Here is a 48,636-nt window from a genome sequence, read left to right on the forward strand (position 1 = left end):
TTTACCTTACACCCTGAACCATCACTTCGTTTAAAATTGCATGATGAACTCGACAATGAATACCGAAGACATTTCCTCAGTAAAGGCTGACCTGGCAAAGAAAGACTGGCTGATCGCCTGTCTGTGCGCCGCCTGGTGTGACACCTGCAATTTCTACAGATCGTCCTTTGATGATCTGATGAGCAAGCATCCAGACAAATGCTTTGCCTGGATAGACATAGAAGACCAGGCGCATCTGGTTGATGAAGTGGATATAGAAAATTTTCCGACCATCCTGATCCAGCATCGCGATCAAGTGATTTTCCTGGGTACAGTCTTGCCAGACGCAAGCCAGTTACATCGCCTGATCTCATCAATGACAGAAGAGTCCCCCAAGCAAACAGTCAAACGCAGCGCCCTTAACCAGGACGCCCCTGTGGGCTGGAATATACGGGAATTGATACTAGAGAGCTGAAACTTGCTAGCCAAAAGATGATTAACGATCTGCAGTAGAGAAGTCCTACAGATCCAATAAGTATAATTCCGCCGCTAAAAAGACAAAAGGGACTAGATTTGCATCTAGTCCCTTGAATCTGGTGCGGCTGGCAGGAATCGAACCCACGACCCCTTGGTTCGTAGCCAAGTACTCTATCCAGCTGAGCTACAGCCGCGAAAAACAAGATTATAGCTGGACTCAGGGAAAATGAAAAGCCCCAAGCCCCAGATTATTTTTAAGCCTGACTAAAAGCCACCTTCAAACCAACACGGATCATCAGTCTTCACCCCGCCTCAAAAGCCAAAGGTAAAAAGACAAAAGGGACTAGATTTTCATCTAGTCCCTTTAAATCTGGTGCGGCTGGCAGGAATCGAACCCACGACCCCTTGGTTCGTAGCCAAGTACTCTATCCAGCTGAGCTACAGCCGCGAAAGACCAAGAGTATAGCACAGGCATTTTGATTTGATAAGCACCTGCGCCAAGTTTTTAGATTTCCACTTGCGCCCCCACCTCAATGACCCGATTGCTTGGGATTTGATAAAAGTCAGCCGCATCACGGGCGATGCGTGACATGGCAACAAAAAGACTTTCTCGCCATGCCGCCATACCGCTACCTGGAGTGGAAATGATTGTTTGTCGGGAGATAAAGTAAGAAGTCTCCATGGGTTCAAACGCCAAGCCGTATGGTGCGCACAAGGCAAGTGCATTCGGAATGTCAGGCTCATTCTTGAAGCCATAATAGACATCAATCTGATAACAGGCGTTACCCATATCAGTCACCTTGATTCTCTCTGAGAAAGGCACCCAGGGAATTTCACGGTTATGCAAGGTCAGGAAAATCACACGCTCGTGCAAAATCTTGTTATGCGAAAGATTATGCAAGAGTGCATGTGGCACGCCATCTGCTTCGCCACGCAGGAACACCGCAGTGCCAGCAACGCGTACAGGAGGCGATACAAACAGCGAAGCGAGGAAATCCTCCAGGGGAATCGCATGCTTTTTCAGATTATCAAACACCAGTTCACGGCCACGCTTCCAGGTCAGCATGACGGTAAAGATCACCAGACCCAGAAGGATAGGGAAATAGCCACCATGGAAGAATTTCAATGCGTTCGCCGAGAAAAGCGTCACATCAATTGTCAGGAAAAAGCCCGTAGCGAGAATACAAAGATAAATATTGTATTTCCAGCCATAACGAATGACAAAGAAGGTTAGCATCGAGGTTACCAGCATGGTACCTGTATTGGCGATACCATAAGCCGATGCCAGATTCGATGACGAGCCAAAACCGATTACCGCACCAACAACGACAGCCAACTGCACCCAGTTAACTACAGGGATATAAATCTGACCTATTTCTTTGGATGAGGTATGAACGATTTCCATGCGCGGCAAGAATCCAAGAGAAATTGCCTGCTTGGTCATGGAGAAAGTGCCAGATATTGTCGACTGCGAGGCAATCACCGCTGCAGTAGTAGACAGGATAACCAGAGGATAGATACTCCAGGCCCCCAGCTGATTATAAAATGGATTTTCTACCGCAGCCGGATTCATGACCAGCAAAGCACCCTGCCCCAAGTAATTTAACGTCAGCGATGGGAAGACAATAAAGAACCAGGCTGAACGTATAGGCTTGGAACCAAAATGCCCCATATCAGCATACAATGCCTCTGACCCGGTAAAGGCCAACACAACAGCACCGAGCGCAATGAAAGCAACCCAGCGATGTTCATTCAAAAATACCAGGGCGTGCCAGGGATTGAATGCGCCCAATATGGCTGGCATGCGCAGGATGTTATACAGGCCCATGATGGCCAGCACGCTGAACCACAATATCATGATGGGGCCAAATAATTTGCCTATGCCGGCGGTGCCTTTTCTTTGCACTGCATATAAGCAAATCAATACGATCAGGGTAATCGGAACAACCATAGGTTTAAAACTGGGGGTAGCAACTTCTATCCCCTCCATTGCCGACAATACCGACATGGCCGGGGTAATCACGCCATCGCCATAAAACAGGGACGCGCCGAACAAGCCTAATACGGTCAAAGGGAAATACAGGCGTGAATTTTTACTGACCGACTCCAGCGCGAGTGCAGTCAGGGCCATGATACCGCCTTCACCACGATTGTCTGCTCTGAGAACCAGGGTAACGTATTTGAGGGAGACAATGATGATGAGTCCCCATACGATTAAAGAGACGATGCCGAAAATATTCGCCTCAGTCAGGGGAAGTCCATGCTGCTTGGAAAATACCTCTTTCATCGTGTAAAGAGGACTAGTACCTATATCGCCGTAGACGATGCCGACAGCAGCCAGAGTCAAGCCTGCCAGGCCGCTTTTTGTGTGTTGATTAGCCAATTGTGTACCTTGTTATTATTGGTGCATTGCACAATAGGTGAATTCGATCAGATTTTCAAGTAAGTACAACAAAAAAAGGGCACTTGACAAGTGTCAAATTCAAACGATTGCTTTTTATATAAATCTGGATTTTTGCATATCATTTTCTGCAATTCTTATTGTTTTGCAAATCCGGACGATTAATTTATACGACGAGCGGTAAATCCAGATAGAAACTAGTTCCGGCCCCCAGGCTGCTTTTTACACTGAGCTGCCCATGCAAAATCGAAGTAGTAATGTTGTAGCAAATGTTCAATCCCAGACCACTCCCCCCTTGCCCCAGCTTGGTTGTAAAAAAGGGATCAAAAATACGCTTTTGATTTTCTTCGGGTATGCCGACACCATTATCACCGAACACAATCAATACCCGCTGCCCATCCAATTGTGAGGCATTGATACTCATTTGCCCTGATTGCCTTTTGTCAAAGGCATGCAGGATGGCATTTTCCACCAGATTGCTGATTACCTGCCCCAAAGAGCCAGGATAACTATCCATATGAATATTGTACGGCACATTCAGCTCCATGCTGTGTCCCGTCTGAGTGATGCGTATGTTCAGGGTCGCGATGATGTCGTGCAGAACCTGGCGCAAGTCAAAACTGCGCCTATGCTCTGATGTGCGGTCAACTGCTACCTGCTTGAAACTGCTGACCAGGGTCGCTGCGCTACTTAAACCACGCATCAGTATTTCCGAGGAGGTTTTGACTTCTTCACAGAAATTATTCAGATCAGAGCGCCGCAGGTTTTGTCCCGCCAGCTTGCTACTCAAGTAGCGACTACCGTCCTGTAAGGTACTGGCTACCAGCAGGCAATTGCCTATCGGTGTATTGAGCTCGTGCGCAACACCGGCTACCAGGGAACCCAGGGCGGCCAGTTTTTCTTGTGCAAGTAAATGCTCCTGAGTTTTTTGCAGACGCAGATAGGCGTCTGCATTTCCTAGTGCAATCGCACCATAGGCACAGAGCGAACGGAAAATCATCTTCTCCCTATCACCATACACATGCTGGCGCGACGACTGTATGGTCATAGCGCCCAGTACGCGGTCGCCGATAATCAGCGGTGCAAACAGCATGCTCTGCACCATTTCCGTACCAGGTATCAAGGTCGGCAATAATTCATCTTCGGACGCGAGTTCGATGGCGATTTCACGGCGCTCCCGGACACATCGAACCGAATTGGAGACCGCACTTGCCATATAGACCGTATCAGGTTTTATTGGTATGCCGTTTTCTACACCGTAAGCAGAAGTCATGCTTTGCTGATCTTCATTCATCAAGTAAATGACGAAGGCTGTCACATGCAATAAGTCGTGCACATGCCTGTTCAACGCTTTGAATACATCGGGGGCATCCAGGCTGGCCGTGATTTCCTGGCCTATGGTGCCCAGTTTTTCCAGTACGACACTAGTTTGTTGCAAGACTTCGGCACGCTGCGCTTCAGCCGCAGCCAATTGACGTAGATGTTCGCTTTCAGCCCTCATGCGTTCAGTCTGCTGGCTGAGCTGCATGGCATTCAAGCGATTGGCAGCTTCGCGGTTATGATTTTTCTCTCGAGCCGCCAGGGCCAGCTTGGCACACTCAAAAGCCTGGTGAAAGTCCTGGGCAGCGGCATTGGCATCAGCAATTTCCTGGTACAACTCCGCTGGCACATTGAAGTTACTGATATTCTCGGCAATATCGAGCGCCTGTCGCAAGTAGTGCAAAGCTGCACTGAGACCATGCATCTCTGCGGGCTCTGGCAAACTGTGGCGCATATAAAGTGCCGCAAGTACCCGTAAAACTTCGATGTGCCGGTAACTATCCGTGCTTTGCCGTGCCAGAGCAAGTGCTTCGAGCGCGGCATCCAATGCCGCCTTGGCCTGCCCCTGCATGGACAAGGCATCAGCATAACCACGACGTGAACCTATACGAAAATCCAGGTGATTCTTTTTATCAGCCCAGAAAATCAAGTCTTGGAAACTTTTCTGTGCCGCCGCATAATCCCCCATGTTCAGGGACAAATCCCCGAAATAGCGCAGTGCCAGCAAATGCGCGCGCGAACCAACAACATGCACCAATATTGGCAAAGCATTTTCCAACATCTCTTTGGCAGCTTCCAGTCGCCCCAGTCGACGCAGAGTCTCGGACATTTGGATAAGACAACTGGCAATGCTGTTGGGCCAGCCTGCTGTCCTGGCCAAATCCAGCCCTTCCTGTATCCATTGCAAGGCTGACTGGTGATCGCTCAAGCTGTTGAATGCATCCCCTATATTGCTGGCGACACTAATCATACGGCGCTTTTGACCATAGTTTTTGGCGAATTCAAATACCTGTATGCCGCGCGCAGCAGACTGCCCAAAATCACTAGTCAGCGAATAGGTATAAATCAGAAATTCATTGATATAACTGCGGTGAACGGGATCAGTGATCTGGCAATTAGGATTGAGGATTGTTCCCCAACGCTCCATTGCCAAGGGTAAATTGCGCAATGCCTGTTGATTTGCCAGCAAGGATTCGGCCACAATCTCTCGCATGCCATCCCCTGTCTGGCGGGCGAACTGTATAGCCAGACTGATTTCAGATTCGACAACGGGCACCTCGCCTTTTTGCAAGCCTATACAAGCGAGTAAATAGTGCGCATCTGCCATCGTGGTGGCCGCTTCGACAGTGTCACCGTTTGCGGCAAGCCGCAATGCCAGTTCAGAGAGTTGCTCTGATTTATCAAATTCACCATACAACCATGCCGCCTCTGCTCTTACCAGTACCAACCTGGCGCGCATGAGCCTGAATTCTACATTACCAGAATTTGTGTCAGGATAAGCAGGGAAACAAGTATTCAGCAGTTGCTCGGCAGCGTCGCTCAGATAAAGCGCGCGCGATGTATCACGCTGGCGCAAATGCCAAGCGAGGCGCAATCGCGCAGGCAATAATTCCATGCCCTGCAAACCAGGCAGTTCGCATTCCCATTGCTTGACTTCGTCATTCGAAACGAACATTTCCATGGGATGAACAGGGTTGGGTTTGGATTATTTTCAGATTTCCAGTATTAAAGAAATAGTATCAGATCACTGGAAAATTTGAAGTTTATCCATCGGTCAGGCATTACTTTTGACTACTTTTAAACAATATTTACAAACAATGCGTCGCCAGAATAAAAACCCGTACTTCTTATCCAGAGGCACGGGTCAATTAGCATGCAACAATACAAACAAATTGCACTCTAGATAACAACATCAAATCCGTACAACGCTTTCATCCCTACTTTTTGGCAACCAGGGTCAAAATATCATACGACGCCACCAGTTCATTTTCCTGATTTGTCACTTCCACATCCCAGGCCACCACACCCTGCCCCAAGCCATTGGCATCTTTTTTCTGTCTGTCTATCTTGCGCTTGCAGGTCAGGCGTGCGCGGATGGTGTCGCCTATGCCTACCGGTTTGATAAAACGCAGGGTGTCAAGGCCATAGTTAGCCAGAACAGGACCAGGCGCGGGAGACACGAATAAACCGGCTGCCGCCGACAGCACGAAATAGCCATGTGCAATACGCTTGCCGAAAGGGCTTTCTTTTGCAGCGATCTCATCAAAATGCATGTAGAAAAAATCACCGGACAAGCCGCCGAAGGCAACGATATCCGCTTCACTGACAGTGCGTCTGTGGGTCAGCAAGGACATACCGATCTGCAGGTCTTCAAAATAGCGGCGGAAAGGATGGATGTCGGATTCCAGCACGGCAGCACCTCGTACATGCTCAGCCGTCACTGCTGCCAGCATGGTGGGCGAACCCTGCACAGCAGTTCTTTGCAAATAATGTTTGACGGCGCGGCTACCACCCAGTTCTTCGCCACCACCTGCGCGGCCTGGGCCGCCATGCTTCAATTGTGGCAAGGGCGATCCATGACCCGTTGATTCTGGAGCTGACTCGGCATTCAATATCATCAAACGACCATGTCGTGCCGCCATATGCGGTATCGCCATGGCAGCGATGTGCGGGTCTTTGGTGACCAGTGTAGCCACCAGACTGCCGTTGCCCTTTGCTGCCAGCGTCAGGGCTTCTTGCATATCCTTGTAAGGCATCAGAGTCGTCACTGGGCCAAATGCTTCAATCTCGTGCACAGCTGAATTTTCCATAGGTTGACGGCAGACAATCAGGGTTGGCGAAACGAAGGCCCCTTGCTCCAGTCCCTCACCCTGCAATTGCGCTGGTACAGTACCACCACAAATGATTTGATTGCCTGCTGACAGTTGTTGGATGCTCGCAAGTACGTCATTTTGTTGCGCTCGACTGGCCAGCGGCCCCATGCGCACACCTTCAAGCCGAGGGTCACCTACGATGGTTTTTTCCAGCCTCGCGCGTATTTTTTCTGCCACCACATCCAGTTGTGCAGCGGGCACCATGGCCCTGCGTATGGCAGTACATTTTTGCCCAGCCTTAGCCGTCATTTCACGCACCACTTCCTTAACATACAGTTCCAGTTCGTCATCACCAGCGACTACATCCGGGCCGAGTATCGCGCAATTCAGCGAATCAGCTTCGGCATTAAAGGGAATGGAACGGCGCACGATATTTGGATGCACCTTCAGTTGCGCCGCAGTGGCAGCAGAACCTGTGAAGGTGACGACATCGGTTTCTTCCAGCAAATCAAGCAGATTGCCAGTGGAACCGATAATCAATTGCAAGCTGCCCTCGGGTAGCAAGCCACTGGCATGGATTCGCCTGGCCAGTGCTTCGGTCAGATACGAGGTCGCCGTCGCCGGTTTGACGATGCATGGCATGCCAGCTAAAAAACTGGGTGCAAATTTTTCCAGCAAACCCCAGACTGGAAAATTGAAGGCATTGATATGCACAGCGACACCCTGACGTGGCACAAGGATGTGGGTGCCAGAAAAATGCCCCTGTTTCCCCAATGGCATGGCAGGGCCTTCGTGCACCACATTCCCGGACGGGAATTCATTCGTACCTATGCTGGCGTAGGCAAAAACAGTACCTGCGCCGCCTTCTATATCTATCCAGCTATCGCTACGCGTTGCACCGGTGTGTGATGAAATGGTGTAAAGCTCTTCCTTGTGTTCAGTCAGGTATTTGGCCAGGGCGCGCAAGATGGCTGCGCGCTGCTGAAAGTCCAGTGCCAGCAAGTTTTTCAGGCCGACCTGTCTTGCATAAGTTAGCGCTGCGCCAAAGTCCAGGGCTTCGGCATGGCTGGCATAAATCGCGCTGCCATCGATCGCGCTATGCAAGACTTGTTGAGGTTCTGCACCTGTCCATACACCTGCTATCCAGCTTTGCAAAATCTTCATGAGCTACTCTTCTAAATAATGAGGTTGTCAGGATCAGGGCTTGGTGCCGTAGGTTGGCAAGCCTGCTGCCAGCGCGATGCGCGGGCGGTTTTCTTCAACGGCGGCTAGTGCTTCCACTTCCAGCATGCTGGCGAGTGAGCGCCTGGTCAGTGCATGGTACTGCGCTGTACCTTCAGTCTTCCAGGCGATTTCTTCATCGCGCAAGGCACGCGCTATGCGGGCTGGTGCACCCATGACCAGGCTACTTGGCGGCACATCCATACCCGCTTTGACAAAGGACATGGCAGCAACAATCGAAGATTCACCTATCACTGCCTTGTCCATGACGACAGCATTCATGCCCACCATCGCATTCTTGCCTATATGGCAGCCATGCAACACAGCGCCATGACCGATATGTCCATCCTGTTCAACAACCGTATCACTATCAGGAAAACCATGGATGACACAGGTATCCTGCACATTCGCGCCTTCCTCCAGAACAATGCGGCCAAAGTCGCCACGCAAGCTGGCAGACGGGCCGATATAACAGCCAGGTCCGACGATCACGTCGCCTATCAGTGTGGCGCTGGGATGTACATAGGCACTAGGGTGTACGACAGGTATCAGTCCATCGATTGCATATATAGTCATGCCACTTCCTCAGATTCAGACACGCTCGATGATGAGGGCAATACCCTGCCCCACGCCTATACACATGGTGCATAGTGCGTAACGACCATTGATGTGCTCCAGTTGGTTCAGTGCTGTCGTTACCAGACGCGCACCTGATGCCCCCAATGGATGGCCTATCGCTATTGCGCCGCCATTTGGATTCACATGCGCAGCATCATCGGCCAAACCAAGGTCACGTGTTACTGCCAGCCCCTGTGCAGCAAAGGCTTCATTGAGTTCTATGACATCCATCTGCGCCAGGCTCAACCCGGTTTGAATCAGCAATTTGCGTGTTGCCGGTGAAGGGCCAAAACCCATGATGCGCGGCGCCAGGCCAGCCGTGGCCATGCCGACAATACATGCACGTGGTGTCAGGCCATGCAGTTTTACTGCAGCATCTGAAGCCAACAATAAAGCGCATGCACCATCATTGACACCGGATGCATTTCCGGCTGTGACTGTACCATCTGGCTTTACCACGCCTTTTAGGCGGGACAGCATGGCGATATCTGTATCAGGGCGTGGATGTTCATCGGCTGTGAACAAAATGGCTTCACCCTTCTTTTGCGGGATGCTGACGGGGACGATTTCTCCGGCAAAAAAACCGGCAGCGTTGGCCGCCGCCCAGCGTTGCTGGCTGCGCACAGCAAAGGCATCCTGGTCAGCGCGGTTAATGCCAAATTGTTCGGCAACGTTTTCTGCGGTTTCCGGCATGGAATCGATACCGTATTTTGCCTTCATCAAGGCATTTACAAAACGCCAGCCTATAGTGGTATCTTCTATTTTTGCGGCACGTGAAAAAGCACTGTCGGCCTTGGCCATGACAAAGGGAGCGCGCGTCATGCTCTCTACCCCGCCAGCAATGATCAGTGAGGCTTCACCCGACTTGATCGCACGCCCGCCTATACCTATGGCATCCAGACTGGAACCACACAGGCGGTTGATGGTATTGGCTGGCACATCCACTGGCAAACCAGCCAGCAATGCTGCCATCCGGCCTACATTGCGGTTATCTTCACCGGCCTGGTTAGCGCAACCGTAGTACACATCATCTACCATTTTCCAGTCGACACCAGCATTACGTTCCATCAATGCCCTGATCGGCAAGGCTGCCAGATCATCAGTACGTATGCCAGCCATGGCACCGCCGTAACGGGCGAATGGGGTTCTGACAGCGTCGCATATCCATGCTTCCATTTTCTTTCCCTTGTCTCTTATTTTTTGACTGGCTTACTCAAGCCTTTTTACGATTGTCCACCACACGCCTGGCCTTGCCAACCATGGTGCGCTCTATGCTGTTGGCTGGCAATATGCTGACATGGCAACTGACACCAATAAAGGTTTTTATGTGATGCTCAAGCTGCAGATGTAATTGCTTCACATCCTGTTCTGACAAAGTTCCCGACACTTCGGGCCGCAGTTCAGCCACGATATCAAGCTTGTCCATATGACCTTCACGCGTCACCACCAGTTGATATTGCGGTGCCAGTTGCGGGTGCTTGAGTATCTGCTCTTCAACCTGTGTCGGGAACAAATTCACACCACGAATGATGAGCATATCGTCAGAGCGACCTGTGATTTTACCCATGCGGCGCATGGAGCGTGAAGTCGGTGGCAGCAAACGCGTCAGGTCACGGGTACGATAGCGTATAACAGGAAAAGCTTCCTTGCTCAGCGAGGTGAATACCAGCTCCCCCTCTTCGCCATCTGGCAAGACTTCGCCAGTATCGGGATTGATGATTTCTGGATAAAAATGATCTTCCCAGATGACTGGACCATCCTTGCTTTCTATGCATTCGCTGGCGACACCCGGCCCCATGACTTCTGACAAGCCATAGATATCCACTGCATCAATACCGGCACGCGATTCGATTTCATTGCGCATGGCATCAGTCCATGGTTCGGCACCGAAGATGCCTATACGCAGGGAGGTATTGGCAGCGTCTATGCCCTGGCGCGTCATTTCTTCTATGATATTGAGCATATAAGAAGGCGTGACCATGATGATGGATGGCTGGAAATCCTGTATAAGTTGCACCTGCTTTTCTGTCTGTCCTCCAGACATGGGAATGACAGTGCAACCAAGGCGCTCTGCCCCATAATGGGCACCCAGGCCACCAGTGAACAAGCCATAACCATAAGAAACTTGCACGATATCACCAGCGCGGCCACCGGCAGCACGTATCGAACGAGCCACAAGGTCTGCCCAATTATCAATGTCTTTTTGCGTATAACCAACCACCGTCGGTTTGCCCGTGGTACCGCTGGAGGCGTGCACCCTGACTACTTTTTCACGTGGCACAGCAAACATACCGAAAGGATAGTTGTCGCGCAAATCCTTCTTGCCAGTGAAAGGGAATTTCGCCAGGTCAGCCAGAGTTTTCAAATCATTGGGATGTACGCCTGCCTCATCAAAACTGCTGCGGTAATGCGGGACGTTGTTGTACACGTGTTGCAGGGTCCATTTCAAGCGCTGCAATTGCAGGGCTTGAAGCTCATCCTTGCTTGCCGTTTCTATTGCATCCAGGCCCGTTGCTATTTTTCTGTCTGTGTTGTCTGCCATGTTTTTGTCCCCTGCTTACTTATCCTGATAATGGTCTCTATGATGGATGGCTATGCACAAGCTCGTTTGGAACTGCGTTTTCCTGCAATACCAGACCGGGCACCACTTCTGCATTCAGCCTATGCGACTTGCCGCGAAACAACGCGATTACCTGTCCATGCTGATTAGTCAGACGTGCATCGTAGATACCGGTGCGGCCAGTCAGGGATTGTTCTGTCGCAGTGGCGGTAATGACGTCGCCTTCGCGCCCCGGCGACAGAAATTCTATACTGCAACCGGCAGCCACTGTCACGTGATTACGGCTATTGCAGGCAAAGGCAAAAGCACTGTCGGCAAGTGTAAACAGATAACCGCCGTGACAAGTCTTGTGTCCATTCAGCATATTGGGTTTAATTAACATGCTGAGTGTGGCAGTACCTTCAGCCACATGAGTTATCTCCATGTTCAGCCCGCGTGTTGCGGCATCGCTGGCGAACATGGCGGCGGTAGTGAGTTCTGCCATATGCTGACTGTCTTTGGCAACTTGCCCGGTTTCTGCACTCATTGACGCTTTCCTTTAGTGAGTCAATTTACCTGCCAACAAATTTTGGTGGGCGCTTTTCAACAAAGGCTGCCACACCTTCACGATAATCTTCACTTTGGCCCAACTCACGCATCATGTTTGTTTCCAGCGTCAGTTGCTGCTCCAGACTATGCTGCGGGCTGGCGTAGATTGCCTGTTTGGTGAAGGCCAGACCCTTGGTAGGTGCAGATGCAAAATGTGTGGCCATAGCCATGGCTTCCGTCTGCAACTGATCATCATCTACGCATTTCCAGATCAGGCCCCATTGCTCTGCTTTTTCAGCGCTGATTTTGCCACCCAGCATGGCTGCGCCCATCGCTCTGGCAGTCCCCAGTGCGCGTGGCAGGAAATAAGTGCCGCCAGTATCAGGTATCAAACCCAGCTTGCAAAAGACTTCAACAAAACTGGCAGAACGTGCTGCCAATACGATGTCGCAGGCCAGAGGCAAGTTGGCGCCGGCACCGGCGGCGACACCATTCACTGCACAAATGACAGGGATGGGCAAGGCACGCAAGGCCGTCACCAACGGTGCATAGTATTTTTCTACGGATGCGCCCAGGTCAGGTGGCGCACCGTCGGCCGCATTGTCTTCTTTCACGGCACGATCAGTTAAATCCTGACCGGCACAAAAGCCGCGCCCGGCACCGGTCAAAACCATGACTCGCACCGAAGCATCAGCCCGCAATTTTTCTAGTGCATCCTGTATTTCCAGATGCATGGCGACATTGAAACTATTGAGTTTTTCCGGCCGGTTCAGGGTCAGGTGGGCAATACCGTCGCTGATGTGAAACAGGATGTGGGAATAGTCCATTCAATTCTCGCTATCAAAATCCAGGGTCAGGGTATCGCTGACCGGAAAGCTTTGGCAGGTCAGCACGAATCCGCGTGCCACTTCGTAATCTTCCAGGGCGTAGTTCCTGTCCATATCGACCTTGCCATCCACAACTTTGGAACGACAGGTAGAGCACACACCGCCCTTGCAGGAATAGCGCATATCATGCCCCAGTTTCAGGGCGGCATCCAGTACAGACTCTTTATCTTTTTCCATGTCGAAATGGGTGTGGTGGCCATCCATGATTATCGTCACTGCACAAGATGACTTACCCAGCAAAGGCTTGGCGCTGGCGACATGCCGGTGCGCCGGTATGCTGGCAGCAAACAACTCGACCTTGATCTGCTCCTTGGACATGCCACGCTGTTGTAAGGCGGTACTGACGGCATGCATCATTTCTTCCGGCCCGCAGATGAAGGCGGCATCCATGTCTTCTATGCGTACCCATTGATCAAACAGGTTGAGACATTTTTCAGCGGTGATGCGGCCATTGAACAAGTCTATATCCTGCTGTTCGCGACTCATGATGTAAATCAGGTTCAGGCGTTGCAGATAGCTGTCTTTCAGCGCTGCCAGTTCTTCCTTGAACATCACCGTTGATGAAGCGCGATTGCCATACACCAAAGTGAATTTGCTGTGCGGCTCTGTCTGCAGCGTAGTCTTAATGATGGACAGCAAAGGTGTGATGCCACTGCCGGCTGCAAAGGCCAGGTAGTGCTTTTCATGCTCAGCAGCCAGCGGCAAATTGAAATGGCCCATGGCAGGCATGACTTCGACATCCATACCAGGGCGCAAGCTGTCATGCACCCAGTTGGAAAATGCCCCTCCTTGCACGCGCTTGATTGCTACTCGCAATTGCCCATCCTGCACGGCCGAACAAATCGAGTACGAGCGCCTCACATCTTCGCCTGCAATCTTTGCGCGCAAGGTCAGATGTTGCCCTTCACGGTAGGCAAACTGCACCTGCAAATCGGCGGGCACAGCAAAGCTCAATACCACTGCATCACGGGTTTCTGGTCGTATCTGGCTAACTGTCAGCGGGTAAAATTTACTCATTTACTGTTATCTCCTCTGATTCTTATTTTTCGCTCAGTGCGGTTTGAAATAGTCAAAAGGTTCCAGGCACGCCCTACATTTGTACAGGGCTTTGCAGGCGGTTGATCCAAACTGGCTGACCAGTTGTGTATCGACAGAACCACATTGCGGGCAAGCGATGGCTGGCTGCACTTCGCGATAACGTTGGATGGAAGAGATATCAACTACCTGTTGCTGTGGTGGTGCGATGCCATAACCGCTGAGCTTTCGCTTGCCTGCTTCTGTCATCCAGTCGGTACTCCAGGCGGGTGACAATTGATACACTATGCTGGGCAGGTTGATACCATGTGAATGTAACACCTTGGTTATCTCTTCAGCAATCACATCCATGGCCGGGCAGCCAGAGTAAGTGGGGGTAATCGTGATCACGCACTCGTCCCCCTGCCATTCCACTGCACGGATAATGCCGAGGTCCGTCACGGAAATAACTGGAATTTCAGGGTCACTGACCTCACCCAGCCAGTGCCATATCTGATCCGTACTCGCAGGTGGACCCACTGTTGCTGAGACTACCATTGCGCCCCCGGATAGGCACGCTGCAAGAACTGCATTTCTGCCAGTAGGTAGCCCATGTGTTCAGTATGCACGCCTTGCTTGCCCCCTTTTTGCATCCAGCTATTGGCGTCAGGCAGACGCAAAGTAGCTGCATGCATGACGTCGGCCAGATGGGTATCCCAGGCAACTTTCAAAGCTGAAGACAAAGGGGAAATACCTGCAGCCTGCATGGCGACATCAATTTCATCATCTATGAACATTTCGCCAGTGAAGGGCCACAACTCTTCCAGTGCAGTCTGCATCATTTTCCGGCTCAATTCAGTACCATCACCAAGACGTACCACCAAGTCGCTGCTGCGACGCAAATGATAAGTGACTTCTTTCAGGGATTTTTCTGCGATGGCAGCAATCTGCTGGTCGGTAGATTGCTTCAGCGCTTGCAAATAATGGTAATGCCAGGTGTCAAACAGAAATTGCCGCATCAGGGTATCGGCATGAGTACCGTTCGGCTGTTCGAGCAATAAGAAATTATGAAAGTCGTGGGCGTCACGCAAAAAAGCCAGGTCGTCTTCGGTACGTCCCTTGCCTTCAAGTTCAGCCGCATAGGAATACCAAAGTCGTGCCTGACCTATCAAATCCAGTGCTACATTGGTCAACGCCATATCTTCTTCCAGCGCGGGTCCCTTGCCACACCATTGCGACAGGCGCTGGCTGAGTACCATGACATTATCTGCCAGACGCAAAACATAATCGAATTTGTGATTCAGCATATCCTCTGACATCTCGATTCTCCGGAAATTAGTTTGCCATCAAGTATAGACAGGGTTCAATTACAGATTTTTGACTTCATCCGGCATGGGGAAGAAGGTCGGATGGCGGTATACCTTGCTGTTCGATGGTTCAAACAGGGCTTCCTTATCGCCAGGGCTGCTGGCAAAAATATCGCCAGCCCTTGCCACCCAGATACTGACGCCTTCATTGCGACGTGTGTATACATCACGCGCGTGGTTGATCGCCATTTCTGCATCAGGTGCATGCAGACTACCCACATGCTTGTGTGCCAGACCGTGCTGGCTGCGGATGAATACTTCCCACAAGGGCCATTCTTTACTCATGATATGTCTCCTGCTCTCGTATTTACTTTTTTATGCGCTTTTTTTATTTTCTTGCTGCTTGTCTGCGTGTGCCTGTAGCGCATCACGAAACCATGCGCCGTCGTCATAGGCTTTGACACGGGTACGCAGGCGTTCACGGTTACAGGGGCCGTTGCCTTTCAAGACCTGGTAAAACTCATCCCAGTTGATTTCACCGAAATCATAATGGCCGCGTTCTTCATTCCATTTAATAGCGGGATCAGGCAGTTGCAGACCCAGGTATTCAATCTGCGGCACAGTCTGATCCACCATGCGCTGGCGCAATTCATCATTGGAAAAAAGCTTGATACGCCATTGCGCAGATTGCGCGCTATTCACCGATGCCGCATCTGACGGACCAAACATCATCAGCGCCGGCCACCAATAGCGGTTCAATGCATCTTGCGCCATGGCTTTTTGCTCTGCTGTGCCTCGACAAAGCGTCATCATGATGTCGTAACCCTGGCGCGCATGGAAGGATTCTTCCTTGCAAACACGTATCATGGCGCGTGAATACGGGCCGTAAGAGCAGCGACACAAAGGTATCTGGTTGATGATGGCGGAACCATCAACTAGCCAACCTATCGCCCCCATATCAGCCCAACTCAGGGTCGGATAATTGAAGATGCTAGAATATTTTGCTTTACCAGAATGCAGATCTGCCAGCAGATCATCGCGTGACACACCCAGGGTTTCGGCAGCGCTGTAAAGATACAGGCCATGTCCAGCTTCATCCTGAATCTTGGCCAGCAAGATGGCTTTGCGTTTTAAGGTAGGTGCGCGGGTGACCCAATTTCCTTCGGGCAGTTGACCAACGATTTCGGAATGCGCATGTTGAGAGATTTGCCTGATCAGGGTTTTTCTGTAGGCATCCGGCATCCAGTCTTTGGCTTCAATACGGATACCAGCATCAATACGTGCCTGAAAAGCACGCTCGGCATCACTCAACTCTTCTGCAGTTTTGAGCTTGCTCAAGCCGGTCTCGACTAATTGTGCATACATGAAACACTCCTTGGCATCCTGAGGATGCGAACATGGAAGATTGATCTGCCTCAAACAATTATATGATACAGTTTTTATTGATGTTGAAGTTTTTTTGTATCATTTTAATTTTTGTGGGATATACCCCTTATGAGCCTAACCATAGGTAAAATCTAGACAACTACCAGTACTCACACATAAATAAGCCGCATGCAGACCAGCACTGCCATCCAAGCCTGGATAGACCAGCAACTCACCAATAATCCCCCAAGGGCAAAGTCACTGGTAATGACGGTATTTGGAGATGCCATTGCCCCGCATGGCGGTACGATATGGCTAGGTAGTTTAATCTCATTAATGAGTCATTTTGGTATTAATGACAGATTAGTACGCACCAGCGTGTTCAGACTGGCCGAGGAAGGCTGGCTGGAATCCAGACGGGATGGCCGACGCAGCAATTATCAACTGGCAACGGCCAGCTATGCCAGGTTCCAGCATGCCTACAAGCGCGTATATGTGCCACAAACGGGCAAATGGGATCACTACTGGACGCTGGTTATCATGAGTGGTGACGACAACTCCAGCAGCAACAAAGCCAGCCTGAAAAAAGAACTGCTGTGGGAAGGTTTCCGCATGATCAATGCTGGTGTATTTGCCCATCCGCAGGCAGATACCGCTGCCTTGCAAAATGTGCTTGGACGCAATGGATACGCCGGATTATGCACAGTATGCCGCGCCAGCGACCTGGATTTGCCAGATGCCCGCCCGTTGCCATCATTAATTTCCAGCCACTGGCAACTGGATGAAGTGAATATCGCCTACAAGAGTTTTATTGCAGAATTCTCGCCACTAAAGAGCCTGGTGCAAGGGCAGTACCTTCCAGAACCTGCGGCTTTTGTCATACGCAGCCTGCTGATACACAGCTTTCGCCGCACTCAGTTGCACGATCCTAACCTGCCGACCAGCCTGCGCCCTGAAGCTTGGCTGGGTGACGAAGCATATCGCCTTTGTCGCGATTTGTATCGGGCCTGCTTTAAGCCTGCAGAAGATTTGTTGAATCAGGTATTAGATCCAGAGCATAGACAGGATAGCAGCCTGATTTTGCACGCAAGATTTGGTGGCATCTTGTGAAGGATAAAGACCAGACATCCTTACTTCGAGATACTTCTGGCAAACGAACATGCCTTCCGGCAATACCCAACTCCATACTGTATTCACCAAACAAATTCTGGCTGACGCGTCGGATTGAACAAAGCAGCGAGAATACATCGCCACTCCGCAGCGGAAAGGCAGGCAAACAGCCTGCCCCACATTACAACTTCACTCAGGCAAGTATAGACTTTAGATGATATGCAGACAGAACATCAAAGTATTACGAACATAAAATTTACGGTCCCAACATTGTACGCATCGCCGTTTCCGATGTATGTGCTACGACTAAGTTTTAGGTAATGACAATTATTTCGCCCTTAACACCAACACACTCTTCGCGTTGCCCGCAACATCGTTGACACTCAAATGCTGTGGCACATATGTCCCAGCCGCAAATCCTGCGGCCTGATCATTGTAGTGAGCATCAAACAAAACCCCACTCTGCCCCACCGGATTGATGCCTAAAGCTTTCGAGGCATCTGCAAAATCGATCAAACGTCGCGTCGAAGGCCCGTACACCACATCCCATGGAGCTGGTCCGATTGCCGCTGCCATATTATTTGGTACTTCACGCGCACCAGCTACTTCAAACGGGCCGATATTGAATATTTTGTCCAGTGGCTTTTTTTGAGATAGCGGATGCTTGTGCGTCAGCGTATGCGCCTTGCCCCAAGCCCATTGCTTGCTGTCATTACCAAAGGTATTTTGCAAATGTGCGATACTGACGCGCCATGCCAGCGCCAGAATATCGTCGTGGGTTTCCACTGCTGCTGTTGAGCGGTTATCCCACCAGGGCGACTTTGCATCAGCCAGCAGACGTGGCAAGGCATAGTCCAGTACGCGCGTGCGCAAGAGGTTTTTAAACTGCACTTCTCCTACTTCATCTGCCATCGCCGCATAGATGATCTGATACAGCAATTGGTTGAAGATGGTGGGCGCTATGCTATTTGCCTGGTAACTGCCATCCCATTTTTCCAGTTGATCAAGCAGGCGTTTGCCGTCCGCATCATTTACCTGCTTGCGCAAAGCAGGCAATATGGATGGCAAAATTTGTGCAGCATAATCGGTCTTGTTTTCAAGCTGCAAAGCCTGGCTGTTTTTTGTATCCCACTTGATACCTGGTTGCGACAATAAGGCTTCCAGTCTGCGTGCGCGTTCGTGCAGATTGTAGTAACCGGGAATGGCAAAATCTGCTGATGGCAAAGGCTGCTGATTGGCAGAGACGATAAAGCCACGTGCTGGATTAACTTCATGAGGGTTATCGGCAAAATCAGTAAAGCCCGACTTGTCAGCTTCTGCCGTGCCGCCATCAAGGATGAAGGCCGGGTTCACATTCGTCGGCCGCCTGACCAGTTTGGCCGCTGCCCACCAGGCGATATCGCCTTGCGTATTTGCCCAGAGCACATTCAAACCCGGCGCATGGATTTTGCTGGCGGCATTGGCCGCAATATCTTTTGTGCTGGCACGATTCAATTCATAAAAAGCGTCAAGCACGGGGTTTTCAGTTTCCAGAAATGCCCACCACATGGAGATGGGTTTGGCAGTCAAATCGTCGCCCCAGGCCTGACGGAAGGCGTCGCTGATGATGGGGCCATGAGGTGACGTTCGCAGTTGTAATTTAACTGCTTCCGCTCCTTTGACCTTGATGATTTCTTCGCGGCTTTGCAAATCCACCCATTGCCCTTTGACCCAGACTTGATTGGGATTTTGTGGGTTGATTTTTTCAGCAATAAAATCAACATCGTCATTCTGGAACATGGTCAGGGTCCAGCCAAAATGCTGGTTATGACCCAACAGAGCAAATGGATTGAGTGCCTGGTGATGACCATACAACTCAAAACCCGGCATTTTGAGATGCGCTTCATACCAGACTGCTGGCGCTGAATAGGCGATGTGCGGATCACCCGCCAGCAAGGGTTTGCCACTGGCGGCATTTTTGCCAGCCACCACCCAGGCATTGCTACCCTCAAACTGTGGCAGGCCAAACTCTTCCATGACTTGCTGGCTGGTCGTTGCGATACGATTCATCCTATCCCAGTCTGTTGCGCTCAATTGCAAGGGCTTGATGACGCCTTCGGGATGCCAGGCAAAATCGAATATACGCAAATAATCTGCGCCTAGTTTGTCGCGTATTTGTGTCAATACTGGTTCGGAACGGAAGGCCGCAGCGAAGCTGTAGGCCATGTAACCGGATACAGCGACCGTATCTTCTGCAGTAAATGGGCGCTTGGGTATAGCCAGTAATTCAAACTCCAACGGCGAGGCATGCCCAGCCTGATATTGATTGATGCCATCGAGATAGGCATCCAGGGCTTTGACTGCGGGAGAATTTCTATCGAGTCTGACTGCATAATCAGCCGCATGCTTGCGCAAACCCAGGGTGCGGAACAGGCGGTCGGTATCCAGCAGTTTTGGGCCAAGAATTTCAGCCAACTCACCATTGGCCAGGCGACGCACCATTTCCATTTGAAACAGCCTGTCCTGTGCATGTACATAACCGAGGGCACGATACAGGTCTGCTTCATTTTTTGCTTCCATATGCGGCACGCCACGCTCGTCATATTGCACCGTCACTTCGGCTTGCAAGCCTGTCAGCACCTGGTTACCTGAACGCTGCACACGCTTACCATACAAATGGACAGTGGCTGCGACAATGGCGATCAGTAGCAAAGCGCACAGTAAGATCAGACACCATTTCAGCAGGCGTTTCATTGGTTAGCTTTCAACTTGAGATAGTGTCAGATTCTACACTCAGTATAAAGAATCGCGCGAAAGAGCTTTGCAAGTTCAAATATTATCAATAATTTACTCTTTTTAAGAGCCATGTAGACTATTGATTTTGGCTCACATATCATCATCTATACCTTTTGCTATTTGCTTAGCCCACGCTTGCCCACTATTCTGGACTGCGCATGACCAATCCCATCCCCTCGCCTTCTCCTGCCACTGAAATTTCTCAGCGCAGCAGCTTGCAAACCCTGAAAGGACTACTCCCCTTCCTCAGGCCTTATAAGACACAATTTGTATTGGCTGGTATCGCTTTGCTGGTGGCGGCAGGTGCCACATTGGCCATACCTTATGCTTTTCGCCAAATGATAGACCTGGGTTTTGGTGGGGGTGATCACAGCATCAAGCATGTAGATCTGACCTTCATCGCCCTGTTTGGTGTGGCTTGTGTGCTGGGGATAGCCACTGCAGCCAGGTTTTACATGGTGTCATGGCTGGGGGAGCGAGTGACGGCAGATATACGCAATGCCGTGTATTCGCATGTGGTCACGCAAAGCCCGGAATTTTTTGAAACCACTCAAACCGGTGAAGTACTGTCGCGCCTGACGACGGACACTACGCTGATACAAACCGTGGTGGGCACCAGCATCTCCATGGCTTTGCGTAATTTTTTGCTGTTTCTTGGTGGTCTGGTGATGTTGTTCATCACCAGTCCCAAACTCTCATCCATCATCATCGTCATGCTGGCGGTGGTGGTTTTGCCCATCATCCTGTTTGGGCGGCGTGTACGCACGCTGTCGCGTGATTCACAAGACCGCATTGCTGATGCATCAGCAATTGCAGGTGAAATACTGAACGCCATGCCAACCGTACAAGCCTTCACCCATGAAAATATAGAAGCCCAGCGTTTCTCTGGTACGGTGGAAGGAGCGTTCAAAACCGCCATGCGCCGCATACGTGCTCGCTCACTGCTGACAGTCATGGCTATCTTACTGATCTTCGGTGCCATTGTATTTGTATTGTGGCTTGGCGCGCATGCAGTCATGCAAGGTCGCATGAGCGGTGGTGAGCTGGGTCAGTTTATTTTGTATGCGTCTATCGTGGCGGGTGCTGTTGGCGCACTATCTGAAGTCATGGGTGATGCCCAGCGTGCAGCAGGCGCGACCGAGCGTTTGCTGGAATTGATCGAAGTTAAGTCACCGATACAAAATCCAGTAAAAGCACTGAGTTTACCTACCCGTGCAGAGCATGATCCCAGAGGTGCGGCACTTTCATTGCAAGGTCTGGAATTTCACTATCCTTCGCGCCCCAATACTGCAGCCTTGTTGAATCTGAACCTGGAAATACAACCTGGCGAAACTGTCGCTATTGTTGGTTCTTCCGGTGCGGGCAAGACTACCTTGTTCCAGATGCTGTTGCGTTTTTATGACCCACAGCAAGGCAGGATCACTCTCGATGGCATCAATATACGCGAGTTGAGCCTGCATGAATTGCGTGGCGCGATAGGGGTGGTACCGCAAGATACCGTCATATTTTCAGCCAACGCCCTTGAGAATATACGCTATGGTCGTGCCGATGCCAGTGATGCAGAAGTGATTGCGGCAGCGAAAATGGCAGCGGCGCATGAATTCATAGAAAGACTGCCGGAAAGCTATCAATCTTTCCTTGGTGAACGTGGCGTGCGCCTGTCTGGCGGGCAAAAACAAAGGATAGCAATTGCCCGTGCCCTGCTGAAAAACCCGCCGCTACTCTTGTTGGACGAAGCAACGAGCGCACTCGATGCAGAATCAGAACGTCTGGTACAAGGTGCACTGGAAGTAGCCATGCAGGGGCGCACCACCCTGATCATTGCCCACAGGCTGGCAACAGTGCAACGTGCCAACCGCATCATCGTCATGGAACATGGCCGAATTGTGGAAACAGGTACCCATGCCTCACTGGTAGAGCAAGGTGGCGTCTATGCCAAATTGGCAGCGCTACAATTTGATTTGCATAGAAACGAAGAATAAAACGTGGCAAAATAGCCAACTCACCAGTAACTTACACCAAGGAGACCATGATGATAGGCTACATTACTCTGGGCACGAATGATGTTGAGCGAGCGGCCACTTTTTACGATACGCTGCTAGCAGAAATTGGTGCCAAACGCACGATGGAATCAGAAGGTTTCGTCGCCTGGGGAGTCAGCCCCAAACATCCCGCGCTAGGCATTATCACGCCGTTTAATGGCGAAGCGGCGACTGTAGGCAATGGCAGCATGGCGGCACTGGTAGTCAAAACCAAAGAGCAGGTTCAAGCCCTGCATAACAAGGCTCTGGAACTCGGTGGTAAAGATGAAGGTGCGCCAGGACCGAGGGGTGACAGCGGCTTTTACGCTGCTTATTTCCGCGACCTGGATGGCAATAAATTGAATGCCTTTTGCATGGGCGGCTAGAGTTTCGGCGAGCTGTTGCAACTCGTTCTGATTTGCAGCAGCCTGCTTTGCAACACCTACTATAGGCATTTAGTCCCCCGCAGTTTCAAGTGCTGTCGCGACCGCACCAAGAATACGTCGGGAGAATTCTTCATCTTCCGCCACTCGCGCCAGCACTACCGCGCCCACCATGCTGGCCAAAGCCAGCATGGCCTTGTCTTCTCTTTTTTCTTTCGTTTCACCAGGCAGCAAGTCCACCAGGACAGCCATCAGGTCATGCGCGCCTTTGTCGGCAGCTTTGCGCACTGTCTCGTTTTGCCTGGCCATATCTGATCCCAGAGCAGCAAGGGCACAACCCCTGCCTGGCTTGTCCCTGTGTGCAGGAGACAGGTAATCATTGGCAATACGCGACAAGGCTGTGTCTGGAGATTCTGCCTGCCACTTCTTCCAGCGCTCTGCCGAGCGACCCAGGCTAAGTGCGCAGGTTTGCGCAATCAGGTCTTCTTTGGAAGAAAAGTTTCCATAAAAGCCGCCATGGGTCAGACCAGCGCCTTTCATCAGATCGACCACGCTGACCCCGTCATAGCCGCGCTCCCGGAATAGCTGTGAGGCTACATCAAGGATGCGCTGGCGATTTTCATTTGCCTGCTCTCTGCTGACTTTCATGACACTACTCCATCAATAAATTCTCTTGACATTATATATTATAAACGTAATATATATAATAATGATGATCATCATTTAAAATCATGTCCACCCTTTCAATCACGGAAAACAATATGGATACCCAGAACAATCTATTGAACAAATACCCAGCTATCTGGCTGGTGCTGCTGGGTACAGCTGGCACTTTTGCCCTGACCATGGGTACAAGGCAAAGCATGGGCCTGTTCTTAAGCCCCATGAATACCTCAACAGGCCTGGGCGTAGGCAATATCAGCCTGGCTTTCGCCTTTGGGCAATTGTGGTGGGGTTTGACACAGCCATTCGCTGGCGCCTTTGCCGACAAAATGGGGGCTGGCCGCGTCTTGTGCGCTGGTATTGTCCTGGTGGCGCTGGGTACTTTCATCACACCACTGATGACGACCACGGCAGGCCTGATCTTTGCCATAGGCATGCTGGCGGCAGGCGGTGCTGGCATGGCGGGGCCTGCGGTGTTGATGGCAACTGCTACTCGCATGATCCCAGCAGAAAAGCGTGGCATTGCTACTGGTATCGTGAATGCCGGCGGCTCTTTTGGTCAGTTCCTGATGGCACCAATCGCTATAACGCTCATGGGTTTGTATGGCTGGAATAATGCCATGCAGATAATGGGCGTACTGGTGTTGCTGGCCCTGCCCGCTGCCTATCTGTTACGTGGCAAACCTGTGCAAGCTGTCAGTGCAGGGCAAGGACCAGTCAGCACTTCCAAAGCGATCTCCATCGCCCTGAAAAATCCCAGTTACCTGATGCTGGCTGCAGGCTTTTTTGTATGCGGCTTCCATGTGGCTTTTCTGGCCACCCATTTACCCGGCGTAATCAGCCTGTGCGGCTTGCCCGCAGAATTTGGCGGCTGGGCGCTGGCCATGCTGGGTTTGTTCAATATTATAGGCAGCATCTCCATGGGTTGGGCAGTCGGCAAATGGCGCATGAAATCGCTGCTGTCCTTGTTGTACGCGACACGCGCACTGGCCGTCATCCTGTTTTTGCTGGCGCCTAAAACTGGCGCTGTCGTACTGGTGTTTGCTGCCGTGATGGGCCTGACCTTCCTGTCCACCGTGCCACCGACAGCTGGTCTGGTAGCGAAGTTCTTTGGACCTGCAAATATGGCCAGCCTGTTTGGCATCGTCATGCTGACACATCAATTAGGTGGTTTCCTGGGTGTCTGGCTGGGTGGCAAGGTGCTTGAGGCAAATCGCAATTTTAATGTGCTCTGGTATATCGATATCACTCTCGCAGTGGCTGCGGCATTGGTACATTTGCCTATACAGGAAAAGCAATTGCAACTGCAGGCGGCATAAACCGCACTGCAATCATCATAAAAGCCGGGTTTATCTAGTGGCTGAATAAACCTGCTTGCCTGCTACCCAGGTTTGCAAGACCTTGATCTTGTAAATATCCTTGGCGGGCATATTCAGCATATCCTGGTCAATGAGGATAAAGTCTGCCCACTTGCCCGCCTCCAGTGTACCCAGAGTATTTTCTTGATGTGCAGCATAGGCAGCATCAAGGGTAAAGCAACGCAAGGCTTCCTGCACAGTCATTGCTTGATTGACATACCAGCCCTGCGCAGGTTTGCCTGCCATATCCTGACGGGTGACCGCTGCATGGACACCCCAGAATGGATTGGGAGATTCTATCGGGAAGTCTGAGCCACAGGCGATGCGTGAACCCTGCTGCAAGAAACTGCGCCAGGCGTAAGCCCCCTTGATACGCTCTGCCCCTACCCTGTCTTCAGCCATATTCATATCTGAAGTCGAATGAGTCGGCTGCATGGAGGGTAAGATCCCCAGTTGTTTGAAACGCGGAATATCATCCAGCGCCACGACTTGCGCATGCTCTATGCGATGACGCAAGTTGGCAGATGTCGCTGGCAAGCGGGCAAAGCCATCCAGTATCTGGTGGTTACCGGCATCGCCTATCGCATGCACATTCACCTGATAGCCCTTGCTGGCAACTTTTTCTATCATGGTGTGCATCTCATCTGTAGTTTTGAACAGCAGGCCATGGGTATGTGGCGCATCTGAATACGGTGCCATCAAGGCCGCGCCACGACTGCCTAGCGCACCATCAGCAAACAGTTTGACTGCACGCAGAGAATAAAAATCTTGTCCATACGTCAGTAAAGGGCCTTGCTGTGAGACCTTGTCGAAATAGCCATCGGTGCCACGTAACATGCCATAGATGCGTGTCGTCAACTTGCCCTTGTCTGCATATTCACGGAACAATTTATCGGCAGATTCTGAAACGCCAGCATCGTGCACACTGGTGACACCGACCTTGGCCAATTCCAACAAGGCCAGATCCAGGGCAGTTCTTTGCTCAGCATTCGATGCTGGCGGCACTACCTTGCTAACCAGACTCATGGCCGCATCAATGAGTATACCGGTGGGCTTACCGTGAGCATCTTTTTCTATTTTTCCGCCGCTAGGATCTGGTGTATTTTCAGTTATGCCTGCCAACTGCAAAGCCTTGCTATTCGCCCAACCAGCATGACCATCTACCCTTGATAACCAGACTGGTCGATCTTTTACCACTGCATCAATTTCCTGTGCAGTTGGAAAGCGACCCAGCTTCCAGTTTGCCTGATTCCATTCGCCACCGACGATCCATTGATTCAAGGGGAAGCGGCGCGCGTAGTCAGCAATTGTCTTTTGTGCTTCTGCCAGATTGGCGGTAGTACGCAAACCCAGCTGCATCTGACTCGCACCCAAACTAAGCACATGACCATGGGCATCTATCATGCCTGGCAATAAGGTTTTACCGCCACCATCGACACGCCTGGCCTTGGGGAGCTTGGTGACCAATTCTGCTGATTTTCCTGTTGCAATGATCTTGCCAGCATCATCAAAAGCCAGCGCTTGAAATTGCTGCAATTGTGTCCCAATCAGAGTGTAGCCAAGGACATTATCGATAATCGTATCGGCCGTTGCCATACTTGTGCTCAAACTCATTATTACCAATGCCAAGTATTTCAATTTGGTGCACATAAATCAGGCCCGAAAAATAAAGAAAGAAGATACATTGTATTTCAATATGTATGGGCAATTTAGATATAGCAAAGCACAACACAGACCTGACTTCATTGTTGTCATATGATAAAGCAGCATATTATTACCACAAAGAGAATGCATACTTAACAGAAATTGAGCGATCTTGACCAATTTTTATATCAATTTAAATGAACTTAACATCATTTCCCACAAAGAAAAAGTGAAATCCTGGGACGTATCCATGTAACAGATGTAAAACTTGTCATATAACTGACATTTACCTTGACGCTGCAAACAGCACTTGCGTACACTCACACGATTCTGCAATCCACGTCGACCATGGTCGATTAGACAATTAATTGCCTATGAAACGATTCCGACTTAACGCACCAAGCATATTGACCGCCGCTTTACTAGCTAGCCTGGCTCCTCGAATGTGTCTTGCCGATGCCCCCGCTCCTGTTTTCGCCCTGGTCTCTGCACCAGAAACCACCAGCTCAGCACAAGTTGCCGCCAGTCAAGCCGTCAATCTGGAATTACCCGCTGACGTAGCCAATTTTGATTACACCGATAAAACCACAGATCTGTGGGACAGGGTACGTGCAGGTTATGCCATACCCGATCTGGAAAACCAGTTAGTGGCAAATCAACTGGCCTGGTATGGCACCCGCACTGAATATATTTTACGCACAGTGCAACGTGGCTCCCGCTATCTCTATCATGTGGTGGAAGAACTGGAAAAACGCGGCATGCCAACGGAGTTGGCTTTATTGCCATTCATAGAATCTGCATTTAATCCACAAGCCATTTCCACCGCCAAGGCAACCGGCATGTGGCAATTCATGGCAGCGACAGGTCGAGACTTCAACCTCAAGCAAACCATGTTCAAGGATGACAGGCGTAGCGTGCTGGACTCTACCGATGCCGCCCTGAATTATCTTGAAAAACTGTATGGCATGTTCGGCGACTGGCAACTGGCGCTGGCAGCGTACAACTGGGGCGAAGGTTCAGTCCAGCGCGCCATCAAGAAACAACAGGCACTGGGCTTGCCGATAGACTTCCAGAGTCTGTCCGTGCATATGCCGAATGAAACCAAAAACTACCTGCCAAAATTGCAGGCCGTCAAAAACATCATAGGCAATCCAGAGCAATTCAATCTGGCCCTGCCCAAACTGGATAATCAGCCTTACTTCGTGAGTGTTGAGAAGACCCGCGATATTGATGTGCGTGTTGCGGCGCAACTGGCTGAGTTGCCTATGGATGAGTTTACAGCACTGAATCCGCAATTCAGCCGTCCTGTCATTGCCGGCGGCAGTAACACCAAGATCCTGCTACCCACCGACAATGCTGCCCTGTTCAAAGAAAATCTGAATAAGTGGCAAGGCCCGCTTTCGAGCTGGTCTGCCCATACTGTTCAAAAGACCGAGCGCGTTGAAGCACTAGCGACCAAACTGGGACTCAAACCTGAGGTTGTGCGCGAGGTGAATTTCATTCCGGCAAAAATGATGGTCAAGGCAGGCTCGACCTTGTTGGTGCCAAAATCCTCGAAAACTCCAGACCATGACATCTCGTTGGAAATCGCAGAAAAAGCGCAGCTCGTCATAGAAAAAAATTCGACCCGCCAGGTCAGCTACAAGGTCAGCAAACACGATAACCTGGCTGGTATTGCCAAGCGCTTCCGCGTCAGCGTCGCCGAGTTAAAATCCTGGAATCAACTTAAACGTGACAGTGTTGCCAATGGCCAGACCTTGCGCATACAAACCCCTGTCGTCACGCAAGTAAATCAGACCAGCATCCTGGCAAGCACCCATCGTGGAAGCTCACCCAAAATTGTTCGTCACACAGCCACACCGACACGCAATGGTAAAACCATCGTAGCAAACCTGAAGGCAACACGCTTCAAATAGCAGTCTTCTAGTTTTGTGCAGCACCAATAAGAAAAGGGGTTCCAATTTACATTGGAACCCCTTTTTACTTCTGAAGCAGCTTCTTAGAAACTGTAGCCCAGTGCCACGCAATAAACAACAGGACGGAAATCGATCGTCGTTTTACGTTCGATACTGCCAGTCGTCGCCGTCATGTCAGTTTTGACTTTGGCAGCTGCGATAGTGCCCGTGACCGACCAGCGTTCATTGAACTGATATTTTACGCCCATCTGACCAGCCAGACCTATCGAATCCTTCAAATCAATCTTGGTTGGTCCACCGGTTGCAATATTACCTATCGCAGTCGACTTCGCATCGAAGAACTGTGTGTAATTCAAACCAAGGCCTACAAAAGGACGCCAGCTATCAGTCGGCTTACCAAAACTGTAGTTGACGAATAAAGTAGGTGCACGTTGTTTTACTTTGGAAATCACCCCGTAAGGCGCCAAAGCGCCGCGACCTACTACTTCGTGTTCTGGAGGGATACCCGCAACGAAATCTAATTCAAAATGATCATTGATACGGCGGGAGTAGCCCAAAGCCAGCGTGTTTGCATTCTGAACCACCAAACCGGCTGGTTGTGGTGTCAGGAATGCGGGGCCATTGCTGGTAAAGTCAGGTGATTCAGAATGCACCTGTACATTGATGAAACCGGCACGCACTGTATTTTCATAGGCATGCGCGGAGAGACAAGCCAGGCCGAACAAGGCACTGACGGCGAAATGAATTTTTTTCATGATGGCGTCCTCTCTTATTTAGCCAAAACTTGCTGGAAGAAGGCGCGGGATGCAGCGTGACAGAACGGTGGAACCAGGGTGCCGTGATAAACAGCAGCAACCGCTGTTGCAGGGTCCTGCTTGGCGGCTAAGGCTGCATTAATCGTTGCTGTTTTGCTTTGACCAAACCCTACTTTTGCTGCGGCAAATGGATCAGCAGCACTCGTAGGCGAAGAATCCACATCCAGCACCGTCAACGCTGCTGCAGGCAAACCCTTGGCCTGGAAGAAGCCTGCTGTTGCCTGGGTGCTTGCAAAGAAGACCGTAGGGTCAGCATTACCGCCGCACAGGAAGACCGGCACATTAGGAACATAATTGCGCAAATCATTTTTCACGCCAGCCTTGCGGAAAGGATTGGCAGGCGTGCAGCTCAAAGGATCAGCTGGATTGACGTTACAAGGGTTTTTCTGCGCATCGGCTAAATAAGCATTGCGATAGCTGGATTTGATCAGATTGCCGTCACCAAAGAAAGCGCCAAATGCTGGAGAAGATGGGCCTGGCAATGAGTCCTTGGCAAACATCGCATATGCTGGCAACTTGCCGGTAGTGAACAATTCGTTGAAAGTCAAAGCGCCTGGCAACAGAGACTCTATACCAGCAGCATATTTGTCTTCAAAGACTTCATTCGGACTAGTGTACAGACCACCATAGGATTTTTGCCAGCTGGATGTCAACAAAGGCAGGAACACTGTACCGCCTGCGTTGGGACTACCTGCAAAAGTTGCATCACCCAACAAGGACATTGCATAAGGACCGGACATGCCAGCCAATGCAGCTACCTTGAACTCTGATGCGTAGGTTGTTTGCATGGCGCGTTGGGTAGCCATGGCCACATGACCGCCCTGAGAATAACCACTGACCACCAGCTTGCCAGAATCCTGTGCGCCGATCGTAGCGAAAGCCTTACGTGCAGCACGCAGGGAATCAACCATATCATTGGCTTGTTGCTCTGCATTCAGGTAAGGATGATATGTCAGTGCAGAAGTGTCATAACCGGCATAATTAGGAGCAACGACGATGAAACCTTGCGCTGCGTACATGGCAGCCAACAAAGTAGACTCTGAGTTATCCCGCAGGTTTGCCATATTGAAGGATTTTTCTACTGTCGTCCCATGCGCATACAGAATGACAGGACGTGGGCCGGTACATGCTGGATCGCTGCCAGAAGGCACCATGATGGCACCGGTCGCGTCTGTCATTTCATTCGCGCCGCCTACAGTGATGTACTTCATGTAATAGGTGCTGATTTCACATTTTGGCGCACCAGTTATCTGGGTCAGGCCTGGTTTGGCTGCGTCCAGAGAAGCTTTGAAAACGACAGGGTCAAGCTTGGTCAATGCCGGGCCACTAGCCTGGGGGATAGGCACCAATACTGGTGGGTTGGCGACCAGCGTGCCGCGGGTAGGTGTATTGTCGATGACTGGACCAGCACTACCGCCACCACCGCAAGCCGATAAAACGGCAGCGGACAGCAAGCCCAGCGCTACATGAATTTGACGCATTGTTGTCTCCTGTTAAGTATTTTTATGCAAGTCATTAGAACCCTCATAGCCATCTTTAAAAATGGAACGAGCGTTCTAAAACTCAGCAAGTAGTATGTCATTTACGCAATTTGCTGAATAGCTAAAACTACGCAACTAGAGTAAACACTCTTAAAAAATTTGTCTGAATTTGCCCCAGAATTTTTTCATGAGGGACAAATACAACATTTCTGAAAGTTCTGGAAAAAGATTAAATAATTTGCCGCCTTTTTCCGGGCGGCAAGTATAACCTCTACATGCAAATGTGCAAGACTCAACGCATAAATTTTAATGGCTCGCCGCTTTTGTTTCCAAGGCAGCCGGAGTCAAGACTTTCTCAGGCTCATCTTGAGCAAAATAAGCTTTTGCCTTTTTACCCAAATTATCCAGATAAGTATAAGCGATAGGCACCACCAGCAAAGTCAGCAGCGTTGATGTAATGATGCCACCGATGACTGCTCTGCCCATGGGCGCTTGAGTCTCTGCACCATCGCTGATACCCATGGCCATGGGCATCATGCCGAATATCATCGCCAATGTTGTCATCATGATGGGACGCAAGCGCACCTGACCAGCGGCCAGCACGGCATCAAACTGGCTCATACCCTGTTTTTGCGCCTGATTGATAAAATCAACCAGCAAAATCGCATTTTTTGTCACCAAGCCCATCAGCATGATGAAACCGATGATGGAGAAAATATTCAGGGTGCTGCCCGTAATCAACAACGCCAGCAATACACCAATCAGGGAAAAAGGTAGCGCCGTCATGATGGCCAATGGTTGCAGGAAGCTGCCAAATTGCGAAGCCAGTATCAGGTAAATGAAGATGACTGCTATGCCAAGCGCAGCCACGGCAGCACTAAACGATTCTTGCATTTCCCGGGTCTGGCCACCAATATCAAAACGGTAGCCAGGTGGTAGTTCTATCGTTTTCACCAGATTTTGCACTTCAGTACCGACGTCGCCAGCAGGCCGTCCCTCTACGTTTGCATAAATCGCTGCCCTGCGCTGCAAGTCCTGGCGCTTGATGACGCGCGGACTGGTGCTAGGCAAGAATTGCACCACTTGACGCAAAGGCACCATCATTGGCTTACCATTCGCATCCAGCCTGCTACTGGCCAGTGAGAGCTCGGCCAGGTCAGAAATTTTTTGCCTGCCTGATTTAGGCAACTGCACATTGATTTCATAATTTTGCCCGTCTGGCGCCAGCCATTGGCCCAAAGTATCGCCGGCAACAAAGGGGCGCAAGGCTGCACCGATTTGCTGTACCGACAAACCCAGATCATTCGCCAATTCATTATTGACCTTGACCAGCACCGTCGGATTGGCCCCAGTCAGACTACTCTCCAGATCGGTAATACCTTTGATAGTCGCCATTTTTTTCATGACGCCATCAATCACATTCTGCAATTTGTCAGCATCCGGCCCAAGTATGGCCACATAGATGGGCTTGTCAAAACCCACGGCCATTTCTATGCCTGGTATGCTTTTCAAACGCTCGCGAATTTGCATCTCTATCTGTTTTTGAGATTTACGGTGAGAAACACGCTTCTCGCTGAGCTTCATATTAATTTCTGCGGCATTTCTCTCATTCTCTACGCCGACCGAGGTATTAATGGTCTCGATATCTTTCATCTCTTTAAGAATAGCTTCAACCTGTCGGGTTTTATCGTCCGTGTATTGCAGACTGGAGCCAACCGGAGTTTTCAGACTGATGGTGATCTGACCTTCGTCCGCCGCTGGTACAAATTCAGTACCGATCAAGGGCAGCAAAAAGAAGCTGCCGATGAACAAGGAAAATGCCAGCAACAAGGTGGTCTTACGTTTGCGTAAAACCACTTGCAATAATTTTCCATAAATCACATGTAGCTTCTCTATGCCATGCTCTATACCATCCATGAATTTCGCCAACCAAGGCAAACGCTTGAAGCGGTTTTCTTCCGGGTCGCGCCATACTGATGACAGCATGGGGTCCAGAGTAAAACTAACAAACAGCGACACCAGCACAGCCACGGTAACCGTAATGCCAAACTGGAAAAAGAATTTACCGATCATGCCCTGCATGAAAGCCACGGGCACAAATACGGCAACAATGGCAAAGGTAGTGGCCGTAACAGCCAGGCCAATTTCATTTGTACCGTCTTCTGCTGCCTGCTTGTGTCCTTTTCCCATTCCGAGGTGGCGTACAATGTTTTCGCGTACCACAATCGCATCATCAATCAGCAAGCCTATGCAAAGGGACAAGGCCATCATGGTCAGGAAATTCAGGGTAAAACCAAAAACCTTGAGTGCAATGAAGGTAGCGATGACCGAAATAGGCAGGGTCAAACCAGTGATGATAGTACTGCGCCAGGAATGCAGGAACAGGAAGACAATCAGCACAGTCAGTCCTGCACCTTCAAGTATGGTTTCTTTCACACCATTAAGAGAGCGCTTGACAAAATCAGCATTGTTTTCACTGACTGTCATTTGCACATCTTTGGGTAAGCGTGTTTTGAGATCAGCAATCGCTTCAATGATACCGTCACCAACCTGGACGACATTGGCATCCTGTATCTTGCTGACTGCGATGGCGACCGACCTTTGCCCATTCACCCTCGAGATGGAGTATTCTTCTCTTTCACCATCCATCACCTCAGCAACCTGCTCCAGATAAACTGGCGCACCGGCACGGCGGGCAACTATGATTTTATTAAAACCGGGCGTGTCCGCGATTTTTGCTTCCAGCCTGACTAGTTGATCTTGCGCGCCACGTGTAATCAAACCTGCGGGCATGTTTTGATTGGTACTTTGTATCGCTGCCAGGACTTCATTGACACCAATGTGATTTGCCGCCATACGGTCAGGCAAGAGCTTGACCTGAACCTGACGCACAACGGCACCACGCACATCCACCCGCCCCACGCCTGGCACGCTCTGCAATTTCTTGACGATAATCTGATCTGTCATATTCGACAAATCACGCAAGCTGCGCTCGCCAGAACTAATGGCCATTTGTACGATCGGACGACCATTTTCATTGCCGCCCTTGACGATAAAGGGGTCTTTCACATCCTTAGGAAAGCTGGTGCGTATCTGGGCAACCTTGTCACGCACTTCCTGCAAGACCTTGTCCCCATTCACTGACAAATGAAACTCTATCCAGATGCCAGCACGGCCTTCATACGAGCTGGCCATGATGCGCTTGACACCACTAATGGTATTGACGACATTTTCTACCGGCTTGGTGATATCGTTCTCGACAATCTCTGGCGAAGCCCCCGGATACATGACTTCCATCCAGACACCTGGCGACTCTACATTGGGCATATTTTCCAGGCCCAGGCCTTTGTAGGAAAAAATACCCAGCACCATCAGGCCGACCATCACCATGGTGGCGAAGACCGGGTTTTGTATACTAACTTTGGTCATCCACATGGCTTAACCTTTTGTCGCTGCATTTGCCGAAGGCATCTTTACCTTGCTACCGGCTTTGACACTATCGAGACGTGCAGAAATCACTACGGCCCCTGCTTCCAGCCCTTGCACGATCTGCACCCGTCCCTCATCTTCGCTAAGCAATCCCAGTTTGACGGTCTGCATCTTAACCAGATTGTTGACAATTTGATAGACCACGTCCGCACCATTCACTCGCCTAATCGCCGTCAGTGGGACAGTCGTGCTTGCAGCTGTTTTCTCCAGCACCAGTTTACCCTTGGCGAACATGCCACCTTTCAATGCAGCGTCGGCATTGTCAACAGCGATATATACCATCAAGGAACGAGAGCCAGCCTCTGTGGCTGGATTAATACGCGCGACCTTACCCTCAAATTCGCGACCGCCATACCCATCAACGTAAAACAGGACTTGTTGCCCGGTCTTCACTCTGGGAATTTCACTGGCTGGCACTTGCGCTTCCAGAGTCAGGCGACTCAGATTGACGATGCTATACAACGCGGTATCTGGAGACACTTTTTCACCCGGCTGCACATAACGCTTGCTGATGACACCATCCAGCGGCGAGCGTACCAGCGTATCCGCCAGGGCCAATTGTGCGACCTGTTTTTGCGACAGCGCTGACTTCAAGCTGGCTTGTGCCAGTTCCAGGCCATTGTGGGTCGTGTCGTAAGCGTTTTGTGAAATATAATTTTGCTTTAGCAATGCTTCATTGGAGAGACGATTCTTTTGTGCCAAACCCAGTTTGGCTTGGGCCTCATCCACTGCTGCTTCCTGAGTTGTAAGTCGCGCATGTAAGTCATTAGCAGTAAAACGGGCGATGAGCTGGCCTTTTTGAACTGCGACGCCTTCCTGCAACGCAGCTTCTGCCACTTCTGCACTAACTTTGGCACGTACAGTTACCTGACTTTCGGGAACCAGTGAACCAGAGATAGGTAATTGTGCCGACAATTCCTTGATCTCCGCACTGGCGATATCTGCCGTCGCCAACTCATAGACCACGTCTTTTTCGGTCAGTTTTTTTTCATTGGTACTGGCCTGCACCGTCGTTTTGTTGGAATAGAGAAACCACAGTGCAAAAAAAATTACCAATACAACAAGCACCATAACAGGTGTGCGCCATAGAAATTGACCTTGAGCATTGCGGAAGTAAAATTTGTTTTGCATGATGAATTTAAACCAGTGAGATTCTGCGCTATATCCGCTCTGCCGCCAGGCAGGCCAGACTTTGTTTTGCATTTGACAGGACTAATGATAATTAGTTCAACAAAGAGTGGCCACAAAAAAGGGCCTGGATTTGCCAGGCCCTGATTTTTTATACTCAATTTGCTACACAGTCTGCTCACTCAGCTTGATTGCTGTTCAGCTTCCTTGCTGCTTGCGCGCTTTTAACCATGCATCAAGTGACAATTTGCCGGGGCCAAAACTGACCAGTACCAGCAACAATATCCCCCAATAAAAATGCGCATCCACTGCTGCCGGACACTCCAGTTCAAACAACTGCGGGTAAGAAATGACGGCCATCAGGTTCACGGCAAACAAAGCCAAGGCAGCTGGGCGGGAAAATATTCCCAGCACCAGTAAGACTGGCAGAACCAACTCGCCCCCTGCCCCCATCCAAGCCGCCAGCTCCGGCGGAATGACAGGCACCATATATTCTTCGCGAAACAGTGACAGTGTGGATTGCCAATCGGCTATTTTCACCAGACCAGCTTTGAAAAACTGCCCGCCAACAAATAGCCGCAGTGCCAGGCTAAGGGCAGACCCGCCCCAGACACTCAGCTTGTCATCAAAGCGGGTGCTCAAGCCATGAAAGTATTGCAGGGTGTTATACATCGATATTCTCCAGTGATCTCCTGCATCTTAGTCAGCTTGCTAAGGGCTTTCCTTACAACTTATCTTCAGGAAATCTGAACTGGGCAAACAATCCCGCAGAAAACCAGGATTGCAGGCTGGCATTAATCGCAAAGTCTGCATCAGCCTCGAGGGCCAGTTCCAGCGCATGACCCAAGCTGCAGCCTTGCTGCAAAGCCCTTAATGCCAGCCAGCCAGCTTTATCTATTCTTTGCACTTCGACCAGCCACTGGCTTCTGGCAATCAGCGCAAAACTGACATGCCCGACGTCCTCAGGAAATCCCGATTCAGAATTTAACTGATGTGCTTGCCAGATCCCAACACTATCGCATGCCGAGTCATACAAACTGGCTGCCGGATGAAACGTCAATTGCATGGCCTGTACATCCTGCCCACCGGCAGAAATCGTCTGCAGCACTTCATGCAGACTGACGACCTCTGCATCAGCGGCATAGTAGGCAGCATGTGTCTGCCATTCCAGAGCAGCGACATTTGAAAAATAAGGATAATCCACTGCATCTGGTATCGTCTTCAGAAACTCAGGAAGTTTTGCGCCAAACTGGTTCAGGTCGCCAGATTCAGATGGATAGGCGCGACCAAAGGCACGCGCCACTTGCTCGAAATATTCTTCACCCACTAGTTGGTGCAGGACAGGATAAGCATTCTTTAGTGCTGAAATCCAGATGGCGGTCAGGTTTCCCCGATACAAAGCCAATCTGTCGTCCTGGTAGGGGTGCGTATTAAATAAGGCAGCAGCTTGTGCCGCCGAGGAAGGCTGCAACAATGCATGTGCAAATTGCTCTTGAATTTCTGCGAGCGTATGAGAAACCATCACGCAGCCACTCTACTTTGTGCAGTCGACGCTACCAGGATTTCCCTGGCCTTATGCGCCTCATTCAATAATACGGGCAAGTCCGGGATGGCTGTATCCCATTCTATCAACACTGGAATACCTGCAGGTAGGGTCTGCACTGCTTGTCTGAATAATTCCCACACCGGGTCAGCCACCTGGCTACCATGATCATCGACCAGGCAGATATCTGTCTGCAAGTGACCGGCAAGGTGTATTTCACCTATCGCGCCGACTGGCAAGCCTGCCATGATACTCAATGCCTGCTGTGCATCTTCACGATGGTTATGTTGATTCACATACAGATTGTTAATATCCATCAAGATACCGCAGCCAGTACGCTTGACCAGAGCCGCAAGAAATTCTGCTTCCGACATATCGTCCTGGACAAAGCGCAGATAAGTCGAGACGTTTTCTATTAACACCTGTCTTCGCAAGCGGCTCTGCAGCTCATCCACGCGCTGAACCACCAGATCAAGCGCGCTATGCATCAAGGGCAAAGGCAAGAGGTCATTCAAATGCCTGCCCGCAATAGCGCCCCAGCACAAGTGTTCAGAAACCAAAGCGGGTTCGGTACGTTCGATCAAACGCTGAAGGCGAGCAATATGGCGCTCAGAAAAGCCCTGAGCTGATCCCAGGCCCATGCCAACACCATGCAGGCTTAGAGGATAATCACGGCGCAAGGTTTGCAGTACATGCAAATCATAGCCGCCATCACCAAAATAATTTTCTGAATGTACCTCCAGCCAGTCGGCAGGTGCTGGTTCCATTGCAGATGCATGCAGAAAATCACGGTAGTGTGGAGTGCGCAAGCCCACGCCTACCCCTTGCAGAGAAGACGTGGGTTGAGAATTTGTGCGAGCCGTATCAGTCAAAATAAATTAGTCGACATCAAACAACATAATATGGCTCCCTCAAAAGGAAATGCTCAGGATTTAGGTGAATCCAGTTTGCCACCCATTTTTTCGCATGAACCAGCCGGGACTTTTTTCCATTCCGCTGGATCATTGTCTTTTTTGGATTGTCCAGCGCAAGAATGGGAACCTGATTTAGTTGCGCAGTCATTTTGACCAGCCTTGGCAATGCCAAAGCATTTCTCTGTCTTGGCTGGCTCTGCGGCCATTGCCATGCTGGAACCCAACAAACCTGCCAGTGCGACTGCAACAATTGCTTTATTACTCATGTCTATCTCCTGTTAATTGATTAAATGTGCCACTCAGCAAAACATCCCACCTGGGAAAATGTGAAACTACAGCTTATAGTCGATGCAGATAAGGCAAACTTACAAAGTTTCTGAAAAATATTTTAAGTCGCGCTACCCACATAAACTTATACGTCCTGCATTTTCGATTGGATTCAAGCCGCGATCAGATTATCCTACTAGCTTATGATATTTTTTCAAGTTAAAAGTTTCTATATGCTCAAGTTCATCGAAGAATTGCAACAAAGCCTCCAGGATTTATCAGCAGAACAAATCAATATCACCCTCTTTTGTAAAATCTGGCGCGGTCAGACTAAATTGTTGATAGCCTTGCCGCCACAGTTTCGCGAAGTCATGGAAAATCTCTTGAGTCGACTTGAGTCAGGCAGCCTGTTTACTGAGGAAAGTTGCTCTTTTAGCCAGGAAGACTTGATTGCCCAGTTGAGAATGTGGCTGGATAAAGCAAATGCAGCCGTCACTCGCCTACCACCTGGAGAAATAGTGTAAGCTGCGAGCCTTTTATTGCAGCATCAAAGGGATTTATATGCAAAGCCTGAGTTTTAGCCTGGAAGGCGAATATGTAGAACTGAACCAGTTATTGAAACTGGTTGGTCTGTGCGAGAGTGGCGGCGCTGGCAAAATGATTGTTGCCAGCGGTGACGTCAGTGTGGATGGTGAACAGGAATTGCGCAAGACTGCAAAAATCCGTGCTGGACAGGTCGTCAGCCTGGGCGATATAGAAATCCGGGTTCAGGCTGGCTGAGTTTGCACAGCATTGACAGTAGCATCGGCAAGCTTTTCCGGATTGCTTGCCATGAAGCGAGCCAGCATATTATCCATGGTATCGACATGGTGCTCGAACCATAATGGCAACTCTTCAGCCAGGCGCGTCGCCAAATCAGCTTCACCCAACTCCACCCTGCGCCTGACTTCCTGCATGACTTCCAACACAGCCTCATGTTCTTGCCTGTGGCAACCAGCTGGAGGGAAGGCGGTTTCCGCCATCCACTGATTTTCTTGTTCGAAATGGGCGATAGAATGCACGATCAGTGCATCCAGCCTGGCCAGAAAGGTAGCAGGATTATCTTCAGACAAGGCCGCACAGAGCTCCACAAACTCTTTGTGAGTATCGTCCATCGGTTCATAGCTGAGGCTAAGGCGTTCTGACCAGCCCCAAGAATTTTGTTCCATACTGAAATCCTGATATTAAGAGAGCGAATAGGCGAGATTATCGCTGATAGGCAAACAACTTGCTTGCGTTAAATCAGCCTGCCATCGCAAAGAAATTAAAAGGAACCCAGAGAAACCCAAGAACAAAAAAGCGCGCCAACAGCGCGCTTCCTGAAATTTTTGTTTGAATATCTACTTACCAAATACCTGAAAGGCAAACAACAAAATCACGCAGTGGTATTGATATTCCTACCCAGATTAGGTGGCAAATTGGCAATAGACTTATTATCTGGTATAGCCTCTATCAGTGCCGTTGCACTTTCAGCCGAAATATCGATGGCTTTTTTCAGCACCGCAATACTTACAGCCTGACTGGTACCCACATCAGCCAATGTTGTTGCCGCGTTGGCAATACCGGTTACGTCCATGACATTTCTCCTTATCCGTCTACATGGATTAACGACTGCTTTTGAGAAGTCTTTAGGAATATTTCAGATTTTTTTGAAAATCTTGTTTTGCATCGCAGCAACTATCCACTCCAGCACCAGCTGCGGCTGATTCAAGTCCAGCCATTGCAAACCAGGTCGCAAATTTGTCGGGGCTGGAGCGTCGGAAGCGACCAGCAAGACATGGCCATCTTCAGGATAAATAGCTGATTTACCAAGAGATGGCCGAAAGACTTCAATTTTTGGCATGGCTTCCCACTTATAACCTTCTACTAGCGTCAAATCTGCTGGCGAGAGACGTGTCAAGAGTTCATCCAGCGATGGTTCAGCTTGTTGTCGCAGCTCATGCGCAATCACATATCGATAAGGCGACACCAGCAATACCTCCTGAGCGCCAGCAAGACGCAAACGTGAACTGTCTTTTTGTGGTGGCTCGATGATGACATCGTGATGACTATGCTTGACCACGTTGATCTTGTGGCCTGTTAATGTCAATTCGGTAACCAGATATTCAAGCAAACTGGTTTTGCCACTACCTGACCATCCTATGACACCCAATATTTGTCCAGTCGCCACTACAAAACCCTCCCATCTACAGAACCGAATATAAACATATAACTTACAAATATTAGCCAGCTGAAAGCCGCGTCATTCCATAGTCATAATTAAATGTAACAATTGTTACATTGCAATATTTCAAAGGTAATCAGTATGTTTTCCCTAGTCAGACTCTGGACTTTCTGCTTTGCCCTGCTATGCAGTCTATTTGCTTTGAATGTACAAGCCCAAGGGAACACCATCGTCGTTGGACAGGCTATCGACTTGTCCGGACCGAATGGTAGCATTGGCCGTGACTATGTGGCAGGTATCACCACTTACTTTGATAGCATCAATGTGAATGGTGGCGTGGGTGGCAAACGGATTAAGTATCTGGTACGTGATGATCAGGGCAATCCTGCACAATCAGCTCTGGCAATCAGCGACTTACTGGAAAAAGACAAGGCAGACTACCTGCTGGGTGGCATTGGATCTGCCGTGACTGACGCAGTACTGGGCAACACCAAGTTTGCGCAGAGCGGGCTGACTTTATTTGCCCCCCTGATTGCCTCAGTCAAGACCTACAATTCCCGTGTCTTGTTCTGGCGTCCAAGCCCGGAACAAGAAATGCAGTATATTTTCTCGTACTTCGATAAACTTGGCATCAAAAGCGTAGGTATTGCTTATCAGGAAAATGCCTTGAATCAGGACATGTATCAATACGTCGTCGCAGAGTTGCGCAAGCGCAATATGCTCATGAACGGCCTGGTGCGCATCGGCACTTCTGCAACTGATATGGAAAGAGAATCAGCCATCCTGGCCAAATCCAATCCTGGCATCGTCATTGCCATTGCAGATACCCTGGGCACAGGCATATTTCTGAAAGAATTCAGAAAACAGGCACCGCGCACCTTTGTGGCTGGCATGTCATTGATTAACCTGGAAACCCTGGCTGAAGTTGCAGGACCCAAGGCATTGGAGTGGACGGTTTTTTCACAGGTGGTACCAAATCCCCTGAGCAAAAAATCCTTGGTACAGATAGATCATAGCAATATGATGAAAAAATTCAGGGATGAAGACTTGTCTGCGCTGACCTTTGAAGGTTTCATGGTAGCAAAGACACTGGTCAAAGCCATACAGACCGGCAAACCAGGACGCGATGCCTTGCAAGCCCTTGCTGCACAGAAGAGCGTCATCGATCTGGGCGGCGTCACCCTTGCCCCTTCAGACACTACACATCGCATGTCCAATTATGTTGATATGGCGCTTTTCAGAAAAGGTGGCGGCTTACTATTTTAAATGCAACAAATTGTTTTCCATGCATACATATCGAAAACTGTATGTATGATTGGAAATCAAATAAGGTTTTTTGACATTTTGATGATTTTGGAATAAAATTTTGCACTGCAACATCAGAATTTCACATTTGTTTGTTTGACATATGAAGAAATCACTGTTGCTCTATCTAAAATCAATCAGGTACAAAATGTTAAATAAAAAAATTATCGCCGCTGCCCTGGCAATCTCTGGTCTGTTCGCTGGCGCTACAGCAAGTGCACAAGTTTATGTTGGTGCTACAGTTGGTCAAGCTCGCTGGAATATGGACTGTGCTGGCACAAGCAGCTGCAAAACTAATGACACATCCTTCAATATCCTGGGTGGTTACAATCTGAATTCCAACTGGGGTGTAGAAGCAAGTTACTACTCTCTGGGCACAGTCAAAGCAAGCGCCGGTGGTCTGTCTGCAGAACTGAAAGCGACTGGCATCGATCTGGCTGGCGTATACCGTGCGCAATTGAATACCAACTGGGGTGTGTTCACTAAACTGGGCCTGGCCTACTCCAAAGGCGAAGCAACTGCTTCCTTCGGCAACCTGCGTGGCTCCACAAGCGAGAATTCTGCGCAAGTTATGGCTGGCGTAGGCGTGACTTATGCATTCACTCCTAATTTTGCAGCTCGCGCTGAAATCACTACACGTAAAGTTGATTTCGTTGGTTCAAGCGGCAACATCACAAATCTGAATGTAGGCGTTCAAGCTGCATTCTGATTTTGCGCTTGACTTGACCAATTTTGGCTCAAGTTAAAGCTCAATAAGCAGGGCTTATGCAAAATATTCCAACGCAAAGAGCTGGCAATGGTTATACCAATTGCTGCTCCAGGGTTGCACGGGTTTTGCATAGGCCCTTTTATTTCCAGTCCGGGCTTTGCAAGTACATACTCAGCACCTGCCAACTCTTCAAGCAGATATCAATATCTAACGACCTTATCGCCTGAGTAAAGTTCGTTTTTTAATATTCCCCATCCTCTACTTAGTATCCTGACTAGCCTGATTCTTAGTCACAAGCTCCCTTCTCTTACGAAGCCCTTACGGCAACTAGTTACAATTCGCAATTTGCTTGCCTGATTGTCAGTTCTGTCGCTTTGCTTTCAGCAACATCATACAGTTCATGAAATGGTGCCCCGCTATCTCATTGCTGCCATGTCTGCATTTGTTTCCTATCCAAGAAATTGCTCACCATGACCCTGTTCCCCCACACCAATTCGCAAGAGGAAAAAACAGGCGTTGACCCGCAATTGCCTACCCAATTGTCAATGCCCCTGGCTACTTCAAATGCAAAGGCTTCTGCGCTAAACATTGATCAACATTTACAGTCAGCAGTTGTGCAAAAGTCCATGATTTTCATCGATAGCCGCTTGCCTGACTTCCAGCAAATCGTTGATGCCGTCAAGCCCGGTTCGACGATCGTGGTGCTGGACAAAGACCAGGATGGCGTACAGCAGATTGCCGATGCACTCAAAAATCACAAAAATGTGGACTCCATCACCATCATCTCGCATGGTGACGACGGCGTCATGCTACTGGGTAGCGCCGTTTTGCACGCGGGCAACGTGGCAGCTTATCAAAGTCAACTGCAATCCATAGGCGCATCCGTGAAGCCAGGTGGAGACCTTTTGCTGTATGGCTGCAATGTAGGTGCTGGCACTAATGGGCAAAGCTTTATCAAAGACCTGGCAGCGATAACTGGAGCTGATGTGGCGGCATCCACAAATGACACCGGGACTGCAGGGCGTGCTGGTGACTGGGTACTGGAAATTTCTACCAATAGCATAGCAAACACTTCATCAGTTCTGGATACACAAAAGCTGGCAAACTGGAATCATCTGGCAGCAACCCTGTCGGCATCTGACCTGGCCAGCCTGCAGGCTGCCATGGCAACCGCGAATTCCAACGGTGCCGATGACATTTTGACACTGACCAGTGATATTCTATTTACGTCAAGCAGTAACACGATCAACATCGCCGCTGATTCTGGGCGTTCTCTCACTGTCATTGGCAGCAAGAACAATGCAGGCGGGGTAGTCACCATTGATGCAGGGAATTTAACACGCGTTATTGATGTCTCCACAGGAGCGACGGCAACACTGCAAAACCTGACCATCACCAATGGCCTGGCAGTTGGAAACGGTGGAGATAATACGGGCAACCTGGAGGGGCCTGGCAGAGCCGGTCTTGATGGCGCAGGCGGCGGGATACGCAATGCTGGTACTTTAACCATCAGCAACAGTACGATCACTGCCAACAAAGCGTCAGGCGGTGGTGGTACAGGTGGTGGTTACCCCAAAGGAGGCGGCGGCGGCGGCGGTGGTGGCTATGGTGCTGGCTTGGGTGGCATTGGCGGAATGGACCGGATTGGCGAAGCACCCACAGCACCAAGTGCTGGTCATGGGGGTAACGGCTCTGGCACATCTGGCGGGCAACGTGGCGGTTACGGCGGCAGTACCACGGGCGGTGCGGGCGGCGGCGCGCACGTGCAGTTTCTCGGTTCATCCTATACATTGGGAGGTGCGGGAGCGTCGGCAAGCAACGGCGCGATCTCTATTGGTGGCGGCGGTGGCGGAAGTGGCGGCATTTATGTTGGAGGTACCGGCGGCAATGCGGTTGGCGGTATCTTTAACAGCGGGACATTAAGGATAACAAGTAGCGTCATCACCAATAACCTTGCTGCCGGAGGTGGTGGCGGTGGCGGCGCAGCTTCCAACTATACAAATCACGGCAACGGTGGTCCTGGCGGAAACGGCATAGGTGGCATCTGGTCAACCGGCACCCTATTGATGGATACAGCATCAGTCGCCAGTTTAAGTACTGGAAACAAAGGTGCTGGTGGCTTTGGCGGCACCGCTTCGGGAACTGGCAATATTGCAGGCACCAATGGCAGCAGTATTGATGCCAGTTTGGGCACGATTACTGCCTATAGTACCCCCGCGACTGTGAATATAGTTTTGTCCAAACCCACCCTGAAGGCTGGCGATACGCAAGATGTGACATTTACATTCTCCGAAGCCGTCTCTGACTTTGGAACCGCCGATATCTATATTGCCAACGGCATACTTTCAGGCTTGCAAACCGCCGACAACATCACTTTCACAGCAACTTTTACACCGAATACCAATTTTGAAAGCGCCAGCAACGTCATTTCAGTCAATTTGCCTGGTACCTATAATTCGACTCATACGCCCGGCGTAGGCATCACCAGCAGCAGCAATTTCGTTGTAGACACCAAGGTGCCAACACTTATCATCAGCAGCAACGTCAGCACTCTCAAAGCTGGCGAAACGGCGACAATTAGCTTCGCCTTCAGCGAAGTTCCAACTGGTTTTACTGCGGTTGACATTTCGGTTGCAGGCGGTAGTTTAGGCAGTCTCAATGGTACCGGCACAACGCGCACTGCGATATTCACACCAGACCCGGCAACCAATGCCAGCACAGCCAGCATCACCGTTGCGTCAGGCACCTATACCGATGCGGCAGGTAATAGCGGTGGTGGTGGCAACAGCCCTGCGCTGACTTTTGACACGGGCATACCTGCTGTCAACGCGGTCAGCGTACCGGCAAATGCAACCTATGCAACCGCACAAAATTTGAACTTCACCGTCAACTTTAGTGAAGCCGTGACGGTGACTGGCACACCCAGCTTACCCGTCACACTGGATACGGGTGGAACAGTTGCCGCTACTTATATCAGTGGCAGCGGCAGCAGCTCACTTCTATTTGGCTATACCATCGTTGATGGCAATCAGGACAGCAACGGTATTTCTGTCAGCGGCAGCGTCGCCCTCAATGGCGGTACCATCAAAGATGGTGCAGGCAATAATGCTGCTCTTAACTTGAATGGAATAGCCAGCACAGCCGCAGTCAATGTTGATGGCATTGCCCCTGCAGTCAGTACTGTCACAGTTCCCGCCAACGCCATTTATGCGCCAGGACAAGGCCTGAATTTTACGGTTAGTTTTAATGAAGTCGTCAACGTTACGGGAACACCAACTATTCCAGTGACGCTCGATACCGGTGGCACCGTAGCAGCTTCTTACGTGAGCGGAAGTGGCACTTCCGCACTCGTATTCAGCTATACGGTTGTCAGCGGCAACCTCGATACCAATGGCATCAGTCTGGTTAGCAGTATTACTTTGAACAGTGGCAGCATCAAAGACACTGTAGGAAATAATGCTGCTCTCATTCTGAATAGTGTCAGCAGCACGAATGCTGTCATGGTGGACGGCGTAGCCCCAACTATCAGTACTGTCGCAGTTCCCGCCAACGCCACCTATGCGCCTGGACAAGGCCTGGATTTTGCGGTTAATTTTAATGAAGTCGTCAACGTTACAGGAACACCAACCATTCCAGTAACGCTCGATACCGGTGGTACTGTAGCGGCTACTTATGTGAGTGGAAGTGGCACTTCCGAACTTGTATTCCGTTATACGGTTGCCAGCGGTAACCTTGATACCAATGGCATCAGTCTGGGTAGCAGTATTGCTTTGAATAATGGCAGCATCAAAGACACTGTAGGAAATAATGCAGTTCTCAATCTGAATGGTGTCAGCAGTACGACTTCTGTCTTGGTTGACGGCGTTGCGCCTACCATCACCAGCATCAACCGTGCGTCAGCCAGCCCCAGCAACAGCAGCTTTGTTGATTTCCAGGTCAATTTCTCGGAGAACCTGGCAAATGGTGGATTGGACATTTCCGATTTTTCGCTGGTGACGACAGGCACAGCCAGCGGAAGCATTGCGTCACTATCAGGCCCAATTGGCAACGTCTGGACCGTACGGGTTAACACTATCAGTGGTGACGGCACCTTAAGGCTGGATTTCAAGAACAGCGGCACTGGTGTCACCGACATTGCTGGCAATGCGATCGTTGGCGGGCATACTGGCGACCAGTTCTATACACTGGACAACAGTGGCCCTCTGGTAACGAATGTCAGCTCCAACGCAGCAAATACCACCTATGCCGCAGGCACAGTCATACCGGTCACCATCACCTTCAATGAAACCGTCAATGTCACCGGGGCACCTCAACTGACACTGGAAACTGGCACCATAGATCGGGTAACTAATTATGTCAGCGGTTCGGGCACTAACACGATCACCTTTAATTACACCGTACAGGTAGGTGATGTGAGCGCCGATCTCGATTACCAGAACAGTACTGCTTTGCGGTTGAATGGCGGTACTATCAAGGATTCGCTGGGCAATAATGCCACATTGACGCTGGCTGCGCCCGGTGCTGCCAACTCGCTCGGCAGCAACAAAGCCATTGCCATTTATACTAATTCCCTCCCCGTCATCGGCGGTGTTGTCGCTGGCCAGACTGTGACCGAAACCACCACGGTTTCTCCGTTCACCGGTGTCACCATCACCGATCCTGACGTGGGTGCTTCCGAAACCATCATCATCAGCCTGGATGTCGCCGCTAAAGGGGCCTTCACAGCCGCTTCCCTAGCAGCCACAGGTTTCTCAACCGCCGACGGTGGCCTGACCTATACCCATGCTGCCGGTAGCCCGGCGGTAGTCGAAGCCGCCATCCGTGGCCTGGTGTTCCAGCCTGCGGCGGGCCGTGTCCCTGTGGGAGGAACAGAAACCACCACCTTCACGATCAGCGCCAATGATGGTATTGCTTCTGCGGTACTCAATAACACCACCACCGTGATTGCGACCGGCATCAATGCGGCACCGACCAATATCACGCTGTCAAATGCTGCTGTCCAGCAAGGTTCTGCTGACAATACCAGTGTTGGTACTTTGACAGCGATTGATCCTAATCCGGGTGATACCGCCAGCTTCACCCTGGTGAGTGGTAACGGGACGAATGACAAGGACAACAGTAAATTCACCATCTCTGGCAATACCCTGGTGGCGAAGAACCCTGTGGGTATGACGCCGGGTAATTACAGCGTCTTTGTGAGAGCGACGGATGCCATAGGCTCTGCCTATGAAAAGAACTTCATCATCGCCGTTGGTGACAATGTGGCACCGGTTGCAACCGGTATTACCCGCATCCAGTCTGAGAACACCAGCCTGGGCACAATAGACTACAAGGTGACGTTCAGTGAAGCGGTGACGGGCGTGAATGCGGCAGCCTTTGCACTGGCCACTACAGGGACAGTGGCAGGAGCGATCAGCAATGTGACGCAGATTGATCCTTCTACCTATAGCGTCAGGATCACGGGATTGACTGGCGATGGTACCCTGAGCCTGAATCTCAAGAGCAGTGGCGCAGGTATTGTGGATACGTCCAGCCTGGCTCTGAATGGGGGCTTTACCGGGCAGTTTTATCAGGTGGATCATACGGCGCCAACGACGGGCATAGGTGCTGTACGCCTGTCTAATGATGATGGCGTCAGTGGTACTGACTTCATCACCACCATCAGCGACCAGACCATCTCGGGCAGCCTCACTGCTGGCCTGGCAGTCGGAGGAACCGTCCAGGTCTCGCTCGACAATGGTACTAGCTGGATCAATGCGCAGGCGACCGTGGGTAGCACCGCATGGACTTTACCGAATCAATTACTGTCTGGCAGCAGCACCCTCAAGGTCAGGGTGGCCGATCTTGCGGGTAATAGTGGTGCGACGTTCTCGCAAGCCTATAGCATCAACCCTAACACTGACAATCCTGGCACGAACGGCTCGGATGCGGATGGCGATGGCACCCTGCAGTGGGTAGAAGCAGAAGTACCGAATCTGCTGGGATCCGGCAATGGTGATGGTAATGGTGACGGCATACCGGATCAATCGCAGAAGAATGTCAGTTCGCTGTTTTGGCATAACAATACGACAGCGAATAACCATTATGTGACGCTGGCGAATAATAACTTCCTGTCACAAACCAATGTGAACACCACGGTAGCGCCAGCGACACTGCCAGCAGAACCGAGCATGCAATATGGCATGATCACCACCCAGCTGACTGGCCTGGCAGCTGGTCAGGAAACCACGATGTCGCTGTACACCGATGCGATGGGGCCAGTGAATGGTTACTGGGTGCAAGACAAGGCTGGCACCTGGACGAATATCGCCACTAATATTGCGACAGTGAACGGCAAACTGAAAGTGGATTTCAAGATCACTGATGGCGGACTCTTTGATGCTGACGGCAAGGTCGATGGCAAGATCAGCCTTGTTGGTGGT

The 48,636-nt window shown here is 50.4% G+C and carries 38 protein-coding genes and 2 tRNA genes; 11 read left to right on the plus strand and 29 right to left on the minus strand.

The genetic code is table 11. From position 1 onward, the window contains the following. Positions 1-55 precede the first annotated feature (55 nt). A complete protein-coding gene (locus tag Q8K39_RS04895) occupies positions 56-454 on the plus strand; it encodes a thioredoxin family protein (protein ID WP_305258525.1) in 399 nt (132 codons plus the stop codon). Between the two features lie 119 nt (positions 455-573). Here the strand turns inward: Q8K39_RS04895 and Q8K39_RS04900 are convergent. From Q8K39_RS04900 to paaA, 15 genes are all read right to left on the minus strand, one after another. Continuing rightward, positions 574-650: transfer RNA gene (locus tag Q8K39_RS04900), tRNA-Arg, on the minus strand. A 177-nt stretch (positions 651-827) separates the two neighbouring features. Beyond that, positions 828-904 (minus strand) — tRNA-Arg (locus tag Q8K39_RS04905). A 57-nt stretch (positions 905-961) separates the two neighbouring features. Next, positions 962-2,839 carry a potassium transporter Kup gene (locus Q8K39_RS04910; RefSeq protein WP_305258526.1) on the minus strand — a complete coding sequence of 626 codons (1,878 nt, stop codon included), beginning with the start codon at positions 2,837-2,839 and terminating at the stop codon, positions 962-964. Positions 2,840-3,023: 184 nt separating this feature from the next. Next, a complete protein-coding gene (locus Q8K39_RS04915) occupies positions 3,024-5,858 on the minus strand; it encodes an ATP-binding protein (RefSeq protein WP_305258527.1) in 2,835 nt (944 codons plus the stop codon). A gap of 256 nt (positions 5,859-6,114) precedes the next feature. Then, positions 6,115-8,154 carry a phenylacetic acid degradation bifunctional protein PaaZ gene (paaZ, locus tag Q8K39_RS04920; protein WP_305258528.1) on the minus strand — a complete coding sequence of 680 codons (2,040 nt, stop codon included), beginning with the start codon at positions 8,152-8,154 and terminating at the stop codon, positions 6,115-6,117. Positions 8,155-8,187: 33 nt separating this feature from the next. Further along, positions 8,188-8,787, minus strand: coding sequence for a phenylacetic acid degradation protein PaaY (locus Q8K39_RS04925; RefSeq protein WP_305258529.1), 600 nt, complete (start codon positions 8,785-8,787; stop codon positions 8,188-8,190). Positions 8,788-8,802: 15 nt separating this feature from the next. Beyond that, on the minus strand, positions 8,803-10,005 hold the full coding sequence (gene pcaF / locus Q8K39_RS04930; protein WP_305258530.1) for a 3-oxoadipyl-CoA thiolase: 1,203 nt from the start codon (positions 10,003-10,005) through the stop codon (positions 8,803-8,805). Positions 10,006-10,042: 37 nt separating this feature from the next. Beyond that, complete coding sequence (gene paaK, locus Q8K39_RS04935) at positions 10,043-11,371, minus strand: phenylacetate--CoA ligase PaaK (RefSeq protein WP_305258531.1); 1,329 nt, start codon at positions 11,369-11,371, stop codon at positions 10,043-10,045. A gap of 37 nt (positions 11,372-11,408) precedes the next feature. Continuing rightward, a complete protein-coding gene (paaI, locus tag Q8K39_RS04940; RefSeq protein ID WP_305258532.1) occupies positions 11,409-11,915 on the minus strand; it encodes a hydroxyphenylacetyl-CoA thioesterase PaaI in 507 nt (168 codons plus the stop codon). Between the two features lie 25 nt (positions 11,916-11,940). Further along, the gene (gene paaG / locus Q8K39_RS04945; protein ID WP_305258533.1) at positions 11,941-12,744 is read right to left on the minus strand and encodes a 2-(1,2-epoxy-1,2-dihydrophenyl)acetyl-CoA isomerase PaaG; all 804 of its coding nucleotides are present in this window, start codon (positions 12,742-12,744) and stop codon (positions 11,941-11,943) included. Continuing rightward, on the minus strand, positions 12,745-13,821 hold the full coding sequence (gene paaE / locus Q8K39_RS04950) for a 1,2-phenylacetyl-CoA epoxidase subunit PaaE (RefSeq protein WP_305258534.1): 1,077 nt from the start codon (positions 13,819-13,821) through the stop codon (positions 12,745-12,747). It abuts the gene before it with no gap. Between the two features lie 33 nt (positions 13,822-13,854). Then, positions 13,855-14,376 (minus strand): 1,2-phenylacetyl-CoA epoxidase subunit PaaD, encoded by a 522-nt coding sequence (gene paaD, locus Q8K39_RS04955; protein WP_305258535.1) that lies wholly within the window; start codon positions 14,374-14,376, stop codon positions 13,855-13,857. Then, a complete protein-coding gene (gene paaC / locus Q8K39_RS04960; RefSeq protein WP_370868563.1) occupies positions 14,370-15,137 on the minus strand; it encodes a 1,2-phenylacetyl-CoA epoxidase subunit PaaC in 768 nt (255 codons plus the stop codon). The genes paaD and paaC overlap by 7 nt, the downstream gene beginning before the upstream one ends. Before the next feature lie 48 nt (positions 15,138-15,185). Next, positions 15,186-15,470 carry a 1,2-phenylacetyl-CoA epoxidase subunit PaaB gene (paaB, locus tag Q8K39_RS04965; protein WP_110252930.1) on the minus strand — a complete coding sequence of 95 codons (285 nt, stop codon included), beginning with the start codon at positions 15,468-15,470 and terminating at the stop codon, positions 15,186-15,188. A 30-nt stretch (positions 15,471-15,500) separates the two neighbouring features. Then, positions 15,501-16,490, minus strand: coding sequence for a 1,2-phenylacetyl-CoA epoxidase subunit PaaA (paaA, locus tag Q8K39_RS04970; RefSeq protein ID WP_305258536.1), 990 nt, complete (start codon positions 16,488-16,490; stop codon positions 15,501-15,503). Positions 16,491-16,679: 189 nt separating this feature from the next. Between paaA and paaX the strand changes: the two genes are divergently transcribed. Further along, the gene (gene paaX / locus Q8K39_RS04975) at positions 16,680-17,600 is read left to right on the plus strand and encodes a phenylacetic acid degradation operon negative regulatory protein PaaX (protein WP_305258537.1); all 921 of its coding nucleotides are present in this window, start codon (positions 16,680-16,682) and stop codon (positions 17,598-17,600) included. 327 nt (positions 17,601-17,927) lie between these two features. Here paaX and Q8K39_RS04980 read toward each other — a convergent pair whose 3' ends face one another. Then, positions 17,928-20,333, minus strand: coding sequence for a penicillin acylase family protein (locus Q8K39_RS04980; RefSeq protein WP_305258538.1), 2,406 nt, complete (start codon positions 20,331-20,333; stop codon positions 17,928-17,930). A gap of 200 nt (positions 20,334-20,533) precedes the next feature. Here Q8K39_RS04980 and Q8K39_RS04985 point away from each other — a divergent pair, with 200 nt between their 5' ends. Together Q8K39_RS04985 and Q8K39_RS04990 are read left to right on the plus strand one after the other, a co-directional pair. After that, positions 20,534-22,357, plus strand: a complete 1,824-nt coding sequence (locus Q8K39_RS04985; RefSeq protein ID WP_305258539.1) for an ABC transporter transmembrane domain-containing protein — start codon at positions 20,534-20,536, stop codon at positions 22,355-22,357. 47 nt (positions 22,358-22,404) lie between these two features. Continuing rightward, positions 22,405-22,782: a VOC family protein gene (locus Q8K39_RS04990; RefSeq protein ID WP_305258540.1), complete on the plus strand. Its 378-nt coding sequence runs from the start codon at positions 22,405-22,407 to the stop codon at positions 22,780-22,782. 69 nt (positions 22,783-22,851) lie between these two features. On the opposite strand, the gene Q8K39_RS04995 is transcribed toward Q8K39_RS04990, so the two are convergent. Continuing rightward, positions 22,852-23,427 carry a TetR/AcrR family transcriptional regulator gene (locus Q8K39_RS04995; RefSeq protein ID WP_305258541.1) on the minus strand — a complete coding sequence of 192 codons (576 nt, stop codon included), beginning with the start codon at positions 23,425-23,427 and terminating at the stop codon, positions 22,852-22,854. Positions 23,428-23,540: 113 nt separating this feature from the next. Between Q8K39_RS04995 and Q8K39_RS05000 the strand changes: the two genes are divergently transcribed. Continuing rightward, positions 23,541-24,761: an MFS transporter gene (locus Q8K39_RS05000; RefSeq protein WP_305258542.1), complete on the plus strand. Its 1,221-nt coding sequence runs from the start codon at positions 23,541-23,543 to the stop codon at positions 24,759-24,761. Positions 24,762-24,791: 30 nt separating this feature from the next. On the opposite strand, the gene Q8K39_RS05005 is transcribed toward Q8K39_RS05000, so the two are convergent. Beyond that, the gene (locus Q8K39_RS05005; protein ID WP_305258543.1) at positions 24,792-26,396 is read right to left on the minus strand and encodes an amidohydrolase; all 1,605 of its coding nucleotides are present in this window, start codon (positions 26,394-26,396) and stop codon (positions 24,792-24,794) included. A gap of 491 nt (positions 26,397-26,887) precedes the next feature. Between Q8K39_RS05005 and Q8K39_RS05010 the strand changes: the two genes are divergently transcribed. Continuing rightward, positions 26,888-28,360 carry a transglycosylase SLT domain-containing protein gene (locus Q8K39_RS05010; protein WP_305258544.1) on the plus strand — a complete coding sequence of 491 codons (1,473 nt, stop codon included), beginning with the start codon at positions 26,888-26,890 and terminating at the stop codon, positions 28,358-28,360. A gap of 83 nt (positions 28,361-28,443) precedes the next feature. On the opposite strand, the gene Q8K39_RS05015 is transcribed toward Q8K39_RS05010, so the two are convergent. The 8 genes from Q8K39_RS05015 to Q8K39_RS05050 all read right to left on the minus strand — a co-directional run bounded on the left by Q8K39_RS05015 (position 28,444) and on the right by Q8K39_RS05050 (position 37,996). Continuing rightward, positions 28,444-29,115 (minus strand): OmpW family protein, encoded by a 672-nt coding sequence (locus Q8K39_RS05015; protein WP_305258545.1) that lies wholly within the window; start codon positions 29,113-29,115, stop codon positions 28,444-28,446. A 14-nt stretch (positions 29,116-29,129) separates the two neighbouring features. After that, the gene (locus Q8K39_RS05020; RefSeq protein WP_305258546.1) at positions 29,130-30,656 is read right to left on the minus strand and encodes a lipase family protein; all 1,527 of its coding nucleotides are present in this window, start codon (positions 30,654-30,656) and stop codon (positions 29,130-29,132) included. A 306-nt stretch (positions 30,657-30,962) separates the two neighbouring features. Next, the gene (locus Q8K39_RS05025; protein ID WP_305258547.1) at positions 30,963-34,085 is read right to left on the minus strand and encodes an efflux RND transporter permease subunit; all 3,123 of its coding nucleotides are present in this window, start codon (positions 34,083-34,085) and stop codon (positions 30,963-30,965) included. 9 nt (positions 34,086-34,094) lie between these two features. Next, positions 34,095-35,276 carry an efflux RND transporter periplasmic adaptor subunit gene (locus tag Q8K39_RS05030; RefSeq protein ID WP_305258548.1) on the minus strand — a complete coding sequence of 394 codons (1,182 nt, stop codon included), beginning with the start codon at positions 35,274-35,276 and terminating at the stop codon, positions 34,095-34,097. Positions 35,277-35,471: 195 nt separating this feature from the next. Further along, the gene (locus Q8K39_RS05035) at positions 35,472-35,945 is read right to left on the minus strand and encodes a DoxX family protein (protein ID WP_305258549.1); all 474 of its coding nucleotides are present in this window, start codon (positions 35,943-35,945) and stop codon (positions 35,472-35,474) included. Positions 35,946-35,997: 52 nt separating this feature from the next. After that, positions 35,998-36,795, minus strand: coding sequence for a DNA-binding domain-containing protein (locus Q8K39_RS05040; protein ID WP_305258564.1), 798 nt, complete (start codon positions 36,793-36,795; stop codon positions 35,998-36,000). Further along, positions 36,795-37,631: a DUF692 domain-containing protein gene (locus Q8K39_RS05045; protein ID WP_305258550.1), complete on the minus strand. Its 837-nt coding sequence runs from the start codon at positions 37,629-37,631 to the stop codon at positions 36,795-36,797. The genes Q8K39_RS05040 and Q8K39_RS05045 overlap by 1 nt, the downstream gene beginning before the upstream one ends. A gap of 110 nt (positions 37,632-37,741) precedes the next feature. After that, positions 37,742-37,996 (minus strand): DUF2282 domain-containing protein, encoded by a 255-nt coding sequence (locus Q8K39_RS05050; protein WP_305258551.1) that lies wholly within the window; start codon positions 37,994-37,996, stop codon positions 37,742-37,744. 234 nt (positions 37,997-38,230) lie between these two features. Between Q8K39_RS05050 and Q8K39_RS05055 the strand changes: the two genes are divergently transcribed. Together Q8K39_RS05055 and Q8K39_RS05060 are read left to right on the plus strand one after the other, a co-directional pair. Continuing rightward, entirely contained in the window at positions 38,231-38,521 is a 291-nt protein-coding gene (locus Q8K39_RS05055; RefSeq protein ID WP_305258552.1) for a hypothetical protein, read from the plus strand. A gap of 37 nt (positions 38,522-38,558) precedes the next feature. Beyond that, the gene (locus Q8K39_RS05060) at positions 38,559-38,777 is read left to right on the plus strand and encodes an RNA-binding S4 domain-containing protein (protein WP_305258553.1); all 219 of its coding nucleotides are present in this window, start codon (positions 38,559-38,561) and stop codon (positions 38,775-38,777) included. On the opposite strand, the gene Q8K39_RS05065 is transcribed toward Q8K39_RS05060, so the two are convergent. The 3 genes from Q8K39_RS05065 to mobB form a co-directional block, all read right to left on the minus strand. Then, entirely contained in the window at positions 38,765-39,205 is a 441-nt protein-coding gene (locus Q8K39_RS05065; protein ID WP_186955547.1) for a hemerythrin domain-containing protein, read from the minus strand. The genes Q8K39_RS05060 and Q8K39_RS05065 overlap by 13 nt on opposite strands. A 206-nt stretch (positions 39,206-39,411) precedes the next feature. After that, positions 39,412-39,612, minus strand: coding sequence for a YjfB family protein (locus Q8K39_RS05070; protein WP_186955548.1), 201 nt, complete (start codon positions 39,610-39,612; stop codon positions 39,412-39,414). 63 nt (positions 39,613-39,675) lie between these two features. Then, positions 39,676-40,206 carry a molybdopterin-guanine dinucleotide biosynthesis protein B gene (mobB, locus tag Q8K39_RS05075; protein ID WP_186955549.1) on the minus strand — a complete coding sequence of 177 codons (531 nt, stop codon included), beginning with the start codon at positions 40,204-40,206 and terminating at the stop codon, positions 39,676-39,678. Positions 40,207-40,341: 135 nt separating this feature from the next. Here mobB and Q8K39_RS05080 point away from each other — a divergent pair, with 135 nt between their 5' ends. From Q8K39_RS05080 to Q8K39_RS05090, 3 genes are all read left to right on the plus strand, one after another. Next, positions 40,342-41,466: an ABC transporter substrate-binding protein gene (locus Q8K39_RS05080; protein WP_305258554.1), complete on the plus strand. Its 1,125-nt coding sequence runs from the start codon at positions 40,342-40,344 to the stop codon at positions 41,464-41,466. A gap of 187 nt (positions 41,467-41,653) precedes the next feature. Continuing rightward, entirely contained in the window at positions 41,654-42,214 is a 561-nt protein-coding gene (locus Q8K39_RS05085) for a porin family protein (RefSeq protein ID WP_186955551.1), read from the plus strand. Between the two features lie 470 nt (positions 42,215-42,684). After that, a partial coding sequence (locus Q8K39_RS05090) for a DUF4347 domain-containing protein (protein WP_305258555.1) occupies positions 42,685-48,636 on the plus strand: 5,952 nt, incomplete at its 3' end.

It is taken from the genome of Undibacterium sp. (assembly GCF_030683615.1).
In the GTDB taxonomy this organism is placed as follows: Bacteria; Pseudomonadota; Gammaproteobacteria; order Burkholderiales; family Burkholderiaceae_D; genus Undibacterium; species Undibacterium umbellatum.

Coding starts and splice junctions, on each gene's coding strand:
- Q8K39_RS05060 (WP_305258553.1), top strand. CDS start 38,559: ATGCAAAGCCTGAGTTTTAGCCTGGAAGGCGAATATGTAGAACTGAAC.
- Q8K39_RS05055 (WP_305258552.1), top strand. CDS start 38,231: ATGCTCAAGTTCATCGAAGAATTGCAACAAAGCCTCCAGGATTTATCA.
- pcaF (WP_305258530.1), bottom strand. CDS start 10,005: ATGGAAGCATGGATATGCGACGCTGTCAGAACCCCATTCGCCCGTTAC.
- Q8K39_RS05080 (WP_305258554.1), top strand. CDS start 40,342: ATGTTTTCCCTAGTCAGACTCTGGACTTTCTGCTTTGCCCTGCTATGC.
- Q8K39_RS05035 (WP_305258549.1), bottom strand. CDS start 35,945: ATGTATAACACCCTGCAATACTTTCATGGCTTGAGCACCCGCTTTGAT.
- paaB (WP_110252930.1), bottom strand. CDS start 15,470: ATGAGTAAAGAATGGCCCTTGTGGGAAGTATTCATCCGCAGCCAGCAC.
- Q8K39_RS05085 (WP_186955551.1), top strand. CDS start 41,654: ATGTTAAATAAAAAAATTATCGCCGCTGCCCTGGCAATCTCTGGTCTG.
- Q8K39_RS04990 (WP_305258540.1), top strand. CDS start 22,405: ATGATGATAGGCTACATTACTCTGGGCACGAATGATGTTGAGCGAGCG.
- Q8K39_RS04980 (WP_305258538.1), bottom strand. CDS start 20,333: ATGAAACGCCTGCTGAAATGGTGTCTGATCTTACTGTGCGCTTTGCTA.
- Q8K39_RS05025 (WP_305258547.1), bottom strand. CDS start 34,085: ATGACCAAAGTTAGTATACAAAACCCGGTCTTCGCCACCATGGTGATG.
- paaA (WP_305258536.1), bottom strand. CDS start 16,490: ATGTATGCACAATTAGTCGAGACCGGCTTGAGCAAGCTCAAAACTGCA.
- Q8K39_RS05030 (WP_305258548.1), bottom strand. CDS start 35,276: ATGCAAAACAAATTTTACTTCCGCAATGCTCAAGGTCAATTTCTATGG.
- paaX (WP_305258537.1), top strand. CDS start 16,680: ATGCAGACCAGCACTGCCATCCAAGCCTGGATAGACCAGCAACTCACC.
- paaD (WP_305258535.1), bottom strand. CDS start 14,376: ATGGTAGTCTCAGCAACAGTGGGTCCACCTGCGAGTACGGATCAGATA.
- Q8K39_RS04925 (WP_305258529.1), bottom strand. CDS start 8,787: ATGACTATATATGCAATCGATGGACTGATACCTGTCGTACACCCTAGT.
- Q8K39_RS05005 (WP_305258543.1), bottom strand. CDS start 26,396: ATGGCAACGGCCGATACGATTATCGATAATGTCCTTGGCTACACTCTG.
- Q8K39_RS05015 (WP_305258545.1), bottom strand. CDS start 29,115: ATGAAAAAAATTCATTTCGCCGTCAGTGCCTTGTTCGGCCTGGCTTGT.
- Q8K39_RS04915 (WP_305258527.1), bottom strand. CDS start 5,858: ATGGAAATGTTCGTTTCGAATGACGAAGTCAAGCAATGGGAATGCGAA.
- Q8K39_RS05050 (WP_305258551.1), bottom strand. CDS start 37,996: ATGAGTAATAAAGCAATTGTTGCAGTCGCACTGGCAGGTTTGTTGGGT.
- Q8K39_RS05070 (WP_186955548.1), bottom strand. CDS start 39,612: ATGGACGTAACCGGTATTGCCAACGCGGCAACAACATTGGCTGATGTG.
- Q8K39_RS05010 (WP_305258544.1), top strand. CDS start 26,888: ATGTGTCTTGCCGATGCCCCCGCTCCTGTTTTCGCCCTGGTCTCTGCA.
- paaK (WP_305258531.1), bottom strand. CDS start 11,371: ATGGCAGACAACACAGACAGAAAAATAGCAACGGGCCTGGATGCAATA.
- Q8K39_RS04895 (WP_305258525.1), top strand. CDS start 56: ATGAATACCGAAGACATTTCCTCAGTAAAGGCTGACCTGGCAAAGAAA.
- Q8K39_RS05040 (WP_305258564.1), bottom strand. CDS start 36,795: ATGGTTTCTCATACGCTCGCAGAAATTCAAGAGCAATTTGCACATGCA.
- Q8K39_RS05000 (WP_305258542.1), top strand. CDS start 23,541: ATGGATACCCAGAACAATCTATTGAACAAATACCCAGCTATCTGGCTG.
- paaE (WP_305258534.1), bottom strand. CDS start 13,821: ATGAGTAAATTTTACCCGCTGACAGTTAGCCAGATACGACCAGAAACC.
- paaZ (WP_305258528.1), bottom strand. CDS start 8,154: ATGAAGATTTTGCAAAGCTGGATAGCAGGTGTATGGACAGGTGCAGAA.
- Q8K39_RS05020 (WP_305258546.1), bottom strand. CDS start 30,656: ATGCGTCAAATTCATGTAGCGCTGGGCTTGCTGTCCGCTGCCGTTTTA.
- Q8K39_RS04985 (WP_305258539.1), top strand. CDS start 20,534: ATGACCAATCCCATCCCCTCGCCTTCTCCTGCCACTGAAATTTCTCAG.
- paaG (WP_305258533.1), bottom strand. CDS start 12,744: ATGGACTATTCCCACATCCTGTTTCACATCAGCGACGGTATTGCCCAC.
- paaC (WP_370868563.1), bottom strand. CDS start 15,137: ATGTCAGAGGATATGCTGAATCACAAATTCGATTATGTTTTGCGTCTG.
- Q8K39_RS05065 (WP_186955547.1), bottom strand. CDS start 39,205: ATGGAACAAAATTCTTGGGGCTGGTCAGAACGCCTTAGCCTCAGCTAT.
- Q8K39_RS04995 (WP_305258541.1), bottom strand. CDS start 23,427: ATGAAAGTCAGCAGAGAGCAGGCAAATGAAAATCGCCAGCGCATCCTT.
- paaI (WP_305258532.1), bottom strand. CDS start 11,915: ATGAGTGCAGAAACCGGGCAAGTTGCCAAAGACAGTCAGCATATGGCA.